Source organism: Pseudomonas sp. CC120222-01a, from assembly GCF_003097235.1.
GTDB lineage: Bacteria > Pseudomonadota > Gammaproteobacteria > Pseudomonadales > Pseudomonadaceae > Aquipseudomonas.
The window spans coordinates 56,640-114,310 of sequence record NZ_QEQQ01000003.1 but is presented as its reverse complement, the minus strand read 5'-3'; the positions used below and the strand labels follow the sequence as shown (position 1 = coordinate 114,310).

The following is a 57,671-nucleotide window of genomic DNA, read 5'->3' as shown; positions in this document are numbered from 1 at the left end:
CGGTAAGCCCAGCCAGCAGCTCATCCATCAACAGCTCATACTCTCGCAACCATCCCATTTCAACTTTTCGTTCATGTGTGTACGCAAAGGGGTCAAGCCAGGTATTCCTGACGAATTTCATCCGCGCCAGCAGGCGGAACCCTTTGAGCATCCAAGGGCCATAGCTCGATTTGCGGAGCGTGTCGCCGACGCCACGCTTTTTGAGCACAGGCGGGGCAAGGTGAAATCGAACCTTGTAATCGCCTTCAAAATTCTCGGCTAGCTGCGCCACGAATGACTGTTCGCTGAAAAGCCGCGCAACTTCGTATTCATCCTTGATCGCCAGTACTTTGAAGTAGTAACGCGCGACCGCCTCGGTCAGCGTACCTGCCTGGCCAAACAACCTAGTCTCTACTTGAGCAAAGTTGTTCAGCCGCATCTCGTACCGGCGAGCAAGTGCCCTGTTCTGGTACCGGGTCAATTGTTCTACACGGTGACGAATCACTTCGCTCAGCGTTGAACTGCGTGGTTTGCGCGTCGGATTGTTGCTCAGGCTGGCTTCCACTCGGCTGAGATCGACCGCAGCGCGTCGCCCCCAGAGGAAGGCCGCTTTGTTGAACGTAACGGCTGTACCATTCAGCTCGATGGCTTGCATCAGAGAGGCTTCGCTCACAGGCAACAAGCCTTTCTGACAGGCATAACCGAGCATGAACGTATTGGTTGCGATCGAATCCCCCATCAAGGCAGTAGCCAGCTTCGACCCTGCCAGGAACGACGCATTGTCCTGACCCGTTGCTTGCAAAATCTGGGAGGTCATTTCTCCAGTCCGGAACGACGGATCAGGGTTCTTGGTCAGGTCACCGCTCTCAGCTTGAGCTGCATACCGGCGCACAAAGGCGCTCGTGAGACTTTCTTCGGTGTTGATGATGACCTGAGTGACTCCATGACGCAGTTTGGACAAGGTTTCTGCGTTTGCGCTCACCACCAGATCACAACCTAAAAGCAGGCTCGTCTCACCCTCGGCAATGCGCGGAGCATGGAGATCTTCTTGCGTTGATGCGATTCGAACATGCGACCAGACCGCCCCCCCTTTTTGAGCCATACCCGCCATGTCCAAGCTGAGTGCACCTTTACCTTCGACAAAGGCCGCCATGCCGAGCAGTGCTCCAATGGTAACTACACCCGTACCCCCTACTCCGGTAATTAGTATGCTGTATGGCTGGTCGAGCGATGCAACGACCGGCTCAGGAAGCACCCATTGCTCATCTATGTCGCTACCTAAAGCCTTGGGCTTCTTGATTGATCCGCCTTCGATCGTCACGAAGCTTGGACAGAAGCCGTCGAGGCACGTGAAGTCTTTGTTGCACGACGACTGATCGATCTGGCGCTTGCTACCAAATTCGGTGTCGACACTTGTGACCGACATGCAGTTGGATTTACTGCTGCAGTCGCCGCAACCCTCGCAGACTGCCTCGTTGATGAACACACGACGGGCTGGGTCGGCGAATTTTCCACGCTTGCGCCGACGGCGCTTCTCTGCAGCACAGGTCTGGTCGTAGATGATCGCGGAGACGCCCTCGAACTCCCGTAGCTCACGCTGGACTTCATCCATTTTGTCCCGACGCAGGACAGGTACGCCCACTGCAAGATCATCAATATCGGCGTAACGCTGAGTGTCTTCGGTCACCACGACAATTTTTTTCACACCCTCAGCAGCAAGCTGGCGAGATATCTGCGGCACGGTGATGACACCATCAACCGGCTGGCCACCGGTCATCGCCACGGCATCGTTGTAGAGGATCTTGTAGGTAATCGGCACATTCGCCGCAACGGCGGCCCGGATGGCCAGAAGCCCGGAATGGAAGTAGGTGCCATCGCCGAGGTTAGCGAAAACATGCTTGGTGTCAGTGAATGGCGCCTGACCAATCCAGGCCACGCCCTCCCCACCCATTTGGCTAAAGGTTTTGGTTTCAGGGTAAATCCAGGCAGCCATGTAATGGCAGCCGATACCTGCCAGCGCCCGACTCCCTTTAGGCACTTTTGTGGAGCTGTTATGCGGGCATCCGGAGCAGTAATGCGGGACACGATCCATCAAAGTCGCAAAACTGTGTTGGGCTGAAAGCTGGGCCTCCAGCACTGCCAGCGCTACCTGCAATTCGCCCATGGGTTTGTGCTGAACGATGCGTTTGGCAATTGCACGAGCAATCTGAGCAGGCGTCAGGTCGCTGGTGGCTGGCAGGAGCCAGTCCGTATGCGGCCGTGCCCACTCGCCTTTGTCGTCAAACTTCCCAACGATGCGAGGTCTCACGTCTTCGCGCCAGTTATAGAGTTCCTCCTTGAGTTGGTACTCGAGCATTTGCCGCTTTTCCTCGATCACGATGATCTCATCGAGCCCCTCGGCGAACTGCCTTACGCCCTCGGCATCGAGCGGCCAAACCATGCCGACCTTGTACACCCGTAACCCAATCTGTGCGGCCAGGGCTTGATCAATGCCCAGGATTTTCAGGGCCTGGCATACGTCGAGGTAGGATTTTCCTGAAGTGATGATTCCGATCCGCGCGCCCTTCGCATCCATTACCACCTTGTCCAGGCCATTCGCCCGTGCATAGGCGGCGGCTGCATACAGCTTGTGTTCGAGCAAGCGCTTTTCTTGAGCCAGAGGCGGGTCTGGCCATCGGATATTCAGCCCGCCATCTGGCAGCGGGAAGTTTGGAATGACCGGGTTGACACGCGCCAGGCTGACATCGACAACGGCACCACTTTCAACGGTATCAGCCACCGCTTTCATGGCAACCCAGCAGCCTGAATACCTTGACATGGCAAACCCATGCAGACCGTAGTCCAGATATTCCTGGACACCCGACGGCGCCAGTACCGGCATCATCACTGCTTTGAAGATGTGCTCAGTCTGGTGAGGAAGTGATGAGGATCGAGCACCATGATCGTCACCGGCGATAGCAAGGACACCACCAAAGCGCGAAGTCCCGGCAGCATTGGCATGGCGGAACACATCCCCGCAACGATCTACCCCTGGGCCCTTACCGTACCAGATGCCAAAGACACCGTCGTAGGTTGCGCCCTCGAACATATTGACCTGTTGCGTACCCCACACCGACGTGGCGGCCAGGTCTTCGTTCAAACCAGGGTGGAACTTGATGTGCTGGGATTTGAGGTGATCCCGAGCCTTCCATAGCGCTTGGTCAAAACCACCCAGAGGTGAACCGCGGTAGCCAGTGACAAAGCCCGCAGTGTTCAACCCGGCAGCCAGGTCTTTCTGACGCTGCATCATGGGTAGTCGAACCAACGCCTGAATACCGGACATCAACACTTTGCCGGTATCCAGGGTGTATTTGTCGTCCAGCGACGGAACAGGTGCGCTCACGGTAAATCCTCCAGTTTTTGTCATCCGATGCAGTCGTGTCGAGGAGGCGCTGCCCGGTTTTGGCTGGAGTCTATGAAGCGCGCGCGGTATCGTAAATTTATAAAAACAGCGACCAGGTATCTGAAAAACTAATGTCACCAAGAATCGACATATCCATGCGGCAGTTGCGTTACTTTGTGGCGGCGGCGGAGCACGGCCAGTTTTCGCAAGCAGCCATGAAGGTTCACGTCTCCCAGTCGGCGATTACCACAGCTGTCAGTCAGCTTGAAACACTGCTGGGGGTTCAGCTATTTGAGCGCCAGCCTCATGGGGTGAAATTGACTGCTGAGGGGCACAAGTTTCATCAGCACGCACGCCATATACTCGACACACTGCAAGATGCAGTCAGTCAGCCGTCGTTTCTCAGTCACTCACTTCACGGTACCGTTCGTATAGGTGCGTCCTACACGGTACTGGGCTACTACTTGCCTGCCCTGCTCGCCCGCTTCAAGCGCAGCTACCCCCAAGTCGAGATTGACCTGGTGGACATGGATCGCCCTGCTATCGAGCAAGGAATAGTCGACGCATCTCTGGACTTAGGCCTCACCATCATCTCCAACGCTGGCAACGTCCAGCCATTCGAACGGCATGTGCTCATGCGCACCCGCCGACAGTTGTGGCTGGCCACTGAGCATCCCTTGATGAGCGCGCAAGCCATCTCGCTTTCCGACATCGCTGACCATGCCTACATCATGGCCACGGTTGACGAAGGTGAAACCTCAGCCCTGCGCTACTGGCGTTCGGTTGGACTGGAACCCAAGGTTGCGTTTCGCACGTCTTCGATGGAAGCGTTGCGTGGGCTTGTCGCTCACGGATTCGGTGTCACTATCCTGTCGGACATGCTGTATCGACCTTGGTCATTGGAGGGGCGAAAAATCGAGGCACGCCCGATCACGGATGTGATTCCGCCGATGGAGCTCGGCCTTATCTGGCGGGCGGGGGAACTGAGCGCAGTGGCGTCAGCCTTTCAGCAGTTTCTGATTTCGGCCAACGAGCTCTAAGCTTTGTAAGAAAATTGCCTGCGCTACTGAGCAGCACTCACACGAGTGTCTGCAAGAAGTCCAGGAAGCTTTGGGTGGTAGCGCTGCGCATTTCGCGTGGGTGGGCGACTACATGAAACTGACGGCTTGCCCACGCATCCTTCAAAGGGACTCTGACGAGCGCTGGCCCTTCTGGCGACTCGCAGACCGCTCGATCAGGAATGACAGCGATGCCTAGCCCGCCCTGAATCATCCTGCAGACCGCATCAAAGCTTTGAAGATGCACACCATAATTGATCGTCGCCTGCCGGGCCTTGGCCGCTTTATCCAGGGTCTGGTATAGAGGGCTGTCGCGATGCAGGGCAATATGCCGATAGGCCAGGGTTTCAGCGAACTCGATGCTGACCCGCTCGGCTAATGCATGATCTTCCCGCACCACCAACGCCAGACGATCGACGTGGTAGTCCTGGACAGTCAGCCCAACCTGGACAGCCGACTCCAGGCCAGCGCCGATTCCAAGATCACACTGGTTACCCAGAATGTTCTCAACGACCTGCTCGCTAGTGCGCTCTTCAAGCTCGACATCCACGTGCGGGTGAGCAGACAGGAAGCTGCTCAAGTCATCAGGCAAGAACTGGATGATGCTCGAGCGATTTGCGTGAATCCTCACATGTCCTCGTTCACCACTGGTAAAACGCGAAAGGTCGGCACTCAGCTTGAGCATCTCAGCCAGCAATCGCTGTGCATGCTCCAACAGGCATGTACCGGCTGGCGTAGGCTGAACCCCTTTACTGAATCGGTACAACAGCGGTGAGCCGACGGCTTCTTCGAGCTCGGCGATGCGCTTGCTGACTGCGGAGGCGCCCATGCATTCACGTTCAGCTGCCTTCGCAAAGCTTCCCTCTTCGCAGGTCGCGATGAAGAGCCTCAGGGTGGTCGGGTCGTAACGCCAAGTCGTGTGCATAGGTAACCGGAATTTTTATCGTGGCAGCCAAGAAGAATTATCGCGGCAGGCCTGAGGCATAGCTTCCTATCATGATCCTCGTTGAGGAGATGATCATGACAACAAAAATACGCTTTTCTGGCCGGTTCCTTTTTTTATCCTGCGACAGCGAGGTCGTGCAACGTCAAATTGCAGGTGAAGACCTAGACCTTAAGGCTGCACTGCCACTGCGCGATAACATTTCCACTGATGAAATTACGCCCGTCGTCGTCATGATGACGTATGACGAGCGCCTGGGCGCTTACCCCTACGTTGGCTTCAAGACGGAAGAAAAACTACCGATCGGCAACGATGCGGTGAGGAACGGCGGCTTCGAGATCACCGTGGCCGGCAAGCGGTATGGGAAAGGTTCTTCACGTGAGTCCAGCCCACTGGCCGAGAAATCCGCAGGCATTCGGTTGATCATCGCTGAGAGCTTTGAGCGGATTTATCGGCAAAACTGCGACAATATCGGCATCTACACGTCGACCGATTTCTCACTCATTGATCGCATTCGTGCAGGCGAAGAGATCGCCCTCGAAGAGTTCCTGGCCGGTCGCGATGCAGTTACTCAGGAAGTAATTCGCGCTGGCGGGCTGTTGCCTTACAGCAAGCAGCACTTGCCTCGCAATCCCGAGAGGGTGTTCAAACCGCTCGCTGCCAACCGACGCCCGATGACGCTGGTAGAGAAGATCATTGAACGACGACGCGTCGCTCCCCAAGGGGATCTGGCACGAGGGGACGGTGTTTTCCTGTCCGCCGATTGGCGTTTCAGCCATGACTATTTCACGGGCATGTGCGCACACCTGATGCACGGTGCATTTGGCCAAGCGCTCGAGCTAGCGAGACCCAGCGAGATCATTGCATTCCAGGATCACCTGATCCTGGCCAACCAGAGTTTCCCTCATGTACGCGACAACCTACTGGCAGCGGTGGGTGGACTCGCATCGGCCCACGACGAATTTGTTCGACGTTATCCAGTTCGTGCCCATGGTGCACTGGTTGGGCAGAGTGGATCGGAAGGTATCTGCCATGCCCTCTTGACCGAGCAATACGCGCTGCCCGGCCAGGTCGTGGTAGGTACCGACTCGCATACACCGCACTCCGGTGCACTGGGCTGCCTCGCATTTGGCGCTGGTGCTACCGATATCGCCAACAGTTGGGCTACAGGCTTCATCCGTTGCCGTATGCCTGAGGTTATCAAGGTTGAGCTGACGGGCAAGCTGCGCGCAGGTGTAACGGCCAAGGATATCGTCCTTGAGCTTCTGCGCAGCGAGCCAATCCGACAGGGCCAGGCCATTGGTGCAGTGTTCGAATATTCCGGCGAGGCTGTAGCCGCGCTGTCGATTGATGAACGCGCAACATTGACCAATATGGTCGCCGAGCTGGGTGGTTTTACCGGCATTGTCATCCCTGATCAGAAGGCGGTGGACTTTATCCGAGAGCGCCGCGGCGTAGAGATCGAGCTGGAAGATTGGCTCTTCAGCGATCCTGGGGCTGAATACAAAGAGCAGATCAGAATCGACTGCAATGTGCTCGCTCCGCTGGTAGCTGCGCCTGGTGATCCGGGAAATGGCCTGGCGATCAGCGATCTCGAGGGCGAGGTTTCGATCGACATCGCCTACGGTGGTTCCTGTACTGCAGGTAAGCGAGAAGACTTCGATTACTACCACGAGGTACTTGCCTGGGGTATCGATCGTGGCTTGAGGATTCCTGAGCACACCAAGCTGTACTTGCAGTTCGGTACCCTAGCAGTCCGGGATTACTGCCAGCAGAAGGGTTATCTTGAGACCTTCGAGAAAGCCGGAGTGGAGCTGATCATGCCGGGTTGCGGTGCTTGCGCGAATTGCGGCCCTGGGTCATCGACACGGGCCGATCAGGTCACCGTGAGTGCTATCAACCGCAACTTCCCCGGGCGCTCCGGCCCAGGCCAGGTTTGGCTTGCCAGCCCTTACACCGTCGTAGCGAGCGCCCTGCTTGGCAAGCTCGCCAGCTTTGAGACACTGCGAAAAGCCGTGGGCTCTGGAATGGCAACCGCATGATGGGTACTGCCGATCTGTGCGATCTGCATGCCGGGCTTGTCGCCTCTGGCGACGTGCAAATCCTGCATGGCGCCTGGCGCTGGTTCAGCAAGCTCCGATGTTTTGGCGGACAAATCATGACTTTGGAGGCCCGCGGTTGTAACGCCGAGCTTCGCGATCTGCTTGCACAGCCAGGTTACGGGAGAGTCCTTGTCATCGATGCCGGTAGCGATCCGCGAGCACTGCTGGGTGAAAACCTGGCCGCCCAGGCTTTGCGTAACGGCTGGGGCGGCGTATGGGTAAACGGCAATGTACGTGATTGCACCGCATTGGCTGGCATCGCGCTGCCGGTGCTGGCTGTTGGTGCCTGGCCCCAGCGATCGATGAACCAACAAGGGGGACATATTGAAGCCACTTTGTCGGTAGGTGGCGCATACCTCTGTTCCGGCGACTGGCTCTATGCGGACGAGGACGGTGTGGTGCTAAGCAAGCGTGAACTGAAGTTGCGGTAAAGCTCTCGGATCTGCCTTTTCTGACCGTGAGTTCGAATACCTGATTGGCGGCTGATGATGACCTCATCAGCCAACTACATCTCCGACAAATACAACTATGGAGAATGCGTATGGCCACCCTGACCCAGGGAGCAACCCACGTTGCTTCGGATGTGCAAGAGCTGCTGCTATATCGTCGTATTGCCTGGCGTATATTGCCGCTGACGGTAGTCTGCTTTCTGTTTTCCTACTTCGACCGAATCAACATCAGCTTCGCCAAGACTCAGATGCAGGCTGAGCTGGGCTTGAGCGACGCCGCCTATGGATTTGCTGCGAGCATTTTCTTTTTCGGCTACGTGATGTTCGAGGTTCCGAGTAGCTTCGGCCTGAAGAAATACGGAGCGCCCAGCTGGATCTGCAGGATCATGGTTTCCTGGGGGCTCGCTACCGCCTGCCTGGTGTTCGCCTACAACGAGTACACCCTCTACTTTTTGCGTTTTCTGATTGGCGTCATGGAGGCCGGCTTTGGCCCGGCGCTATTGTTCTATCTTGCCTGTTGGTTCCCGAAAAAGAACCTGGCCAGCATGAACGGCATCTGGTTCCTCTCCATACCCCTTTCCGGTGTCCTGGGCGCACCGGTTTCCGGTGTCATCCTGGAGTATATGAACGGCTTCCTGGGGCTGGCTGGATGGCATTGGCTGTTCGTGCTGTCGGGCCTGCCATGCGCGTTGCTGGGCGTCATTGTGTTGTTCAAGCTGGATCGCGATATCCAATCGGCCAAGTGGCTCACCCAACCGGAAAAAGACCTGCTCCAGCGCAATCTGGACGACGACAAGAAGGATTCGAAACCGATCCATGCCTCCTTGCTCAAGGTCATCCTGACACGCGAGGTAGCCATCCTCTCGGCGATCTACTTCATGGTCAAACTGACGGGCTACGGACTGAACTTCTGGATGCCACATCTGATCAGCTCTTCCGGGGTTGAGAACCAAGTGGCGGTAGGTTTTCTCACCGCTCTGCCCTACCTTGTGGCGGCCATTGGCATGATCTTCGTTACCCGTCGCTCGGACGCACGTGGCGAACGTAAGCGGTACCTGTGGCAATGCATGGTAGTGGGCGGTATCGGCTATTTCGCGGCGTGCTATTTCAATGGCAATCACTACCTGCTGACCGCTTTCCTGGTGCTCGCCACGGCAGGTGTTTTCATCGCCATTCCAATCTTCTGGACCATTCCTCAGACAGCCTTCGCCGGGCTAGCCATTGCCGGCGGCATTGCGGCCATCAACACCGTCGGGCAGTTGAGTGGCATGGTGGCACCGCTACTGGTCGGCTACATCAACGACCTTACCGGCAATACCTACATGGGTATGCTGGCATTGGCCCCCTTCTGCTTCATCTGTGTCGCCCTGATTCTTTGGGGCATTCCGAACGATCGCAAGATCGCCTGAGCCTTTGGTGCCCGACAGGGCACCCATCACTGTATCCGAACTGGTCAGCACGCAGGCCCGAGCGCCGCGTGCTGTGCTCTGCCGTGTCTGCAACTGGAGACAATAATGACAAGAACATACTCTGGCACGCTTTTCACATCACTTCTGGGGCTAACCATTCCTGCCGTTTCTCAAGCCGACTTCCTGAGCGACAGCAAGGCGACACTTGACGCCAGAAACTTCTATTTCAGCAGGGACTTCCGTAGCGACACCTCTGCCCAATCGAAGCGTGAAGAATGGGCTCAAGGCTTCATTCTTCGGGCTCAGAGCGGCTATACAGAAGGCGCTGTGGGGTTCGGTCTGGATGCTGTTGCCATGCTGGGTATCAGGCTCGACTCAAGTCCTGATCGCACGGGTACCGGCCTGCTGCCAAAACAGGGTGATGGACGCGCAGCCGATGATTTTTCGACCCTGGCCCCAACCGCCAAAGTGAAAATCTCGACTACCGAGTTCAAGGTTGGTGCCCTTATGCCCACCTTGCCGCTGCTGGCGGCTAATTATAGTCGACTCGTTCCCCAGGTCTTCAATGGTGCGCTGCTGTCATCAAGCGACATTGAAAACCTCACTGCATACGTTGGCCGCATCGAAAAAGTAAAAGCCCGCGACTCCTCGAACTTTGAAGACATGACCATTACGTCCATGTCGGGAGCGTTTTCTGGTTCTGCAAGCAGCGACGGCATGGACTACTTGGGACTCGATTACAAGCTCGGGTCAAGTCTCATCCTGAGCGCTCACCACTCCACTCTCGATGACATTTACCGCAAAGGTTACCTGGGGCTGCAGTACAGCCTGACGATCGGATCGGGGAAGGCATTTACAGAGATCCGCTATTTCGATGCTAGTGATGAAGGAAGATCAATCGCCGGAAATGTGGATAACAGAACACTAAGCACCAATCTGGGGTACAAGATCGGCTCTCACACGATCAGTGGCGGTTACCAGAAAAGCCATGGTGCTTCGGCATACCCATACCTTGCTGGAAGTGATACCTACTTGTTCAGCGAAATGCTGGTTAGCACGTTCGGCATGGAGAATGAGCGGGCCTGGCATGCCAGGTACGACCTCGATTTTGTCGCGTTTGGGATTCCTGGGCTCACGTTTACGGCCAGGTATGTCCGAGGGGACCAAGTCGATCCTGAACAAGTGTCCGGAAGGAAAGCGGCCAATTTGCGCAGGTCGAACGACGACGGCACTGAATGGGAGCGCTCGACGGACATCACCTACATTGTGCAGTCGGGGCCGCTCAAGGATTTCTCGATCCGCTGGCGCAATGCGACGTATCGTTCGACCTACACGGATAGCGCAGACGAGAATCGGCTGATTCTCAGCTACCTCTTCAAATTCTGAGGTAGGAGGACCTCGCATGAGCCTCTTCGGATGTAGATGTGTGAGCGAGGACGAGCGCGGAAATCGTCAAATTACTACGAAGATGGCCTCAGCAGCATTCCGGTTGGCCAAGAATCTTGAGGGCCTTCATAAGCCTCCCTGGCGCCCCGGATTCAACCCGCCACTTCGCCCCGCCTACTAACCCCGATAATCTTGACCGGTCTACGGCTGGCATCGCGGACAATTTTCGAGGACGACTTGACCCATCGTACCGATTTGTCAGGCTGGCGCACCGGATGCGCATACTCAAAAACCGAATTGGAATCTATGCCTGTGGCGTACATGCACTCGATGGTCGCAAGATCTGCTTCAGGGATGCTTTGCCGAAAATCGGCCATTGAGCTCAACTCTCTTCCGAAAATCATGGTCGTGCTCGAAGAGAAGATCAAATCATCAGCAACTAGATTCCATTCCCAAGCGACAATACCAGTGGCCTCCAATGCTGACCGCATTAACTCCTCGGAGCGCATTATTTCAGCAATATAGCTACGACGAAGATTAGTCACTGGGTGGTCAATGGGCTCAGCCGCTTGCGCACTCGAGAGGGCTTCATCACCGTAGCGTAACCATATCCAATTCACGTCCAGAAGCTTCGCGAGACTGCGCAGGTTTTCATAGCTTATTTCTCCACCCTTGGTCCACTTATGAACCGCAGTACGGGATAACCCTAGCGCGGCACTGACCGATTTGACGGTCAGCTTCCTATGCTCGAAAGTTTCCGTGAGGCGGAAACCAAAGCTGTCTTGTCGCAGAGCGACATCGATGTTTTCCAGTTTCACCGTTATCAGTCTCGAGGTGGATGCCGGGATTCGGTAAAGTGTACAGATCAGCTCCATGAAGGGCATGTTTTTTGAAGCAAAGGCCCGTTTGAGTCGCGGGCCTTCGCTTAAAGGTCTGCCTAATCATGCACCGCGCTGTCGCATCAACTGGCGACTGATAATATGACGTTGAATTTCCGAGGTGCCCTCCCAGATGCGCTCAACCCGGGCATCCCGATAAATTCGCTCTAGTGGTAAGTCAGCCATTAAGCCCATTCCCCCACACGTCTGAATTGCCTGATCTGCCACACGCCCCAACATTTCGGAGCACCACAGCTTGGCCATCGCACAATCTTCGGCTGATGTGGTTGGGTGCTGATCAACCCGCCACGCGGTATTCATCAGCAGGAGATCGCCAAGGCGAATGTCAACCGCCATATCGGCAAGTGGGAAGCTGACGCCCTGAAACTTGCCGATGGGCTGCCCAAATTGCTTACGTTGTGCCGCGTAGTCGACGGCGATCTCATAAGCGCGCTCAGCTCTGGCCTGGCACACCGCAGCCACCGTTAGCCTACCGGGCCCCAGCCATTCATTGACAACTTCGAAACCTTCCCCCTCCCCGCCCAGCATCTGCCAGTTTCCCACCCTGACGTTGTCGAAATGGAGGATGTCGTTGTAGTAACCACGATGCCCCATGTGTTCGTAGCCCGGCACCACCTGCAGCCCGGGCGTGTTCAGGTCGACTAAGAAACACGAGATCCGCTTGCGTACCCCCTGACTGGTTTGCTCCTCGCCGGTGGCGGCGAAAAGAATGACAAAGTCACTGATTCGGGCATTGGAAATAAAGTGCTTGGTGCCATTGATGAGCCAGTCTGAACCGTCACGCACGGCTCGGGTTTTCATGCCTTTGAGGTCGGACCCGGCATCAGGCTCGGTCATCGCAATGCATTCACGCTTCTCTCCCCGCATAACTGGCTCGAGAAAGTTGCTTCTCTGTTCGCCCTCGCAGGCCGCAAGAATGTTGTAAGGCCGTCGTACGCATTCTGCCAAAGCCAGGGAGGCCCGTGACAAGCCCCGTTCCACGAGGGTGAAGGATACACAATCGAGCCCTAGCCCTCCGACACTCTCAGGGAAATTGCAAGCATGCAGGCCCAGTGCCATTGCCTTATGACGGATCTCGAGTTCCAGTTCGCGTGGGAGTTCGTTGGTTCGTTCCAGTAGATGTTCGTGAGGAATCAGCTCTTTCTCGCAAAAATTTCTCACGGTATCGAAGAGCATTTGCTGCTCTTGGGTAAGCTTGAAATCCATCAGTCGGCCCCCTTGGATGTGTTTTCGCTTGAGGCCAATTTATCAATGGCCCCAAGATAGGGGCCTGACGCTAAAACACGTTTTAATGACTCCATCGGACGAAAATCATGAAGTCGATCACCTTGCTCGTTGGCGAGGGCTTTCCCTTGATGTCGTTGTCCCTGATCACTGAACCACTCCGAGTTGCCAATCGGGAAAGCCTCCGGCCCGTGTTTTGCTGGAGGATCGTGAGCAGCGATGGGCTGCCGCCCCGCAGCTCTTCCGGGCATTCGGTAGTGATCGATGGCGGACTGGATGAAGCGGTCACCGATGCCGTCATCGTGCTCGCCTCCTACGGGCCGGATCGTATGAGCACACCTACTGTGCTCAAGTGGCTCAGACGTCGTGCACGTACTGGTTGCATCATGGGGTGCGTCGATACAGGCGCACTGCTGCTTGCGGAGGCCGGATTGTTGGAGCGGCATCGGGCAGCGGTCCATCATGAAGCATTGGCAGGGTTTCAAGAACGGCGCCCTGAAAGCTTCTTTTCTGATCGTCTCTATGACTTCCAGGGCACTCGCTGCTCCAGTGCCGGCGGCGTGGTGACGATAGACATGGCGCTGGCCCTAATAGGACATTTCACAACTCAGAGACTATCCAAGCGAGTGGCGGAAGTTCTCAACTACAAACCTCTCCAATCTGCTCGGGCTGATGGCGCATTTGGCCGTGACTGGTCACTGCCCCGCATTGACCGCACGCTTGCACAGGCGGTTGAGATGATGCTCGCTAACATTGAAGCTCCTCTGGCAATCAGTGCTATCGCCGATCGCTTGGAACGGGACGACTGGCACCTACGGCGCCTGTTTCTGCGTCACCTGGGCACGTCGCCTCGGGCCTACTACCTAGAACTGAGGCTCGATCGAGCGCGCAGCCTTTTGAGAAATTCGCACGAGAGCGTTGGGAAAATTGCCCTGATGTGCGGATTCTCTGCCAGCGAAAGCCTCAGCCGTGCCTATAGAAAACATTTCGGTAGAGTGCCTACGCGCGATCGCTCGCTGTGAGCCATTGGAGCATCTGTAACTCCGGTAATCGCTGGCGGGGCCCAACCCGTTTAAGGTCAAGGCAGCTCCGGCGCCGTGTGACGTCCAAATACCAAACGCTCAATGTCCGTTTTGTTTTAGTTTTGGTCTGCTGAATCTTAGTGGGCCGTTCCCCTCCCCCATAGCATGAAGTCCAACCTGTCGGCGTACAGACGCTACATCTCGCTGAGCGGAATGTTCTGTAAGCGTACCGACACGAGCAGGTCAGCCAATTCTATGGACGCAAATTTGGGGATGCCGATGAGCGAGTCGAAACATAAATCTCTGTCCAGACTGTTACGGCCACAGACGATCGCCGTGATCGGCGGCACCGAAGCCGCCCGGGTCATCGAACAATGTCAGAAGGTTGGATTCAAAGGCGAGTTGTGGGCTGTTCATCCCAGTAAGACCGAGGTTAACGGTGTCTCATGTTTTCGCTCGGTAGCTGAACTCCCCGGCATACCTGACGCGGTATTCGTCGGGGTAAACCGCTTGCTCACTGCTCCGATCGTGGAAGAGCTCGCTCGAATTGGCGCCGGGGGGGCAGTCTGCTACGCCTCGGGATTTGCCGAAGCCGATGCGGAGGTGGGTGACGGCGCGTTGTTGCAGACGCATCTGCTGACGGCCGCGGGCGACATGCCGATCCTCGGCCCCAACTGTTATGGCTTTATCAACATCTTGGACGGCGCGCTGTTGTGGCCTGACCAGCATGGGCTGGCCAAGTGTGAGAAGGGGGTCGCGATTATCGCGCAATCCTCGAACATTACGATCAGCTTGACCATGCAACAGCGAGGTCTTCCGATCGCCTATGCACTTACCGTTGGCAACCAGGCGCAAATTGGCCTTTCGGACATTGCAAAGGCCGTTTTGCTGGACCCCCGCGTGACTGCGCTGGGGCTCCATATCGAAGGGTTTGACGACGTTGTCGACCTGGCAGAACTCGCCGCCCTTGCTCGGGAAATGAAAAAGCCGATCGTCGCGCTAAAAATGGGCAAGTCTGATGCAGCCCAACAAGCCACGCTGTCTCACACAGCCTCCCTTGCAGGGGACCATCAGGTGTCTGCCGCCCTCCTTCAACGTCTGGGTATTGCTCACGTAGATTCAATTCCAGAATTGCTGGAAAGCTTGAAGCTGCTTCATGTCTACGGTGCGCTTGAAACCAACTGGATTTCCTCGATGAGTTGCTCGGGAGGCGAGGCATCTCTGATTGCGGATTTGGCAGAATCACGCAACGTCGACTTTATTGCTCTGACGCTCGAACAACGGAATTCCCTGCGAGAAGTGCTGGGGGGGCTGGTCAAACTGAGTAACCCGTTGGATTACCATACCTTCGTGTGGAACAACTTCTCCAAGATGGCCGATACCTTCGAAGTCGTACTGTCCGGGAAATGTGCCCTGAACATCCTGATTTTGGACTTTCCACGCGCTGACGTCTGTAGTCCGGCTGACTGGCGTATCACTCTGGATGCAGTTATCGAGGCCAAGAAGAGAACGGGCGCACCCTTGGCCGTTGCCGCAACGATGGCGGAAAACATGCCAGAGGCAATAGCCCAGGAGTTGATATCTCTAGGGATCGTGCCATTTAGCGGGCTAGACGAGACGCTGGCCGCCATCGAGGCTGCACACATGATCGGAGTGGCCTGGCAGCACTCCAGCTTCAAAATTATCGGTAATCACCCAGATGCCTCACAGCCGTTTGCCCTCACGGAAGCCCAAGGCAAAAAAGTCTTGGAGCGCCTGCAAATTCGCATCCCTGCAGGTTGCCTCGTGTCGACAGAAGAACAAGCGCTGAACGTCGCGCAAGACATTGGCTATCCAGTCGTTCTGAAAGCCCAAGGCGTTGCTCACAAAACTGAAGCCGGAGCGGTGGCGATCAACATCAACTCCGCTGATGCACTCAAGATCGCTATTCGAAAAATGCGGATTGGCGATGGCAACTATCTGGTGGAGCAAATGATTACCGAGAGAAACCTCGAGATGATCATCGGCATCCACCGAGACCCAGTCGTCGGGCTGGTCCTGACCCTAGGTGCTGGCGGGGTTTTGGTCGAACTGCTTAGCGAATTCAAGCAACTGATCCTTCCGCTGGAGCGGGATGAGATCCGCAGGACCCTTCAATCAATGGCGGTCTATCGGCTGCTCAAAGGCTTCCGCGGGCAGTCGGCCTATGACGTTGAGAGCTTGATTGAAACCGTAAAACGCGTTGCCGACTACGCGGTGAAGCACTCGGCCCAGTTGGAGGAGTTCGAGATCAATCCGCTGCTGGTACTCGAGTCCGGAAAGGGTGTCGTCGCCGTCGACGCACTTATCAACACCAGGAGATCTTAACCATGTCCGACACTCCGATTCGTGTCCGCCGAGAGGGCGGGATTGTAGAAGTGATGATCAATCGTCCGAAGGCGAATGCCATAGACCTCGCTACCTCGAGGATCATGAGCAACATCTTCCGGGAGTTCAGAGACGATCCAACTGCGCGGGTAGCGATCATTACGGGTTCAGGCGAGAAATTCTTCTGCCCTGGCTGGGATCTGAAGGCGGCAGCAGATGGTGATGCAGTGGATGGGGATTACGGCGTTGGTGGCTTCGGCGGAATGCAAGAATTGCCAAGACTCAACAAGCCGATTATCTGCGCAGTGAACGGGATCTGCTGTGGTGGAGGGCTGGAAATCGCGATCTCTGCGGACATCATTCTGGCCGCAGAGCACGCGACATTCGCTTTACCCGAGATTCGCTCGGGGACCGTCGCCGATGCAGCCTCCATCAAGCTACCCAAGCGTATTCCCTACCATATTGCGATGGAAATGCTCTTGACTGGACGCTGGTTGACCGCTGCTGAAGCGAACCGCTGGGGGCTGGTCAATGAAGTAGTTCCCGCCGAGCGTCTCGCCGCTCGTGCATGGGAGGTAGCCAAACTTCTGGATAGTGGTCCAAGTTTGGTGTATGCGGCAATTAAAGAAGTGGTGCGCGAAGCCGAGGGGGCCAAGTTCCAGGATACCCTCAACAAAATTACCAAGCGCCAGCTAGAGACGGTAGATGTTCTCTACGGTAGCGAAGATCACCTTGAAGGCTCACGGGCCTTTGCTGAGAAACGCGATCCAGTATGGAAGGGTAAGTAAGCTCTTGAGGTAGGACTACGGACGGTCCTGCTTTTTGCATTTCTTCTCGAGTGCCGAGGGGCCGTCAATCTTTCATACAAGCGATAATCGGCCATCCAACAATGATGAATAGAGGATATGCGATGTCATTTACACCAGTTCGAGTCCTGGCAGCATGCTCCATCGTTATTGGTCTCTCTGCAAATAGCCATGCCGAAGAACATCAAAGCTGTAAATCATTGAGAGTGGGCGCCGTCACTTGGACAGACGTCATCGCAACCACTTCGCTGACTAAGGCGCTGCTCGAGCGGCTCGGGTACAAGGCGGACGTGACCAATGCCTCACAACAAATCATCTACGCGGGAATCCGAGACCAACGACTCGATTTTTTTCTTGGGTACTGGAACCCTCTTATGACCGCCAACATTACTCCGTTCATACAGGCGAATCATATCAAAGTCCTTGAGCAACCTAGTCTCAGTGATGCGCGAGCGACCTTGGCGGTACCCGATTACCTCTACGATAAGGGGCTGAAAACATTCGCCGATATTGCTCGCTTCAAAAGCGAGCTGAAGGGAAAAATCTACGGCATTGAACCTGGTGCTGGTGCTAACGCAATGATCAAGGCCATGATCACTAAAAATCAGTTCGGTTTAGGTGGTTTTCAATTGGTTGAGTCCAGCGAGAGCGGCATGCTTTCTGCCGTCACCCGAGCAGTTCGCCGGAATGAACCTATTGTGTTTTTCGGATGGGCTCCTCACCCAATGAACTTCAACTACAAGATGAAGTATTTAAGCGGAAGTGAGGGCGCAATGGGCAAGGACGAGGGTAAAGCGACCGTGTGGACAGTGGTCGACCCCGCATTTTCCGAGAAATGCCCGAATGTTACTCGGCTTTTGGACAATCTGCGCTTCACCGCCGATGATGAAAGTCGCATGATGGAGCCGCTACTCGCTCATGAGGACCCTGCCAAAGCAGCGAATCGTTGGCTGGATTCCCACCCAGAGGACGTTGAACGCTGGCTCGAAGGAGTCAATCGAGCAGACGGCTCCCCAGTAAACTGAAGCCTACGTGAAAGCCTTTTCATCGCCCTACGTGGCGCCCTCTCCACGTAGGGTATATTTACTTCAACCGTGTTTCTATCCTAGCTGGGCGGCAGCTTGTGAGAATAGGTTGCTCAAATGGCAAAGCATATCGTTCTGTTGCTGATCCCAGGATTTTCACTCATCGATTTCGCGTCCATCATCGAGCCTTTGCGCTCAGCGAATCGCCAGGGAGGCGACCTTTACAGCTGGACGCTGATTAGTCTGGACGGAAGGCCAGTCAAAGCCTGCAACGATATTGAACTAGCTGTCGATCGCGGTCTTTATCAACTCGCACGCAATGACCTTTTATTTCTCGTGGCGGCTTACGAACCGTTGATGAACTATGACCTGAAGCTAAAGCAGTGGCTGGTCAAGCAAGATCAGGCTGGGGTTGTATTCGGTATGATCGACACGGCGGCATTTATTGTTGCTGAAGCAGGAATGATGAAAGGGCACCAGGTGGCACTGCACTGGGAGGCGGCTGAAACCTACCGGGAACGCTACCCCTCCCTCAGCGTCAGTGACAAAATTTACGCCATGGACGAAAAGCGTATCTCTGCTTCTGGCAGCACTGCGGCAATGGATCTGATGCTTGAAGTGATTCACGCTAATCAGGGTCCTGGACTGGTCAGATGGGTGGCCGAGCAGTTCATGATCAGCCGGATCAGATCCAACGATGTCGTCCAGAAAGCGCACACGAATCCCGCTTACTCAATAGGTAATCCTAAGCTGAGACGCGCCATAGAAAAAATGACGTCGAACCTCGAATCGCCATTATCGTTAGCGTGCATAGCCGCCCAGGTAGGACTCACTACCCGCCATTTGGCCAGACTTTTTGCTGAATGTCTGGACGACAATCCAACCAGTTTCTACATGAAATTACGCCTGGACAAAGCTCGCCAACTGTTGCAACAGAGCGGTAAAAGCGTGACCGAAGTCGGCGTGCTGTGCGGCTTCGAATCTGCCTCTTACTTTGCCAAGTGCTATAAGACGCGCTATGGATGCATGCCTAGAACGGATCGCAAGGCGAGCACCGGAGTGGGCCAGCGTTAAGCTTGAGCTACCCAAGTCATAGTGGTTCCCCCATGAGACTGAACCCGTCCATTGCTTCCCGGTAGTAGTTTATTGCAAGTACTGCAACGACGGGCTCCCAGGTCTGTTAATGCATGAAGCTCAGCTCCTATGTCGTTGACGGGTGGGCTATCGACGTACATCTGATCACCCTGTAGGCTACTGCTAATTGAATGCTAATAGGTTAACCCGGGCTGTGGATCAATTTCATCTCATGCAGGTCTTCGTCGCAGTCGGTGAACAAGGCAGCTTTGCAGCAGCGGCAAGATCGCTAGACATCTCCCCGGCTGCTGTAACGCGAGCAGTGGCAGCCCTCGAAAGTGATTTAGGCGTACAACTGGTGGAGCGAACTACGCGTCAGTTACGCCTCACTGCTGCGGGATACTTCCACCTCGATAATTGCCGACCAATCTTAGAATGTCTTCGACAAGCGAACGAAGCAATTGTAGGTTTTAACTCTGAGCTCACGGGGGATCTATCGATCACCGCACCCACGATACTCGGGAAAAGTCTTCTAATGCCTTTTATCCTGAATTTCATGGAGAAAAATCCTAAAATCAATGTGTCAGCATTCTTCAAGGATCAGTTGGTCAATCTAATGGATGAGGGCATAGATGTAGCAGTACGTATCGGACGACTGCCCGATTCTGGATTGAAAGCATTGCGCGTTGGGTCTGTTAGAAAGGTGCTTTGTGCATCGCCATCATACCTTTCTGTACATGGAACCCCAGAGTATCCAGGTGACCTTCATAGGCATGCAGTAATTGCCTCAAGCAATGCATCACCCCGGGCCCTCTGGAGATTCGAGTCTGCTGACTTGCGCTTGAAACCTCGCTTCACAGCTACCAGCAATGACGTGGCAGCGATTGCGGCCGAGGCAGGATTCGGCATAGCTCAATTTCATTATTATCAAGTCCTTGATCAAGTCACTAGCGGACGCCTGCAGGTGCTGCTTGCTAACTTTGAAGAAGAGCCTAAACCCATTCACATTGTACATCGCGAGACACATCTGGGGTCGACCAAGGTGAGATCTTTCATTGATACGCTGGCGGATTACATGAGGAATCACCCAGGCATCAGTTAATGCTGTATCGGCACCCTTCGTTTTGCGAAATACTGAATTCCCTCGGTGTCTATTGTCTCATTTGCGCACCTTACGAGACGCTGTCTACACCTGTTGAGTAATCAACTCAACTAGCGATAGAAAAGGTGCGGACAGCATGACGAGATTTCAGAGCAAAGTTGCGTTGGTCACCGGTGGGCGCAGCGGAATTGGTCGAGCGATTGCCAAAAGACTTCGCGAGGAAGGTGCTCGAGTGATCACCGCCCAGCGAGGCCAGGACACCGAGTTCGAGTGCATTGGCGTGGACTTCAATGAGCCTGAGGCAGCAGATGATGCAATCGCCACAGTAATGCAACTGGCGGGACGTCTTGATGTTCTGGTCAACAACGCAGGAATGATGCAGGAGCAGTTGGCGGAGGAAATGTCCTTGGTGGATTGGACACGCAACCTGACCGTCAACCTGACAACCCCGTTTGCGCTGATCAAAGCATCATTGCCGCACCTACGCCAAACTCAGGGCCGGATCGTCAATATCGGTTCGACTGAAGGACTTGGGTCAAACCCGAAGCATGCGGCGTACTGCGCTTCGAAAGCGGGGCTGCATGGCCTGACTCGGGCCATTGCGATCGACCATAGCCACGAGGGCATCCGCTGCAATGCGGTTGCGCCCGGTTGGATTGACACCGATCTAAACATCGACTTCATCGAAAGCATGCCTGACCCCAAAGCGTTCAAGCAGGGCCTTGGAAAAATCCATCCTGTGGGCCGGACAGGTACTCCCGAAGAGGTTGCCAATCTCGTGGCTTGGCTCGCCTCTGAGGAGTCCGGCTTCGTCACGGGTCAGGTGTGGACAGTGGATGGCGGCAGGATGGCAAAACTCAGCCTACCGGGCTGAGGCCTTTGAGTTTCCGCAAATCCTGGTAGCTGCAGCCACCCGGCAACAAAGATAAAAAGGGATCGACCCATGATAATTTCCAGTGCCCCCCAAAAGCTAATTGGTTCCGCTTTCACTGCGGTCCTAGCTCTGGTTTCGATGGCTACTACAGCATCTGGCTCTACCGATAAGCCTGGCGATGGAGTGAAGATTACGCCCATTTTCTCATCGATTGCCGAGGAGCGGTTTCGGGGTGAAATCGCCATGGAAGGACTTCGGCAGCTTGGGTACAAAGTCCAGGAACCCAAGGAAACTGAATACTCAGTCATGATGGTGGCACTGGCGAACGGCGATGCTGATTTTTCAGTCCACCTGTGGGAGAGACTGCATGACAGCTTTTATCGGCAAGCTGGTGGCGACAGGGATATGCTCAAGGGCGGCGTGGTGATGCCTGACGTCAAGCAAGGCTACCAAATCGATAAAAAGACCGCTGATGCTTACCACATCCAATCCATCACAGATCTGCAACGACCTGAAATAGCCAAACTCTTCGACAGTGATGGCGACGGAAAGGCCGACCTGACCGGCTGCAACCCTGGCTGGGGCTGCGAGTTGATCATTGATCACCACATGAAGTCATATGCCTTGAGCAGTACGGTGCACGTAAATCAGGGCTCGTACTTTGCATTAATGGCAGACACCCTGGCACGCTACAACGACGGCAAACCAGTATTATTCTTCACGTGGGTTCCTCAGTGGCTATCCAGCGTCCTGGTGGCAGACAAGGATGTGGTCTGGCTCGATCTGCCCCCTGCTGAAAATCAGGCCGCAGATGACAAGTCGAATCACCCAGAGGATAAGATTGAATCGGTACTGAACCGAGAATTTGCTCAGAGAAACCCCGCTGCCTTGAAGTTTTTATCCGAGATGCAAATCAGTGCTGCAGATGAAAGTGCTCAGAATTTCAAAATGCATGAGGGGGAACGCAAGGAAAAGGACATCACTCGACATGCCATGGAATGGATTAGCGCTCATCAGGACGAATTCAACAAGTGGCTGAACGACTCCAGAGCCGCAGCCAGCGTGAGCAGCCTTTGAGTTTTTTACCCAGGGTCAGGGCATCTCGGCCAGACCTTGGGTAATCTGAAACCTAATGATCGTGCCTGGCCAACCAGTACCCGCAGAGCACGGGTAGCAACGCAGCATCGTCCACACCGAAGTCGCGAGCAAGTGCCCACGGATGATAGGGTTTCGCTAGCAGCGAGAGCCCCATCATCACAACATACCAGTGCTTTTGCTCCAACCCCGCTCCGCGACTACAGCAGAGTCCAGCCCCGGAAGAAGCAGCTACAGGCAAGCGTCTTTCGAGTCGAAATGCGCTGGCGGTTGGCAATAAAAGCAATGGCGCCCATGGAGTGGTCGCCTCGGGTGTGCAGAAGCCAATGGCCCGGTCACCTCGAGGTCTAGGCCTGTCGGTTGAGCAAATGAATACGGCGCCCGAAGGCGCCGTTGCGGAGAGGTAGATTAGCCTACCGATTTCAACTGGGGACGCCCCTCCAGACGCTCCAGCATGGTCGCGCAGTACCAGTCGTCAAACTGGCAAACACCGTTTTCAGCGTTTTCGGAGAAAGGCCCTGGCTCGTAGGCAGGTGAAGATACACCCGCAAAGGTACCTTCAACCAAGCGACGATCCTGGTCGTTGGTCGCCAACCAAACCTTGGTGAGGCGATCCAGATCGTAGTCGACACCCTCGACGGCAGACTCCGGCACCAGCCATTTGGTGGTCACCAGGGTTTCGCCCGGGCCGATCGGCAGAACGCGGAAGCTCAACGCGTGGTCGCCGAGGAAGTGGTTCCAGGTCGACGGGTAGTTGAAGTACAGCAGTGCGCCGATGTCCGGCTCACCACTCTTGTCCAGTCGACCCGCCACTGCAGGCTTGCCGTCCATCGTGTAGCTGACCGCGCCGGCGGAAAGCGGGATGCGCGTCATACGGAAGCGCCCCATCGGATCCATGTTCAGTCGGCTTGGCATGCCAGCAGCCTCGCAGCGATCCCAGTGAGCCACGAGCTCCGGATCGTCATCACCGCCGACGCCTGCGACCGACAGGTTCTCAACAAAGGAGTTGAGCAGCTCAGGGTGGGTGCCGTCGCAGTGGTAGCACTCTCGGTTATTTTCGAACACCAGCTTCCAGTTGCCCTTCTCGATGAGATTCGACTCGAAGGCGACCTTGCAGTTTTCCAGGAAGTGCGGCGCGATGAACGGAGTGACGGCGGCGCGGAAGCTGGAGAAGTCAGGCGCCCTCTCGGCGACGCAAACATAGATGTAGGTATGTACCACCTCGACATGAACGGTCTTCAGCCCATAGTTCGAGCGATCGAAGTCGGCCCCCATGTTTCCTGCATAGATCAGGTTGCCGTCCAGCTCGAACGTCCACTTGTGGTACGGGCAGACCAGCTTGGCCACTTTGCCGCTCGCATGCTCGCAGACCTTGGCGCCACGATGGCGGCAGGCGTTATGGAAGGCTCGAACCTCTCCATCCTTGCCGCGCACTACAGCTACTGGATAGTCGCCAATTTGCAAGGTGAAATACTGACCCGTCTTTGGAATTTCGAAGGTGTGCCCAGCGAAAACCCAGTCTTTATGCCAGATATGTTCAAGATCCTGGCGATAAACCTCAGGATCGAAATAAAGCTCACGTGGCAACACATGGCGAGGCTTGCGTTGCTTGATCAGGCTAATGACGGATTCGTTGCTGTTCATTATTATCCTCCATGCACCTTATGCCATAGCCCTTGGTGCAAATGACTGAAACATTGTTCTTGTTTATAGCCAGATAGGAGCTCAGCCACTAAGTATAGCGCTCCACGATACAGGCATCAGTTGGTCGTCGATTTCCCAAAGGGTAAGTCAACGCCTAATCGCCGCTCAAGCGACATTTTTACAGCTGAATCCATAATGACAGGTTATGCGTTTCGGCCCTGTACCTTCCACCAGGAAAATTTCGACATCACCCAATCTCTCACGCGAGCGCACGCATCCTCGTTCTCATTATTTTCCTTGCAGGCCAAGTAATGAAGACTATTTCTTAGTGTTACTTGCTCGCGAACAGGTTTAACCAACTGCCCCGTGTCTACCATATGCCCGACGAGCTGATTCCACCCCAGGGCAACACCTTGACTTGAAAGTACCATATTGATGATCAGGTTGTAGTCATTGGCCTGAAAGATCGGCGGACTGTCCAATGATCGCTCATCTATATCGATGTTTTGAAACGCGAGCCATACACTCCAATCAACATGTTCCGCCACGCCGGAGCGACCATAAGGGCTCAAATCGAGAAGCGCAGCATTGCGTAACTCCACCAGAGACTCGACAACTGGGTTTCGTCTCAGGTACTCAGGCGAGCACACAGGGTATATAACATCATGGCAAAGCGGATAAACCTTGTACCCCTCCCCCACACTCGCAAATTTTGAAATCACGATATCAGGTTCGACGCCGGGCTCTTTGGCTTGGAAATTCTGGGTGGTGATCAAGTTCAGCTTAATATCAGGATTCTTGAGGCGGAACTCTTGAATGTGGTTAGACAGCCACAAAGCAGAGAACGCAGGTGAGCAGGAGACGGTAAGCACTTGCTTATCAGTGGGGGCGTTTCGAATCCGCTCAGCCGCTTGAGCGATATTTACAAATGAGATCTGCGAGGCGTCGAAGAAGACCAAGCCAGCAGTGGTGAGCTCAACAGCACGACCCGCACGGAGAAACAAAGGAGCGTTCAGGTACTCTTCCAGTTCACGGATCTGACGACTGATTGCTGCCTGAGAAACGCACAAAGCCTCTGCGGCACGGGTGAAGCTCTGGTATTTGGCGGCGGCGACGAATGCCTTGACTGCCCTCAGAGACGGCATTTTTAGCAACAAGGTGTCTGGATCAACGTGCCTCTGCGACATACTTTGTACTGCTCCCCTACCACTTCATACACGACTTCCCCCCGATATTACGCTGCACAATAACGCTGTCATCGGCACAAAAATTACCTTACGCATAACTTTAAGTTATGCGAAAAACCTCATAAATCTCGCTGGACAACGCCACGCATTCGACCGTATGTTAAAAATAGGTTTCACAGGGCTCGTGTATACCTCGTAATAATTTCGACCCATTACCTGAGCTGACTTTACCGCCATGAATAACTCCCTTGAAAATCTCACTCGACACCCTCCTCCATCATTAAATATTGCAGTGGTGGTGCTTGATGGATTTGATTTCGCCTCTTTAAGCTCGATACTTGAAGCCATCTCTTCAGCCAAGCGAAATATTGGCAGCGAGAAAATTTCTGTTTCCACTATTGGCATTCACTCGCCCCTGGCAAGCAGCCTGGGAATTAAGATAGTACCGAATTTAGCGCTTACGGACGTGCAACTGAGTGAGTTTCACGTGACCATTCTGATCGGCGGCTCAGCAGCCAAATTGACAACTCATTCCGAACTCTCGCTACAACTCATTGATGCTGATAAGTCAGGCAGGCTCATGGGTGGAGTTTGGAACGGGGCATATCACCTGGCGGCAGCAGGCCTTACAGCTGGTTATGAATGTCTAATTACTGGAGATGGTCGGTTTGCTATCGAACCAACACTTGAGAAACGCAAGCGTCATTGTGCCTGGCACTTCGATGAGCGAAGGATGACGAGTGGCGATTCCCACAGTACTACATGCATGATGAACGCGATGATTGTGCACTATTTCCAGGCGTGTAACGATGCCCTGCAGAGCATTCAAGACGCTGGGCCACAGGACATGAATGAGGGGTTATCCTTCCCTGAGGCGTGCTAAAGCTGGCACAACCTAACGGCATGATCCGGCCAAGTACCCGCGAATCGACGTTGACGGCTACCGATAACCCGACGTTATCCAAAAAAGCTCAGAAATGTCGTTGGACCGGGGTCATAAGCCGGTCATATTCTAGCGCTCAACCTGATGATTCAAACGCTTTCATCAATAAAGCGCAGTTATTCAATTAGTTAGTCAAGCATTGGGCTTGGGCTGCTGGGTGCCCCAATGAATACAATTACAAGAGAATTTAGCCGCACGTTCGCTGACCGCAATTTGGGTTTCATCACCCAAGAGCGCACCGAGCGCAAAACGTCCAGAGTCGGCTTCCTACTGCTGGAAAACTTCTCGTTACCGTGCTTTACCCAAGCACTGGATGTACTTGTCACTGCGAACCTGATCTCGCCAGGCGCCGTTAGGGTTCACACCTTCAGCTATAACCACGCCGAGGTGATGAGCGATCTGGGCATCCCCATCAGGCCTGACACTCCGCTGACCGACATCCGCCTGTCCGACCTCGATCTCATGGTGATCTGCGGCGGGTTGCGAGCGGCCAGGACGGTACCGAATTGGTTATCGGGACTTCTCAAGAAAATTGCCAAACTCCCAATAGCTTTAGGCGGACTGTGGAACGGCGCCTGGTACCTGGGTGCTGCCGGTCTGCTCGACGGTTATCGCTGCGCCATCCACGCTGAGCAACGCACTGCATTAGCCGAACGTGCTCCCTATGCCAACGTTTCCCACGATCCATTGGTATTCGATAGGAATCGGATGACATCGGCTACGCCGAACGGCGCCTTTGACATGATGATTCGCTGGCTGAGCCATGGCGCAAGCCCACAGCTTGCAGATGCAGTGTTGGACACCTTGGATTCTGACCAGAGCAAGCATCGCAGTTTCCAAAAGCCGCAGCAGCCCAAGGTGAGCAAGGCGCTGCGGGAAGTTATTGCGCTGATGGAGGCCAACCTTGAAGAGCCGCTTTGCCCGGAGCAACTGGCCCAGGTCGTAGGTCTTTCAATTCGGCAGATTCAAAGGCTGTTCAAGGATCAGTTGAACACTACGCCTCAGAAATACTATTTCCAGCTCAGAATCACCGAAGCACGCCGGCTGATACAAAACTCGAACGCCTCGATCTTCGACGTCTCCATTGCTTGTGGCTTCGTCTCTTGCACGCATTTCAGCAGGTCATACAGCGCGTTCTTCGGGCACCCGCCCTCGAAAGAGGTTCGCTATGAAATCTGAAGCTCGCGAGGTTGCACACGATGATCGCAAGGCCTATTTCATCGACGAACTGTGCCGTCGCGTGCTGAGCATGAATCTGGCACCTGGCGCAGCGCTCGATGAACTCAAACTGGTGAAAGAGTACGGCCTGTCACGTCCGCCTATTCGCGAAGCTCTGCGTAAGATCGCAGCAGAGGGATACATCGTACTGGAGGCCAACCGGGCTCCTCGAGTCACCCATCTGTGCCACGACGCCGCCCGCAGTTTCTTCCATGCGGCGCCGATGGTGTACGACGCCACCATGCAACTCGCCGCTAAAAACGCTACACGTGAAGCTGTAAACGTCTTGCGTGAAATACAGAGCCGCTACCGCGAAAACCTGCAAGGCGATCCGGATGAGCTTCTGTATCTGGTCAATTCGCTTTACATCGAAATGGGCAAAATAGCGAATAACAGCTTTCTGCTTCCAAGCCTGCGACGATTACTGATTGATCACGCTCGCCTGGAAAAAACCTGGCATCTGCGTTCGACGCCGGATGATTCCCAGCGAATGAGGCGAATCACCTGCATGTTGCATGATCAGATAGTGGACGCTATCGAAGAACACAACCCAAAGCGAGTTAGCCATTTAGTTCAGAGATGGATGAAAGTGGCACGCCGAACGGGCTACAACGCGACCATCAGGATAAGAAGAACTTCAGCTGTAAGCCTTGGTTGATTTCAGACTGCTGACATTTCGCTGTATATCCGTTTACGCACACCATCTCAGGACACCACAACAAATGACAAAAATCACTTCCTTGCCGGCTGATGACGCTACCTGCGGATGGTATCACTTGAGCAAAGGACGAAAAGTCCAGCCGCCCCACTTGGGAAACACTAGCGCCCGGTGGGCTATCGTCGGTGCCGGTTTTACGGGCGTCGCAGTTGCTCGGCAACTGGCCTTGAACTTCCCTAACGATCACATCGCCCTTATTGAAGCCCAAGAAGTTGGCTTGGGCTCCTCAGGGCGAAATGCCGGATTCGCCATCGATCTGCCGCACGATATTGGTGCAGACGATTATATCGGCGATATAGGTATCGCCAAAACCACCATGAAACTCAACCTGTTCGGCCAAAACTCGCTCAAGGAGTTGGTCGACCAATTCAACATCGACTGCCAGATGAAGCATTGCGGCAAGTACCAGGCAGCCGTCGAACCCCGGGGCATTGCCGTTCTGGATGCGTATCGAAATGGTCTGGACAAGCTCGGGCAACCTTACGCTGTCATTGACGCAGACGAACTCCCCGAACACATCGGCACTCGTTTCTACCGCAAGGCGCTGTTTACACCAGGCACCTCTTTGATCCAGCCGTCTGCCTTGGTCAAGGGCCTGGCAGACTCACTTCCTGCCAACGTCACCCTATACGAAAACACGCCTATTACGGATGTCGAATACGGAGACAAGGTTGTCCTTAGCCACCGGAATGGCTCGATCACCGCGAACAGCCTAGTGCTCAGCAACAACGCCTTTGGCATGCATTTCGGCTTCTTGAAGGGTCGGATGTTGCCCGTTTTCACCTATGGTAGCCTCACCCGCCCAATGAGCGAAGATGAGCAAAACGCCTTAGGCGGCAAGCCATTTTGGGGCACGATTCCTGCCGATCCGTTCGGTACCACCGTTAGACGTACACCGGACAACCGTCTGTTGATTCGCAATAGCTTCAGTTTCAATCCTGATGGAAAAAGCAACAACAAATATGCCGCACGGTTCGTAAAACAGCACCGTGAATCGTTCGAGCGTCGATTCCCAATGCTTCCCAATATGAATTTTGAATACACCTGGGGCGGTGCGCTTGCGCTATCCCGCAATCATGAAGGCTACTTCGGAAAGTTGGCATCAAACGTGTATGGTGTATTGTGCTGCAATGGTCTCGGTGTAACACGCGGAACCGCCACTGGAAAACTGATGGCCGATTGGCTGGCAGGCCAGGAAAACGAACTCATCGACTTTTTGTTGAAATCACCAGGCCCTTGTGCAAACCCACCTCAACCACTGCTCTCCATGGGCGTTAATCTCAACCTCAAGTGGGGGCAATATAAAGCTGGCATTGAAGCTTAAGCTATGACCTAAGGACAGGATAAGTTACAGAACAAAAATAATTAGACCATCGCTCACTGAATTTTTGAGATGGTTCCCGACCCCATTTGCTACCACGCGGTGTCGCGCTGCCAAAATTCAAAAATCCTATATGAGGAGACAAAAATGACAAGTCCTAATATTTCAGTAGAAGATGTACCCCTTAGTAAGTTCCATAGACTTCTCACCCTCCGCTCAGGTGGGGGCTCTTTCGTGGACGGTTATGTCCTTAGCATTATTGGTGTGGCTCTGGCGCACATTACGTCATCGCTGTCTCTGGACAGCTTCTGGGAAGGCATGATCGCCGCATCAGCCTTGATTGGCATCTTTTTCGGTGGGTTCCTTGGCGGCTGGCTGACTGATCGGCTTGGCCGCAAGCGCTTGTTCTTTGTGGGCCCCACCCTTTTTATTCTCGCCTCTGTCGCTCAGTTCTGGGCTGATACAGCTGAAGCGATTTTTGTTCTACGACTGATCATCGGCATCGCAGTAGGCATTGAGTACCCGGTAGCCACCTCGCTGCTTGTGGAGTTCATGCCCAAGAAATATCGCGGCCCACGCTTGGCGATGCTGACAATCCTCTGGTTCGCAGGTGCTGCGGCAGCCTACATCGTTGGTGAACTGGTGCTGCGCACTGGTGGTGATGACGCCTGGCGCTGGGTGTTAGCTAGCTCGGCCACCATTGGTCTTGCATTGTTCATCGTGCGTATCGGCACCCCTGAGTCCCCTCGATGGCTGATGAGCAAAGGCCGTGATGCCGAAGCCGAGCAGGTCATCAAGCGGGTGTACGGGAATGACTTCTCTCTGGACAACCTTCCAGAAGAGAGCCCCAACTACAAGATCAACGTGTGGAGCCTGATCTATTCCGGCTACGCCAAGCGCATGCTGTTCATCATCGTCTTCTGGACCTGCTGCATCATCCCGCTGTTCGCCGTGTACGCCTTTGCGCCGAAGGTACTGGCCGCCCTTAACGTGAGCGGTGACAGTGCCTCAATCGGCTCGGTGGCGATCACCCTGTTCTTTGTCGCAGGTTGCATGATCGCGACCCGGCTGATCAACGTGATCGGTCGTCGCAACCTGCTGCTCTACAGCTTCACGGTATCCGGCCTGGCGCTGCTGTGCCTTGGGGCATCAAACAACAGCGCGGGCGTCTGGGTCTTGCTGTTCTTCGCCATCTACGCCCTGTTCATCGGTGGCGCCCAAGTGCTCACCCTGGTCTATCCGAACGAAATCTTCCCGACGGAAATCCGTGCCTTTGCGGTCGGCATTGGCACCTCGATCTCGCGCATCGGCGCAGCCGTCGGCACCTACCTCGTACCCATCTCGCTAAACACCCTCGGCATCACGCAGACAATGTACGTGGCCGCCGGCATCACCTTCTTTGGCCTGCTTCTCTCGTGGATGCTGGCCCCGGAAACACGCTCGCTGAATCTTCAGCAGGCGGCATCGCTTGGCTAATGGAATCGATGCCTGGCGGTGAAGCCAGGCGTTGAGTGTTTTGTGGTGATAACAATCGGAGCGGCATCATGAAGTTCGAAGGCATCTACACCCCGGCAATTACCCCTCTGGCCGAGAACGGCTCGATCGACAAGGCGGCGTTCGCCGAAGTGCTCGAATACCTCGTCGAGTCGAAGATCCACGGCGTCATCATCGGCGGCTCCACCGGCGAATACTACGCCCACACCACCCAGGAGCGCATCGAACTGGCCGCCCAGGCCAAGGACGTGCTCAATGGCCGCCTGCCACTGATCGTCGGCACCGGTGGCATTCGCACCGAAGACGCCGTGGCCTTCGCCCAGCACGCCAAGGAAATCAAGGCTGACGCGCTGCTGGTCGGCACCCCGCCTTACGCGCTGCCGACCCAGCAGGAAATCGCCCTGCACGTCAAAGCCGTGGACGCTGCTGCCGGCCTGCCGATCATGCTCTACAACTACCCAGGCCGCATGAGCGTGAGCATGGGCGAAGAGTTCTTCGACGCCGTGGCCGACGTGAAGAACATCGTCGCCATCAAGGAAAGCTCCGGTGACATGGCCCAGTTGCACCGCCTGGCCATCAAGCGCCCGAACATCCAGCTGTCGTGCGGCTGGGACGACCAGGCCCTGGAATTCTTCGCCTGGGGCGCCAAGAGCTGGGTCTGCGCCGGCTCCAACTTCATCCCGCGCGAGCACGTGGCCCTGTACGAGGCCTGCGTGATCGAGAAGGACTTTGACAAGGGCCGCAAGATCATGGCCGCGATGATGCCGCTGATGGACTTCCTCGAAGGTGGCAAGTTCGTCCAGGCCATCAAGAATGGCGTCGCCCTCAATGGCCTGAGCACCGGTGGCGTGCGCAAGCCGCTGTACGACCTGGACGCTGCCGAGAAGCAAGAGCTGCAGCGTGTGGTTACCGAATTGAAGGCCACCATCGCCCAGATCAAATAAGGAGGCTGGAAAAATGGCTGAATTGCTGAGCAAGGAACAATACGCGGCCATCGCCGCCGACCTGCAACTGCGCACGAAGGCGTTCATCGACGGTGAATTCCGCGATGCCATTTCGGGCCGCACCTTCGTCACCACCAACCCGGCCACCGGCAAGCAGTTGGCTGAGGTCGCCGCCTGCGACGTCAACGACGTCAACGTTGCGGTGGCTGCGGCCAAGCGTGTGTTCGAAGAGGGCACCTGGTCGAAGATGCAGCCGAACGACCGCAAGCACGTGCTGCAGAAGTTCGCCCAGTTGCTCGAAGACAACGCCCACGAGCTGGCGGTGCTGGAAGCGCTGGACAGCGGCAAGCCGGTCAGCGAGTGCCAGACCGTCGACGTGCCGGAAACCATCCACACCATCCGCTGGCACGCCGAGCTGATCGACAAGATCTACGACGCCACCGCTCCGACCGGCAACGCGGCCGTGACCATGGTGGTGCGTGAAGCCATTGGCGTGGTCGGCCTGGTGCTGCCATGGAACTTCCCGCTGCTGATGCTGGCCTGGAAGATCGCCCCGTCGCTGGCCGCCGGTTGCTCGATCGTGGTCAAGCCGGCCAAGGAAACCACCCTCAGCGCCCTGCGTGTGGCCGAGCTGGCCCATGAGGCTGGCATCCCGGCCGGTGTGTTCAACCTGGTGCCTGGCGGTGGCCGTGAAGTGGGTGAGGCCATCGGCCGCCACATGGACATCCCGATGGTCAGCTTCACCGGCTCCACCGACACCGGCCGCCTGTTCCTGAAATACGCTGCCGAGTCCAACCTCAAGCGCATCGTCCTGGAGCTGGGTGGCAAGAACCCGGCCGTGGTCATGAACGACTGTGAAGACCTGGACGAAGTGGCCCAGTTCGTCACCGCCGGTGCGTTCTGGAACATGGGCGAGAACTGCTCGGCGTCCTCGCGCCTGATCGTGCACAAGGACGTCAAGGACGAGTTGCTGGGCCTGATCGCCAAGCACCTGAAGGACTGGAAACTGGGCGACCCGCTGGACCCGGACAACCGCCTGGGCGCGATGGTCAGCAAGTCGCACTTTGAAAAGGTCAAGTCGTACCTGGTATACGCTGCCGAGCAGAAACTCAGCATCGTTCAGGGCGGCGAAACCGAAGAAGGCGTGTTCGTGCAGCCGACCATCGTCGACAACGTTGGCCGCGACAACAAACTGTTCGTCGAGGAAATCTTTGGCCCGGTGCTGAGCGTGACCAGCTTCGAGACCATCGATGAGGCGATTGAGCTGGCCAACGACACCGTCTACGGCCTGGCTGCCTCGGCCTACACCGGCAGCCTGCGCAATGCGCTGCGCCTGTCGCGTGAAATCCGCGCGGGCGTGGTGACGGTCAACTGCTTCGGTGAGGGTGATGTGACCACGCCGTTCGGTGGCTACAAGGAGTCTGGCTTTGGTGGGCGCGACAAGTCCATCTGGGCCCATGACCAGTACACGGAGCTGAAGACCATCTGGATCAACGCTTCGTGACCTGAGCAAGACCGGTGCTGTTCTGACGGAGCTCAGCACCATTCAGCCACCGCCCGAAACGGCGGTGGCATTCTCAATAATTAGAAGTGCTGCAGCTACTCGTCGACTCACAATAAGTAAACGGAGCGCTGAAACGCCCCCCAAATGACAACCCCTTTCGATTAGCTCAATTGCTTTTGCTCAAAGAGTTTCGCCGAAGCAGTTCAACCAGCCGCCTGGCCCTGTTGGCGCCCACGTCCACGTGAATATCAACGCCTGCAGGAGAATCGAACCTCACCAGATTTTTATATTGCGCCTCGATGACGACTCTGTCCTCCTCGAACGTCAATTCCGTTTGCTCAATGACTTTGGCGAGGACTTGCTCTTCATTACTGGCAGGATTTGTAGCCATTGTCCAAAAATAGTGGCTGGTAGTCTCGCTTTCAGGAGTAATTCCATGAAATCCGCGCATATGGAATCCATCTCTATCAGGATCGCTGAGCGAGGCAGTTCCTGCAGCGACGGCACCTGTCCAGATCAACAGATGAGAAACATGAAACTCAATTTCCTGCCAGCGATCAACCTTGCCTGTAAATGGATACGCTGCTACGTAAGTTGGCGGCGGATCAGAGTCGGGCAGATGGCGAACGACCCGCACTACCTCTCCATCACTATGCACTTGCATCTTCGCATTCATATGGATATGCGCATTTCCACCAATCGTTTGAAGATGCACATATCCTAGATGACTGAGATCAAGCAGGTTGTCGTGAATAAGTTGATACGGGGCATCATAGTGAACGACATCCCCCCTGAACAGATATCGATCATCATCATGAATAGCATATTCGGGTGGTTCGTGCGTGGGCTCAGCGCACTTCTCCTCCCCGAACCACATCCAAATGATTTGATTTACCTCGCGGACATGAAATGTACTGACTCGCGCCTTTTCAGGGATCTTGTTCTGACCCGGGATTTCGACACACACGCCACTGCCATCAAAAAGGAGACCATGATAGCCACAGCGTAATCCATGCGCTTCCAATGTGCCATGCGACAACGGCAGCGACCGATGGCAACACCGGTCTTCCAATGCAGAAACGTGACCGTTGTCCAAGCGAAAGAGTACAACGCTGTGTCCCAGCAATACGCGCGCCAACGGTTTATTCTTTAATTCCCAAGAAAACCCGGCAACATACCAACGATTCAAGGGAAACGTGGGAATCTGTTGTACAGCAATATCGTTTATGGCGACCATCAGAATCTCCAGCACCTGGCACGCTTTTCGTGCTCAATCTACTTAGGCGGGGATTAGCGAATTAACGAAGGTCGCCCCCAGCCTTTTTCGACTGAAGGCGACTCTAGCTGTCTCTATCGTTTAACGGATCCCTTCGCCAGCCATAGCGTCAGCTGTGAAGACCGAATCTTTATATGGGGGCATGATCCGATACTGTTCGTTTTTGCCTGCATATATATCGCTGGCAAACCATGCACCTGAGAGCATGTCGTAGAAGCCGCTGCTGAGCGTAACAACCGCCGGGATGTCGGGCATTACAACAGGAATACCCCAGAGCACTTTGGCCAGTTGCCCACGTGCATCGTAACGTTCAGCGAGCACGCCCGCCCATGTATCTTCATCCAGATAATACGTGCTTTTCGGCATGACGTGACGCTGTCCACTCTTAAGCGTCGCCTCCACAACCCAAACGCGGTGTAGCTCCCAGCGCACGGCATCTGACTTCAGATGGTGCGCATCAAACAGGGCATCTGCATTAGAAGCCGTAAGCAGTCGATTAGAGTTGTACGGTATATACATCTCTTTCTTGCCAACCAGCTTCCAGTCGAAACGGTCAATACGCCCAGTGAACACCGTAATTTCGTCAAAACTCATGATGCCGGCGGTGGCAGGGGTTGGGGTATCACAGCATGCATTCGGGAGGCGGCGAACCCGGCGCTGACCAGGGAGGTAAGTCCATGCTGCACCCTTGGTGGCGTCAAGGTTTTCAAGCCCCGTAATACCTTCACCGGCACGCAGTGGCGGGCCGTCATTGATCATGCGAATGGCCCAAAAGACCCCTTTGCTTCCCCCATCTCCAGGCAGGTACCAAGGCATCTGAAAATCGGCTCGAGCATCACTGGTAAGGACGCGTTTACCGTCAGCCGTTGTTTGGTACTGAGAAATTGCTGACCGCCACGACGCCCCACGCCAGCGGAGCAAGTGGTTCCACATCGCTTCTGCGCCATCCTTTGGGACAGGGAACGGGATGCCACCAGCGGCGCCCTGGGGCATCAGACCTGCTGCACCATCCACGAGCTTGCCAGTAGTAGCATTCGCGAAAGTGGCGTCATATACCGACTGAGGTGCCGCAGCCGTGCGATGGGTCGGGAACACATCAAGGCGATAGCTATCGGGATATTTCTTTAGCATGGCCTGCACGCCAGGCGTGAGCTTGTCGGCGTATTGACTCATGTTTTGCGCAGTGATCGTGAACAGCGGCTTTTCGGACGCAAACGGGTCACCGCGTTTCCCACCCTCTTTGTAGTTGGGATCAGCCTTGGTGTAGCCACCGCTCCAAGCTGGAATACTCCCATCTGCGTTCCCTGCACGTTCAGCACCCATCGGCGTCAAAGTGCTTTTAAGCTTTGCTGCTTCGTCAGCAGTGACAGCAGCGTAAGTGCCATGGGCGAAAATCAGCGAGGCACTCAAGGCAGTGAGCAGCGAAACTATTTTGTTATTGTGTTTCATCAGATGATCCTCGGTCAGAAGGTACGGCTTACGGAGAACGCGATGAAGTCGCGATCTTTCAGCGTCTGTTCGAAGGTGTAGTTGTTGTTCGCATCTACGAAGGTATTTTCCGGCCCGTAGTAATGGGTGTAAGTCAGCCCCAGGTTCCAGGTGTTCAAGTAGTTACCTTTGATACCAATATTGATATCCCCGCCATGATTCGTACCAAACCCTGTGCCCAGCGCTTCAGATGCACCGTTGGTGTAGCTCCCTCCGACAGGTACCGACAGGTCGAGCCCCGGCAAAAACTGGCGGTACATGGGCTCGAAGACCACTCGTAGGCTTGCAGCGTCGCGATCCGCGTTGCTATCGATCGCATCGCGATTCTTGCTCACGCTCATGACCCGGTTCCACGCAATCTCACCGAGCAAGGTGGATTCTGCGGCGATAAAATTCGGTTCGAGGGTGGCAAGCCACGAGAAGTTGGCATGCAGAGTGCGACCCGTTGCGTAAAGCGGATCGTTACTGTTGTTTAGCGCATCACCAGGCGCCAGTGCGTGTTGATTAGTCGACGCTAGCGGCTGGTTCCAGCGTGTTGAAAGTTCACCGGCAATGTTGAAATTGCCAAGTGTCGTGGAGAAGCTTGCGCCCAGCGCCGAAATTCCCTCTGGGTAAACCCAGTAGTATTCGCCGGCCTTGCCACTGACAGGATCCAGATTGGCAAAGTCCGGCCGCACGTTGAGCTGTGGGGTCTTGTCGTGGAAACGAATGGCATACAGGCCCCAATCGACGGTCTCGGTCCTCCAGCGAATCTGTACGCCCCCCTGCCCTGATGATTTCGCCTCTTTGTCATTGCCATGATAGAAGGCAAGTGGTTGCGCCCCTGGGAACAACGGGGCGCCTACGAACAGCCGCTCATTACCCTCACCAAAGGAGTCAGATGGGGAGAAGTAACTTCCAGCGCCGGCCAAGCGGCTAGCCTCCCATTCGAACTGGTAGTAAGCGCCAATCGTTACATCAGGGGTTAGCTGCAACTGACCGGAGATCTGCTGTACTGGCCGAATGAGCTCTTTGAACTGCGTGTTGGGAACCGATAGGGCCTTCACCACATCGATGGGAGCCATGCCCCCAGCGATACCGTTGATGCCGTAAAACAGACTTTCGCCCCATTGCATGGCGTATTGTCCCAGACGTCCCGAAGCAGGCATATCGCCAACCTCTGTCTTCCCGAACACAAACGCATCAAGCAGCTCGCCTTTTCGCCCATGCAATTTACGAGTGTCATGGGTAAATTCGTCGTAGTCCACGGAGTAGCTGTTGGCGCGAGTTGGATCATTGTTGTCCGTCCCGCGATTGTAGATATCATCATACCAAGCAGCGCCGCTAACTCGAGCGCCGACATTTTTGTATGTAACGTCGAACTCAGAAAGCAGGTCAATCCGGTTTGAGATCATACCTTTATCGAAGTTACGATCGCCGTCATCCTGGTTGAGCGCAGTAGAACCTTCCGTAAGCTTGCTACTTTGCCCTTCTGTCCGCCAAGCCGCACTGTACTTGAGCGTGTTGTCCCAACGCGCCCGAATGTCCGGGTTGCCAGTATCGAATTCGAAAGCACGCGCCTCTGGAAGTCCAGCGGCAACGCTGAGCATGGTGATAGCGAAAGCCAACGGTTTGAGTGGCGGCAGTGGCCGCACATGAGCACGCTTGCAGGTCAACATCGAAGTTACCTCTTTCTTGTTTTTGTATGCTTGTGTTGGCGTTCGTCCCAACGGGCGCTGTTACACGTCGGGACGAAGAATCAGATCGGACGGGCCGTCACTTCGAGCATCTGCTTGACCAATCCAATGCGGTCGAAGGCTGGATCACGCTGGATCTCCTTTTCTCCAGCCATCAGAGAGTTCTCGCTGATGAATTTGCAGCGCTCGAAACGGCGCTCAATGAAGCGCTTCAGTTGCTCCTGAATGGTCCCGCCTGCGGTTATCTCTTCTGCTAACACCACGGCGTCTTCGATGGCCATACCCGCCCCCTGCCCCAGGTGCGGGGTAGTTGCATGGGCTGCATCACCAATCAGCAGCACACGACCGGAGTACCACGGCTCATCGACGAAGACCGCTTCGAGAGGCTTGTAGACCACCTCGGCACCGTTAGTGATTTGCTCCCGGAGCTGTCCGATGAGCCCGCCAAACCCCTCGAGCCGTTTGCGCATTTCCTCAGCAAGCACGGACTCATCCATCCGCGGGTTGGTGGGTTCGTGAGATGTGGTGAAGAGATACATCAGGTCATCTGCAAGCGGCACCAAACCAGCATTGCCAGACGGACCTTGATAGTTGGCCAGGTGATCGATGCCCGCGGCTCGCGGGAAGTTGTAACGCCAGACAGACTGACCAGTGAAGCGTGGTTGGTATTTGTCTCCGAACAGCAGGCCGCGTACCTTGGAGAACAGCCCGTCGGCACCCACCACCAGTTGGTAGCGCCCTTGTGATCCATCGGTAAATGCGACCGTCACACCCTCGTCATCTTGGTCAAAACCTTCGAGAGTGGTACCGAGTCGCACTTGGGTACCTAACTCAATGGCTGTTTCGCTGAGAACCTTATGCAGGGCACGACGAGAAATACCAACGTTGGCTGGGTACTGCGGCCCGGCGAGGCGGTGCCCAGGGATTCGCACCAGAGGCTCACCTTCCACGCTGTAGATGCCGACATCTTCGAAAGCGTAAGCAGCGTCCAGGTAGGCCTCGAGTAAGCCAAGGCGGTGCATCTCCCGAACAACATTACTTTGCTGAATAATGCCTACACCGTAGACCGTCCATTCTGATTTAAGCTCGACCAGATCAACCGCAATGCCTTTTCGGCAGAGCGCGATGGCGGCGCACAAGCCTCCAATACCACCGCCGACGATTAGTACGTTGCTTACTGAGTTCATGGCATCTCTCATTCTTTGTTTTTGTTGTTCGCTTCGGCAGTCCCGAATCGAGAATTCTGCTGTGCCTGGACACAGCTTCGGGGCAATGCCTGCTATTGACCAATCGAGACGGAGGATGCGACCTATCGTGTGGCGCGATACCTCTGCTTGATTGCTCAGTGCCCTATCCGAAGAGCACAAATGCACTGTCAGCAGGTTGTCATTGCGCGCAACTCACCCCGCAGCGACCGCTGTGAGGTAAGCCGTATGATGGTTACCGGTGATCAGTACCGGATTGCTCAGTGCTTCTCAGGTGGGCCACCTGGAGACCACTTTTCACGGGAAGTGAACAGGAACAGCTGCGAGTTATCGGCCGACAACGGGGCCTGACGCGCCGCCCAGGCTTCGTCATGTTTGTCCATGTCGGCGTCGTATTCGATATGGCAGCCTAATGGGCTGTTGAAGTACCAGAACCAGTTGGAGCCGAACAGGTGACGGCCCGGTCCCCAGAAACTGGTCCAGCCCTTTTGCTGGAATCGAGTCCCGGCAAGCAAAACTTCTGTCCCGCTGCCCATGTGGAAGGTGAAATGCTCGCAGCCTTGCATATGTGGCGGGGTCTGAATGAGAAACAGACAGTGATGGTCGTCCATACCAGCGGGGCGCATGAAGGGGCCTACACCAACGAAACTGTCAGTGGTGACGAACCCCAAGCGGTCGCGGTAAAAGGCCTCACCCTTAGCGGCGTCAGGCACAAAATAGACGACGTGCGACAGTGTCCTAGGAACTGCGATCATGTCAGGGCTGATGCCCAACTGATTTACTGGTCGCTGCGGTGCGCTACCTGGTGCGTTGGTCAGATCTGCCGGCGCCGTAAACGGGCGGCGGCATGTCACCTGAAAAGCGATAGCGAAGCCCAGATCATCCACGCAGTGCAGCGAGCCATCAGCGTCCCGACGCACTTCACGGTCACGCCCCAACTCATCCGCAATGGCTTCGAGATCTGCAACAGATGCTACGCCATAGATGGTTTCACGCAGTGAGGGCGTAGGGCCCAGAGCTGGGGGTAATGAGGCATCATCGCCGCGGCGAATCACGATGGCAGTGCCGTCCATCGCCTCAAAACGACCGCCGTCGGCGGAGATATTGCTGGAGGTCAAACCGTAATCTACCAGGCAATCAGTGCAGGCTTGTACATCGTCGACACCAAATACCAGCGCGTCTAGGCCAATAATGTTCATGGCTACCACTCCATTAGAATTGTGATACGGCGCAGGGTGCGCCTATGGCGGAGTTCAACTGGCCTTGCGGCCTGAGGCGATATTCGGCTTAACGACCAAGCATTACCAATCGCATGTAGGGATGTGAGGTATCTTCGAGCGTGATACCTCATTGCAATGAAGGAGGCGCTGGAAAAATGCCAGTAAATACCCGCCTCGAAGATTCCTCGAGAGGCATTCAAACATTATTTAGACCCTTTAAGGTAGCAGAGGGCAATTCACCAAATTCGCGCTTGTACATTTCGGAAAATCGACCGAGGTGGTAAAATCCGTAATCCATCGCCACTTCGGTGACACTCCTCGGCGGATGATTACTGTCGCGTAAGCGCGCATGGATTTGCTGTAATCTCCTCCTTCTAATGTATTGATGGGGCGGCAGTTTCACTTCATGTTCAAACAGCAAGTAAAGCGACCTTAGGCTCACCTGGGCTTCACGCGCCAGCCAGTCAGCGTCAAGGTCTTGAGACAGATGCTCCCCAATAAATTGATCAAGCCGGGTGAAAAGTGCAGACCGTGGCGGCGCACCACGCTCAGAAGAAGCATCGAGCAATGGCAACAGTTTTAGTGCCAGAATCTTTTGATAATGGATTTCCACCATCATTTGGCGATTGGCTGTTTCTGCTTCTTTGCACATGAGCGCGAGGAGATCGGCCACTCCTTCAATCTCAGCAAGCCGATAATGGGCTCTTACAAATTTCGGCGACTGGGTGCCCTGCCCCATGACTCCCACATCCCGACAGGCAGATTCCAGGACCATCGCGGGTATCCTGACAATAAATTTTTCACAATCACTTGAGTAGGTGAGATCAACGCGATCCTGAGGATTTATCATCAGCAACGAGCCTGGTTCCAAACAGCGTTGCTCGCCGTCTTGCTGCTGAAGGCACTTTCCTCTCAGGAGTAATTGCAAATGGTAGATTCCATCCAGGCTGGGAGACTGAACACGTGCGCTTGCCCCATAGCTGATGCGACAGAAGTCCAAATTTCCAAATCGAGTGTGATTCAGCTTTGCTGATGAAGGACTTCGGCACGGCAAGGACAGACTGTGATTGCCGACATATTGATTGACGTAGCCAGATACTTCAGCGGGGGCGGCGCGGTCGAAAATCAGGCTGCGATCGGTCAGCAGGTTTGATTGAGGCATTGCCATCATAGAGTGCCCCGCGAAAAAAAAGGAGGGAGTGGGAGTACTCCCTCCATAAATCCGCAGCCACACACTGCGGGAGAGCAAGGGTTAATATTTATGCGCGGCGGAAGAGATTATGGGGATCGATGACGAATTTTTTGGGTACTCCAGAATCAAAAGCTCCATAGCCGCTAGGGGCCTCATCCAAAGTGATCACTTCGACACCAACGATGTCAGCGATTTTGATTCGGTCCCACATGATCGCTTGCATTAACTGCCGGTTGTACTTCATCACCGGCGTCTGACCAGTGTGAAAACTGTGCGACTTCGCCCAGCCCAGGCCAAAGCGTATGCTCAATGCACCTACTTTGGCTGCAGCATCCACAGCCCCAGGATCTTCGGTTACATAGAGACCTGGAATACCAATTTTACCCGCCACTCGGGTCACACCCATCAGCGAATTCAGTACTGTAGCTGGTGCTTCCTGCTGGGATCCGGAGTGACCATGTCCACGCGCTTCAAAGCCCACTGCGTCGATCGCGCAATCAACCTCTGGCTCACCCAGCAGTTCTGCGATCTGCTCATGCAATGGCGTGTCCTTGGAAAGATCCGCGATCTCAAAACCTTGTGCCTTAGCGTGAACCAGGCGAATCGGATTGACGTCGCCCACAATAACCACAGCTGCGCCCAATAAACGGGCGGATGCTGCGGCAGCCAAACCAACAGGCCCGGCACCGGCAACATACACAGTGCTCCCAGGGCCGACGCCCGCAGTAACGGCGCCGTGGTAACCCGTCGGCAAGATATCCGAAAGGCACGTCAAATCGCGGATCTTTTCCATCGCTGCATCGCGATCTGGAAGTCTAAGAAGGTTGAAGTCAGCGTATGGTACCAGTACGTATTCGGCTTGGCCGCCGATCCAACCACCCATGTCAACATATCCGTATGCGCCGCCGGCTCGTGCAGGGTTAACGGTCAGACACACGCCGGTATGCTGCTCCTTGCAACTGCGGCAATGCCCGCAAGCCACATTGAAGGGAACCGAAACCAGGTCGCCCACCTTCATGGTCTCAACACCACGCCCGATCTCAACCACTTCGCCCGTGATCTCATGACCGAGCACCAAGCCTTCCGGCGCGGTTGTGCGACCACGCACCATGTGCTGATCAGAGCCGCAGATGTTGGTGGAAACGACCCTCAGAATCACGCCGTGATCAATTTGCTTGCCCTGGGGATCCTGCATTTTAGGGTACGGGATGGATTGGACTTCCACCTTCCCAGGACCGATGTACACAACGCCACGATTGCTAGACATTTGCTATTTCCTTCTATCGTTAACCTGCCTCAAAAGATGATCTGACCGAGCAGGATGTGCTTAGAGGTCGAGCACCAACCGCGGAGTGCAGGCTCTAGAGCAGCAAGGAGTAAATTGATCGTTTCGGGCATGCTCAGCGTCAGTCAGGAACATGTCCCGGTGATCGGGTACGCCTTCTATGACGCGAGTCACGCATGTGCCGCAAATCCCCTGCTCACAGGAAACAGGGACAGCTATACCGGCGTCACTCAGCACATCGACGATGCTTCGATCTGCAGGCACATTCAGGACCATTCCGGTACTGGAAACTTGTACCTCAAAGCTGCCATCGTCTTCTTTCGCCGTTGGCGCAGCAGCAAAATATTCCCGATGGAGTGAAGTCTCGTCCCACCCGTGTTCTTTCGCGGACGCCAAGATGAAGTCCATAAAACCACCGGGCCCACACACGTACAGATGGTCGCCCGAGGAGTAACCACTCAGGACCTTCTCAGCTCGAAACCTCTCGGTCTCTGGCCCTGCATCGAAGTAGAAGTGGGCGTTTTGGCTGAAGGAGGAGCTGCGAATGCGTTGTACGAAGGCGGTCTTTTCAATCGAGCGCGAGCAATAATGCAGCTCAAAAGGCGCGCCGATCTGAGCCAAACGCTCTGCCATGCAGAGTACCGGTGTAATGCCAATTCCGCCGGCGAGCAGTACTGTCCGTTTGGCCTCATGGGCCAGCGGAAACAAATTACGCGGCTCTCCAATCTCCAATTCGCTCCCCTCGCTCACGGCGTCATGCATGGCAAGGGAACCACCGCGCGACTGTGGGTCACGCAGCACCGCAATGAGATAACGATGGGTTTCGTCTGGAGAATTGCACAGCGAATACTGACGCGTAATACCACCAGGCAGCCGCACATCGACGTGCGAGCCGGCGCTGAAAGGTGGCAGATGAGCACCGTCCACCGCAGCAAGCTCAAAGCTGGCGATTGCCTCAGCTTCCATCTGCTTGCGGGTCACTATCACTTTCATGGGGAGGCCCTGTTGTAATTTTAATAAGCTCGAAAACACCGAGATCTAGCTCAACGTGGTCGGCTTTTAGGCGGCGATGCGCCCGTAATGCAGCCCACGCCTCAGGCCCCCGCGGCTTGTTCTTCCTCAATCAACCGCTTCAGAACTCGGCGGCAGCGAATTGCGCCAGCGTCGACGGTCAGCAGGACGGGGTTCATGTTCAAAAGCTCTCCCTCCCCCATCTGCACTTGCTGAGCTTCAACCATGGGTTTGTCTTCATTGGCGAAGACATTCAGCAGCATTGGTTGAATAAATGCATTGAGCTCCGCATTGTCTTGTTCGAAAAGACGCGTATTGGCGAAGAAGTAATGGGTAAACTGCCCGTCTTGAGGGGTCATGATGTGCAAGTTTCGCGTGAAGGGCCCTTCTTCACGGGGACGACCAGCAGGTGCTGCGCCGCTGTTCAAAAACATCAGTCCTGGCGGATTCCACACCACCTCGGCCCACACGTCCGAATTTTCTGGTTGCTCAAGGTAGTGCGCGAAGGCGGGAGGAGCAACATCGTTGGGCGCGTTCCAGCTGATACGCACTTTGTTACCGGGAATTTCTTCTACTTCCGCTTTAGTCCTGGACAGTGCGCCCCCACCCAAAGTAGTGGGGTGCAGGTAGTCCACATGACTGAGGTCCATGATGTTGTCGGACAGCAGTTCATAATTAGCGGCAGTGGGAAGATAACCTTTCCCTTTCGCATGCTGGGGCGCGGCGACGAAGAAACCGAGATCCGGAATCTCGCTCTCCTTAGCTAGGGCCTGATCACCCAGCCAGACCCAGAGTACCGAGTGGCGCTCCTCCGCAATGTATGAGCGTACGCATGCCGCTTTAGGAATCGTCTCAGAGTGTGGATTATGGGTGCACTTGCCATCACCATTGAACTGCAGCCCGTGGTAAGGGCATTGCACGCTGTCACCGACCAGCCGCCCTGTACTCAGCGGCGCAAACCGATGGGGACAACGATCATCGAGTGCTTGCAGTTTTCCAGTGCCATCTCGGAACAGAACAAGTTTTTTGCCAGCGATAGTGCGACCGAGCAACGCCCCATCATCCAGCTCATCAGCCCAGGCCGCCATGTACCAGGTGTTCAGCAGAAACTTCATTATGACTCTCCTAATTATTATTTTGCCTTCGGAGTATTGATTATTAACAACAGGCCACCGCACCCAGGTGCACATGCAATGACGGGCGAGGAAAACAGCCGAAGATCGTTTGATGAACTATTCAACCATGGCGATTACGTTATGCTGGTCCAAGCTCTTTGACTAATCGCAAAGGAGGATGCGATGTATCGCGGATAACGATACATTCGCCGCCTTGCTGCTCCGCACTCTATGCTCGCCGGCCTATACGACCTGATTCACTCTTCAAAGATGGCTACCGCACGGACAAACCCTGCGGACGCGTGTTTGATCTTGTAAGGGAAGCAACTGACTTGAAAACCGTGACTGGGGAGCTGATCCAGGTTGGTTAACTTCTCCATCTGCCCATACCCGATATCCCGTCCAGCTTTGTGCCCCTCCCAGATAATGGATGCATCACCGGAATCCGCAAACCGCTCACGGGTGTACTTGAACGGGGCATCCCAGCTCCATGCATCAGTGCCGACAACCCGCACACCGCGCTCCAACAGATACAACGTCGCCTCTCGCCCCATCCCGACTCCTGCCTCAAGGTAGTCAGGTTGTCCAAACACACCGCCGGCTCGAGTATTGACTAAGACGATGTCCAACGGCTGCAACGTATGCCCAATCCGCGCAAGCTCTGCCTCTACTTCCAGAGCAGTTACCACATGGCCGTCAGGCAAGGTGCGGAAATCGAGTTTAACCCCCGGCTGCAGACACCAGTCCAAAGGCAACTCGTCGATGCCGTACGCCGGCTTCCCGCCGTCAGTGGTCGACGCATAATGCCAGGGCGCATCCATGTGAGTACCACTGTGCGTTGTGATCTGCAGGAACTCAGCAGCCCATGACTCGTTACCAGGCAAATCTTCCTTGCGTAACCCGGGGAACATCTCAGCCATTTGTGGCCATCCCTGCTGGTGGTCCATGTACTCAATTTTCGGCAACAGCGGCGGAGGATCAGTGTAGGGGTTGTTGTCCAGCGTCACTGAAAGGTCCACCAAACGGCGCTGTGTTCTCTTCATACGGTGGCTCCGTTTCGCATGGGTCGACGGCGTGCTGGGGCCGGCAGTGCGTTACGTAACAGCGCGCTTGCTGTGCCGTCATGTTTGAAACCTAACGCCCGGGCGTTGGGCGTGCGCAGCGCCGGAAATCTACCGAACAACGCCTCCAACTGTGGATCAGGAGCAAACGCGATGTTGGAGCGATTATCTTCACCGTAGATAGCAGCCAAAGCGTCCACAACCTGAGCGATCGACAGCTGGAGAACCGGCAGTTGCCAGATACGTGCTGGCCCAGGGTTGATCAGTTCCGCTGCGTGCAGCAGGTTGGCTACACAGCAGCGTGCCGACATCCACCACGCCGTGGCAGCCGGGGAGACTGGACAGCAATATGATTCGCCTGAAGCGTAAGCATGCAAAAGGTCACTCATGAATGCCGAGCGCAATCCATTGGGTTCACGTGGACGGGCGACGATTCCAGGCAAGCGGATTGCACGGCCATCCACTTCCCCTCTGCGCGCAAGATCCTCAAGCGCAGTCTCCACCATAAGCTTATGTGCGGCATACGATAACTGGGGGGCCGTGGGCTGGGTTTCGTTCATTCGGGCCGGTAACTCGCCACCGTAAACAGCGACGCTGCTGGCGTACACCAGAACAGGTGGTCGTTCATCATTGCGCAGTTGCTGCAACAGTTCGAGGCTCGCTTGGAGGTTCACCTGATAACCCAACTCATATTGAGCCTCCGCCGCCCCTCCAGGGATGCTGACAAGGTGGAAGACGACGTCGATACCATCGGCTAACGCCCTGCGCAGCAGTGCCGGATCAGTGATACTGCCGAAGTGGCGCCGCAGTCTGCGATCCTCCCGCAGGCCGTCAAGTTTCTGATCCAGCACCAAAAGCGCTGTGATCGTTTCACCCCGCAGTTGACCTTTGTCGAGCAGGCGGTGCACAAGTTCACGCCCCACAAACCCGTTGGCACCGGTGACCATTACGCGCATGGCATGGCTCCTTGTACGACCCGTTGATTGATCTCACCGAACAGTACTTCGCCCTCAGGGCCTCGAGCCTCCATCCGAACATGATCGCCAAAGCGCATGAAGGTTGTACTCGGTTTACCGTCAGCGATGGTCTCAATGGCCCGTCGTTCAGCGATGCAGGCAGAGCCGACCGAGCGATCATGATTGGAAACCGTACCGGAGCCGATAACGGTGCCTGCGCTCAGTTTGCGGGTCAGGGCCGCATGAGCAATGAGTTCGTGGAAGCCGAAGTGCATGGCACCACCGTGGGGATGCCCAAACCAGCGCCCATTCCACTCCACATTCAATGGCAAATGGACGCGCCCGTTACGCCAAGCCTCTCCCAGCTCATCGGGTGTCACCGCTACGGGTGCAAAACTGCTTGAGGGTTTGGCCTGGAGGAAGCCAAACCCCGTTTTCATCTCGCGAGGGCCTAGTGCTCGCAAGCTTACGTCATTGACCTGCATGATCAGACGCACATGCTTCAAGGCATCTTCTGCCGCACACCCCATCGGGACTTCTCCGACGACAACCGCGAACTCGCCTTCGAAGTCGATGCCATGAGCTTCGCTGGGCAATGCAAGATCATCGTGCGGGCCCAGGAAGTCGTCGCCAGCGCCTTGATACATAAGTGGAATACTTTCGGCACCTTCGATTGGATCAAGGTTGAAGGCGCGCTGCATCAACTCTGCATGGCTGAGGAAGCATGAGCCGTCCAACCATTGCCAAGCGCGTGGCAACGGTGCCGACAACTCCTCAGGGCTAAGGTCGAATGCATTGGCAGGATTTCCGTCGTTCAGTTGGCAGTACAACTGCTGCAGCTCAACCTCAATTAATGTCCAGTTCTCGATGGCTCTCTGCAGGGTCGGAGCGATCCCGCTGGCATCCATGGCGCGGCGCAGATCGCGCGAAACGACGATTAAGCGACCGTCTGGACTTCCATCCTTGAGCGTGGCCAGCTTCATGGCAGCAATTCCTTCAGCTCTTCGGCATATCGCCCATCCAGCAGGATGAACACCATCCGCGCCATCTGCTCAGTGCGGTTGCTCCAGGCATGATTGGTACCTCGTTGAACGACGATATCGCCGCGTTTCAGGTGCACCTCACCGTCATCTAGAACTAGCCAGACTTCTCCTTCAGTGACGATGCCGTAGTCAACCGTCTCGGTACGGTGCATCAGCTTGTGTTTCGAGTCGGCCTTACCGGTGCCGGCATGCGCCTCACCGATCTCAGCGAAGAGATCGGACGCCTCTTGCGCGCTAACTTGGTTCTGCACACTGTCCGGGGAGATATCCACGACCCGAATGACGCTGCCAAGAGGCCCTGGGCTCAGTTGAAGCGGCTGATTGGTCGGGTCGTCGGCATTATCGATGGGGGCAGGACTAGAAGCAGTGTTCCACACCTCATAGAAAATCGTTCCAGGTACCGCCTTCAGGGGAAAATTGTGCGGAGTCGCTCCAGCGCTCATCACTACTGCCTGACCTTTGCCGTCGTGACCTGTGACAACACGCTTGAATTCGGGAAGTTGCTGCATGGGATCTCCTTTCAATTGCCGTCGCCGATGGTGGTGCCACCATCGACAATGATGTTTTGTCCGCTGATAAACGCACCGCCCGGGGCTGCTAGCAGCAAAGCAATCGCAGCCACCTCCTCCGGACAACCAACGCGACGCAGCGGGGTAAGCGCCAGGCGTCGCTTCATGATTTCGAGGTTGTCGGTGAGGCTGCGGGCGAAGTCGGTTTGAATTACGCCGGGGCTGATGGCATTGACGCGAATATTGGACGGCCCCCACTCAACCGCTAGATTACGGGCCAATTGAGCGAGGCCGGCCTTCGATAAACCATATAGGCCCAGACCTTTGTTACCCCTTACGCCCGCGATGCTGGCCATGAAAATCACGCTGCCTCCACCGATCTCTGCCATGCCGGGAAGCAAGGCACTGGTCAGCCAAAGGGCACTGCGCAGATTGACCGAGAGCGTCAACTCCCAGTCCTTATCACTGGCCGTTGCGATCGGCCCCATGTGCGGTGCGACTCCGGCATTGCAGACCAGGACATCCACTTGCCCATAATGCTTAAGCACAGCGCAGGACAGGCTGTGCACCGCGTGGTGATCGCTTAGGTCGGCTGGAAACCCTGCAACCTCAAAGCCTTCCAGGGCCAAGGCCGACACTGCCGCTTGACACTCTTCAGCAGTCTCACCGCTAATCGCTAGGCGTGCTCCAGCACGCCCGTACTCAAGAGCGATGGCGTAGCCAATTCCGCGTGTAGCCCCGGTGATCAGCGCTACGCGGCCGTGTAGTGAAAAGAGCTCGCTCATTGGGCCTCCGCCACTTGAATACGCTGAGGAGCGCGAATCATCAGCAGCGTGATCGGCGCCAATGCAACTTGGGTGATTCCCACCAGGATCAAGGCCTGCGGGAGAGCGGTGCTGACTCCAGCAGTCAACGCCAGTACAAATAAAGGGCTGGCAAACTCACCGGCGAATACCGCTGCAGCAAACAAGCCGGACGCCCTTCCCCGCTGAGAGAACTCGACTTGGTGCATGACTTGGGTGACAAGGGCGGGCAACAGCAGCCCTATACCTAAGCCGTTGATGAGTACCGCCCCGACGACCAGGCTGTGGCTGTTAGACCATCCCATCAGTGCGCCACCCACCCCGGCGCCAAGGAAACCGAGCGCGAGAAGCACACGCCCTGGCAGTTTCGCGATCAGACGGAAGCTCAAAGCCCCTACCAAAACACCTATCTGGTTGGCGCCCATCGTCAAACCGATCTGCTGCGGACTATCAATATGTAGAAACTGCAGCAGATAACCCGCTTGGACAGGGACGATAAAGAGACTCACCCCCGCAAACAGTGACAGCCCATATAGCGGCGTCAAGGCGCGCCAAGGGAACACGCCTGGCTCAGAATGGACGACCTCTTGCGTCGGTGAGGAAGGCTCCCAAAGCATCCGTGCCATGAATGGCAAGCACAGGATACCGACGACATAAACGGTGAAAGGCGTTCGCCAACTCCCTTCCCCCAGAGCGCCACCTACTCCCATGAAAATCGCAGCGGACAAGGACGTGGCCACCATTTGCAGCGCAAACAACCGAATTCGGCGATCGCTCTCAAAGTAGTCCCCGATCAGCGCTGTGCAGCAGGTCAAAATGGCAGCTTCGGCCAATCCAATCCCGGCGCGGCTGGCCACGATCCACGACAGAGAGTCCAGCCATAAAGGCATCAGGCCAAAGCAACTGTACAGCGCCATGCACACCAAGAGCAGTTTGCGCCGGCCGATGCGATCTGCCAGCCAGCCGGCAAGAGGAGCAGTCAAGGCAATCATTAACGCAGGCACTGTAAGGGCAATTGGCACAAGGACGGACGCCCCTGGAGTCGCTGCGAAATGAGCTTGCATACTTGGCAATACCGGTGCCACCAGAACTCCACCGAGCACCGGAAGGCAACTGCCGAGTAGGAGCAGTAACGCTTGGCCGGCGCCTGCGGTTTGCTTAACGTTCATGCACATCTCCCATAATCATGCGCTTGCCGCGAGAGCACCAACTCCAGCCGGAAGACTCGCCGGGAGTTGGTGTTCGCTCTGCAGGAGTCGCGCACCTTTGTTGTTTTTAATGCGGGATCATGCAGCTCAGCCGACGCTGCAATGCGCCTCTCGCTTGAGATGACAAGCCGTGACTGGGACGAGCGATTCCAGTTCGTCTCGGGTCGAGCCAGGGTTCGAAGAGTCGATCGGTAACTGAACGGTTGGTTTTGGCAGCAGGAAATAAGCAAGCGCTGGCAGCAGAATCAGCGCGCCGACCATGTTCCAGATAAACATGAAGGCCAGCAGCACTCCCATGTCAGCTTGGAACTTGATGGGTGAAAGAATCCAGGTTGCAACGCCGATTGCCAGCGTCACACCTGTCAACATCACAACCTTGCCGGTGAACAACAGAGCGCGGTAATACGCTTCCGAAAGACTGGCGCCTTGCCGCATCTGGGCCAGGACAATGCTCATCACGTAAAGCGCATAATCGACCCCGATGCCCACACCCAGGGCAATGACTGGCAGCGTTGCGACCTTGACACCCATGCCCAGCGCTACCATGAGCGCTTCGCACAGTATCGAGGTGAGCACCAGCGGCAGCACGGCACAGAGCACTGCTCTCCACGAGCGGAAGGTCACGAGGCAGAGGAGGATCACTGCTCCGTAGACCCACCACAACATGTCATGGTTAGCCTTCTTGACCACGATGTTGGTTGCTGCCTCGATCCCCGCACTGCCAGCCGCAAGCAAGAACTTGGCTTGCTCGCTGTCATTTTCGGTGGCGAAGCTTTGAACACTGTCTACAACTCGAGTGAGCGTGTCGGCCTTGTGATCTTTGAGGTAGGCATACAGTGTCAACAAACTGCAATCGTCGTTGTACAGGCCGCGCGGAGCACCAGCGGTGACCATATTCAATGAGGCTTGGTTATTGACCAGCTCATACCATTTCGGGTTGCCTTCCGACAGTCCGACCAGCACTCGGCGATTCAATACCGCCAATGAGTTCGTGGAATCAACCCCTTCAAGTTCACGCAATTGCCAGTCAAGGTCATCGACACGTTTGAGTGTGTCATACGCAGAGCAGCCTCCCGCCGGAGTTTGCACCATGACAGCGAAGACATCACTGCTGGCGCCGTAATGCTGGGTGATGAAGGCATTGTCCCGATTGTAACGAGAGTCGGGACGTAGTTCTGGGGCGCCGGCGTCCAGATCACCGATTTTGAGATTCAAACTTACCGCATAGCCCCCCACTGCCATCAGGCCGGCCACGACAACACAGCCGGCAGCCCAGCGACGACGCGTGAACAAGTCAAGGAATCGCCAGACCGCGTGTTTTTCCTCACCCGAAGCCTCTGCCTCTTCAGCCCGGAGACTACGGCGTGCGGCAGTCGCGCTGACCCCCACGTATGACAACAACACGGGCAGAAGGATGAGATTGGTGAAGATCAGTACTGCTACACCCAGACTCGCGATAACTGCCAAGTCCTGGATCACCTGGATCTGAATGATCATCAGAACCGCAAAGCCAACGGCGTCGCACAGCAGGGCTGTAAGACCTGCGAGGAAGAGTCTTCTGAATGTGAACCGAGCGGCCACCAGCCGGTGCATGCCCCGCCCAATGTCCTGCATGATGCCATTCATCTTCTGGGCACCATGGCTCATTCCGATGGCAAAGACCAAGAACGGCACCAGTACCGAGTAAGGATCCAGCTCGTAGCCCAGCATAGGCAGAAGGCCCAACTGCCAGATAACGGCTACCAATGAACACACCACGACCAACCCGGTACTCCGTATGCAGCGCGTATACCAGTAAAGGATCAGTGCGGTGATGGCTATTGCTGCAGCAAAGAACACAAGGATTTGCTGGAGGCCATCGATCAGGTCACCGACGACTTTGGCAAATCCGGTGATGTAGATCGTCACCCCCTCCTGTTGGTATTTGGCACGCAGTGATTCCAATTCATGCGCAAAAACGGTGTAGTCGAGCGCCAGGCCGTCAGGAGTTTTATCCAACAATGGAACATAGATGATGCTTGATTGTTGATCGAAGGCTACCAACTGGCCGATCTCGTTCGACCGTTCCACGTTGCGCTTCAATGCAGTGAGACTGGCTTCTTCGCCGTCATAGCCGTCAGGGATGACCGGCCCGCCCTCCAAACCTTCTTCCGTTACGCCCGTCCAGCGCGTGGAGGGCGTCCACAGCGATTTCATGGCCGTGCGATCAACACCGGGCAGCAGATAGATTTCATCACTAAGACGTTGAAGGCTGTGCAGATAATCCTTGTCATAGATGCTGCCATGCGGATTGGCGACTGCTATCCGCACGGCATTTCCAAGGCCTGCTAGCTCCTGGCGGTGCTCCAGGTAGTTATGAATGAACGGGTGATCCCGCGGAATCATTTTTTCAAAGCTCGCATTGAGCGTCAGGCGAGTTGCTTGCCAGCCCAATAGCAGGGTCGCCGCCAAGCAGAGCAACAGCACCAGCTTACGGTGGTTAAACAATGCGCGCTCCAGTAACGAGCCGGAAGCGCTGTCAAAGTCATCAATACGGCCACTGGCGGGCGCGGAGGTAGTCGAGGAATGCATGGCTCAATCCGCAGAAGAAAGGTTAGAGGTAGCTGCTACGCGACGGGCACCAGCCATACCCACCGCCACGAGGGCCCCATCAGCGGTTTGGGTGACAGCGGTCAAAGGCAAGCCATCAGTGACCATTTGCGGTCTGGGGGAAAAGCTGGCCAAGCCGCCCCGCAAGACCATGCCAGCTTGGTTGGCCAGGACCAGTTGATCACCGACTACCCGCATGCCGTTGACTGAAGCGGGGACAGGATTGGCAAGGGTCTGGAAGCTCATACCGTCATCGGATGAGCTGAACAAGTTGCCGCGTAATCCACCTACTGCCATCCGACCATCGGGAAAAGTCGCAGCAGTGAACAAACTGCCTTCGTAAGGGGCTTGCACAGCATTGAATTGCTCCCCTTCGTCAGAGGAACGCAGCAGTAAGCCTTGTTCACCAGCAACGATCATGGCGTCCTTGCTACGAGTGACCGCGTATATGTGAAGGCCGCGGGGATTAGGTAACCGATCCATGATGGACTCCCAGCTTTGACCGCCGTCTTGGGTCATGAATGCAAGTCCATAGGCACCAAAAACCATGCCCCGTTGAGCATCGGTGAAATCGAGCGCTAGCAAGGGCTTGTCGGCGCCGTCCTCCACCAGATGTTCGGCCGCATCTATTCTGGCCTGATTGCCTGATTCTTTGGCGCTTCCCAATTCAAGCGCTGCAGCACGCAGGCCATCAAGCTGAAGAGTCCAATGCTCACCACCATCTTCACTCTTCAGGACAACGCCGGCATGCCCAACTGCCCAACCATGATGCTCATCAACAAACTGCACTGCGCTCAGACTTGCGCTCACCGGCACTGCAGAGGCCTGGCGCCAGGAGGTGCCATTGTCATCAGAAAGCAGAACGACGCCACGCTCACCAACCGCTACCAGCCGATCTCCCGCTCGCGCAACATCTTGCAAAACCGCATGCATGGCTTGCCGTCCGACTATCGCAGACTGTTCAAGCACGGGGTTGCCGGCCCAGGCGGGCGAAAGCCCAGAGGCAATTACAATCAACCAACCAGAAAATAACTTTTTCATCGTAGGGACCCTCAACCAGCGAACAAATCAGTGTCCGCAGGATTTGAATTCAACATGTCAAACGGCATGACTGCAGGGTGGGCCTGCATCGAGAACGAACCGAATGTCGGCTCAACCGTTATCTTGAGATTTCAGGAGGGTTTTCAGGATTGAACGTGATGGGATGCAGGAGACGTGTCGAGCAGGCGACGGCACTTAGGGCGGCGTACATAGTGATGAACCTCATTATTGTTGTTGTCGATGGCTTAACCATCTTGTGGCTCACTGCGTGCAACATCAGACATCACATACGCAGCGGCCTTTGAGTTCTGGCTGTACACAGCTTCCCGGCAATCACCGCATTTGACCAATCGAGTAGACGGATGCAACCTATCGCGCAGCGCGATACCTAGGTATCACCACACTCCCCTGCGATCCAGATCCATCCTTCATGTTCAACATGCTCTAGGACCCGCAGCCTTTCGCCCAAACATGGGCCATATACACAAACCCCGTCCTCCGGCCGAAATTGAGCGCCGTGCGCGTAACAGATAATTCGCGCACCATCAGCGCTGAGGAAGCGGTTTTTGCGGTACTCCAAAGGGACAAGCAGATGAGGGCACTTGTTTTCGTAGACGCGAAGAATGCCGCCGTGCCGTACGACGAAAACCGTATCTGAACCGTTGCGCTCCGGATCGAAGCCGCGGGACTGAAGCTCTCCGATATCGGCCAGTGGGCAAAGGGGCTGTAACTTCATCAAATTCCCTGTCTCAGCAGTACTCGCCCCGCTGTCGACTACAGGTGCTTCGTTCTTGGATAAAGCGTGAGCAGCAGAGGAAACCAGGCATACCGGAAATTAGCGGCCTGTAAACGCCCGTACTCACAGCTGACGACATTCGTAGCGCAGGGTGGTGGCGAGGGCTGTACCCGACCAATCGCGTATGGCGATACGTGGTATCTCAATTTGCGATGCTTGATAGAGGCCTCAGTGGCCGTGGAGCGGTAGCCGCTTCAAAAAAACCAGGCTTGACGTTTTTTTGAAATGGATGGAGGGTATCTCGAAAATAAATACAAAAACCGTGAGCTATCACCATGCGCTTTCAGCACCTAGACCTGAATCTACTGGTAGCCCTGGACGTTCTGCTCGACGAACAGAACATTACCCGTGCTGCCGAACGCCTCCACATGACTCAATCAGCGACCAGCGGTGTACTGGCTCGCTTACGCAAATATTTCGAAGACGACTTGCTGGTGCAGGTGGGGCGAACCATGCAGCCCACGCCCTATGCCCAGGAACTGGTAGGGCCGGTGCGTGAGGTACTGCTCACGATCCGCTCGTCCATAACCACAAAACCTGTCTGTGATCCGACCTCGAGTAAGCGTCACTTCCGGATCGCAGCATCAGATTATTTGATCAGTGTGGTCTTCGCCCGCTTCATTCAGAGAATTCATGACATCGCTCCAGGAATTACTTTTGAGCTGCATCCTCCTGGTGAGCAAGCCATTGAAATGGCTACTCGAGGAGAGATAGATCTCATCATTTTCCCTGAGCGCTACGTGATTGAAGGTCATCCGACAGCGCTGCTGTTCGAGGAGGAACACGTCTGTGTGGTTTGGCGGGACAACCCCGAAGTCGGGACCTCGTTGACGCTCGAGCAGTACATGCAGATGGGGCACATCAGCGTAGGGTTTGGCCGCTCACGACAGCTGAGTATTGAGGACTGGTTTATGAGCCAGTACGGGTTCAAACGCAAGCTTGAGGTCATCACCACAGATTTCAATACGCTGCCACAGTTGCTGGTAGGGACTCGTCGTGTAGCCACCATGCCTGAACGCTTGGCCAAGCTATACGCCCAATACATCCCACTGAAGGTACTTCCTCCCCCAGTGAAAATACCTGTGATGCACGAAAACATGCAGTGGCATAAAAGTATGGAAGGCGACCCTTTGCATAGGTGGCTCCGGAAACAGATTGTCGAGTTCGTTCACGAAAGCGAGCGCGATCATCGTTCAACCCTCAGCTTGGCTAAAGCAAGCGGATGAGTGAGGGCTAATACACGGGGATGCCTTCATCGAATTTGGCGATACCACGCATCCCCACTCACGATTGGCCAAGCCACTTCCAACTGCATACTGTTCTGTCAGCTTACATTTTTCGTTTCCGCTTGCGGCGGATACCACCCTGAAAGCTGACAAGGACAATAAGAATGTTCCGTTACTTCCCCACAAATTACGTCTGGAATCTCTCGGTTGATCTGGCAATCGAGATGGGCGCCCGAATGGGCGAAATCGAAGAGATGTGCGCTCCGCTGCAAGATGCGGCCAAACAACCCGATGCCGCGGGCACTCAAGCATTCAGGGAGACCTGGAGCAAGATGGCTGACAAACTGGTGGGGTTGGCCAAGGAAGACGAAGCAGCCGGGCGCATGCTTTCGGCGGGTGAAAAGTACAATCGGGCCGCCACATACTATTTGACTTGCGAACGCCTGCAAGCACACGGTGCTCCTGGCCGTGGTGCGCTATTCCAGCAGTTCCTCGACTGCTTCTCCCAAGGCATCACGCTCTCCAAAGAAAACTGCGAACGCGTTGAGATCCCTTACGAGGGCAAGGTACTTTCGGCGCTGTACGTGCGAGCTGAAGGCGTGGAAGGGCCTGCTCCCCTTCTCGTCCAAGTCAACGGGCTCGACTCGACGAAAGAAATGAAATACCGGGTTGGTCTACCGAGCTGGTTAGCCAAGCGCGGTGTTTCGTCGTTGGTGGTTGACCAGCCTGGCACGGGTGAAGCACTCCGCCTGCATGGATTGACTGCGCGATTTGACAGTGAACACTGGGCAAGTCGTGTAGTTGATTGGCTGGAGACCCGGGATGATGTGGATCCTAAGCGTATTGGTATGGAAGGCGTATCGCTGGGCGGCTACTACTGCCCCCGCGCAGTAGCGTTTGAGCCACGCTTTGCTTGCGGTGTGGTCTGGGGAGCCAACCATGACTGGCGGGATGTGCAGAAACGTCGGCTAGAAAAAGAGGGCGATTTCCCTGTTCCGCATTATTGGGCACACGTCCAGTGGGTCTGGGGAGCCAAGGACATGGACGAATTCATGAGCATTGCTGAAAACGTCCATCTCGATGGCATATTAGATCGGATTAAGGTGCCATTCCTGGTGACCCACGGGGAAAAAGACTCCCAAATCCCATTGAAATGGGCACATAGGACCTACGAGCAACTCATCAACAGCCCGAACCGTCAGCTGAAAGTATTTTCCGAGCGAGAAGGTGGAGTCCAGCACTCCAGCTTTGACAACCCTGTCAACGCAGGTCACATCATTGCTGATTGGGTTGCCGAGGTCTTGGGCGGAAGGACTGCCTAAGGCCGCATAATCAGCAACTTTCCTTAACAAAAGACTAATCCAGCTCGATCGATGGCCGTCCATTCGGGCAGATGAAGGCACAAAAAGGCGTCAGCATTGAGATGCTTACTCGTGAAATAGCGCCTCTCATCTGAAAATACCATTAGGCCTATGATCGGAGTGAAAGGCTTACGCCCTAGCCTAGCGACACAGCCACCACGCATGGTCTGTTAGCTAGGCTAGGTCGTATGAGCTAACTATGGAATTGACAAGCTTATCACTGGCCGCTACATCCATAAACAACGAATATCGACATTAGACGATCCTGCGCAACGAGTCATAGTAACCCCACGAACGACTCGCCTGCGGCCATCAAAGACAAAGCCCAGCGCATTCTGAACAAATCAACAAAGGGCGTAGCGTGAATTAGAGATCATCTCTTTCTGCATGTTGACTTCTATTGCATGTTCCGCAGCCGCTTGAGCCATGTAGTCAAATCCTGGCCAAAAATTATGATAGCAT

47 protein-coding genes (2 of these 47 cut by a window edge) are annotated in these 57,671 nt (G+C 55.4%); 22 read left to right on the top strand and 25 right to left on the bottom strand.

All coding sequences use genetic code 11. The annotated features are described in order from the left end of the window. Nucleotides 1-3,361, bottom strand: partial view of an indolepyruvate ferredoxin oxidoreductase family protein gene (locus tag N430_RS05975; protein WP_371922762.1) — the 5' portion only. 194 nt of this gene lie to the left of the window's left edge; the window shows 3,361 of its 3,555 coding nt (coding positions 1-3,361); the start codon lies at nt 3,359-3,361; its stop codon lies beyond the left edge, outside the window. A 131-nt stretch (nt 3,362-3,492) separates the two neighbouring features. On the opposite strand from N430_RS05975, the gene N430_RS05970 reads away from it, so the two are divergent. Next, entirely contained in the window at nt 3,493-4,401 is a 909-nt protein-coding gene (locus N430_RS05970) for a LysR family transcriptional regulator (protein ID WP_110634337.1), read from the top strand. 37 nt (nt 4,402-4,438) lie between these two features. On the opposite strand, the gene N430_RS05965 is transcribed toward N430_RS05970, so the two are convergent. Further along, entirely contained in the window at nt 4,439-5,344 is a 906-nt protein-coding gene (locus N430_RS05965) for a LysR substrate-binding domain-containing protein (protein WP_110634340.1), read from the bottom strand. Nucleotides 5,345-5,415: 71 nt separating this feature from the next. Here N430_RS05965 and N430_RS05960 point away from each other — a divergent pair, with 71 nt between their 5' ends. From N430_RS05960 to N430_RS05945, 4 genes are all read left to right on the top strand, one after another. Beyond that, nucleotides 5,416-7,404, top strand: a complete 1,989-nt coding sequence (locus N430_RS05960) for an aconitase family protein (RefSeq protein WP_218278046.1) — start codon at nt 5,416-5,418, stop codon at nt 7,402-7,404. Beyond that, the gene (locus N430_RS05955; RefSeq protein WP_110634342.1) at nt 7,401-7,895 is read left to right on the top strand and encodes a hypothetical protein; all 495 of its coding nucleotides are present in this window, start codon (nt 7,401-7,403) and stop codon (nt 7,893-7,895) included. The genes N430_RS05960 and N430_RS05955 overlap by 4 nt, the downstream gene beginning before the upstream one ends. 110 nt (nt 7,896-8,005) lie before the next feature. After that, complete coding sequence (locus N430_RS05950) at nt 8,006-9,322, top strand: MFS transporter (RefSeq protein ID WP_110634345.1); 1,317 nt, start codon at nt 8,006-8,008, stop codon at nt 9,320-9,322. Between the two features lie 105 nt (nt 9,323-9,427). Further along, nucleotides 9,428-10,708 (top strand): OprD family porin, encoded by a 1,281-nt coding sequence (locus tag N430_RS05945; RefSeq protein WP_110634348.1) that lies wholly within the window; start codon nt 9,428-9,430, stop codon nt 10,706-10,708. Between the two features lie 152 nt (nt 10,709-10,860). On the opposite strand, the gene N430_RS05940 is transcribed toward N430_RS05945, so the two are convergent. Together N430_RS05940 and N430_RS05935 are read right to left on the bottom strand one after the other, a co-directional pair. Then, a complete protein-coding gene (locus N430_RS05940; RefSeq protein ID WP_158288783.1) occupies nt 10,861-11,526 on the bottom strand; it encodes a helix-turn-helix domain-containing protein in 666 nt (221 codons plus the stop codon). Nucleotides 11,527-11,649: 123 nt separating this feature from the next. Further along, complete coding sequence (locus N430_RS05935) at nt 11,650-12,813, bottom strand: acyl-CoA dehydrogenase family protein (protein WP_110634355.1); 1,164 nt, start codon at nt 12,811-12,813, stop codon at nt 11,650-11,652. A 107-nt stretch (nt 12,814-12,920) separates the two neighbouring features. On the opposite strand from N430_RS05935, the gene N430_RS05930 reads away from it, so the two are divergent. The 8 genes from N430_RS05930 to proX all read left to right on the top strand — a co-directional run bounded on the left by N430_RS05930 (nt 12,921) and on the right by proX (nt 22,157). Next, entirely contained in the window at nt 12,921-13,853 is a 933-nt protein-coding gene (locus tag N430_RS05930; protein ID WP_110634358.1) for a GlxA family transcriptional regulator, read from the top strand. 279 nt (nt 13,854-14,132) lie between these two features. Next, nucleotides 14,133-16,199, top strand: coding sequence for an acetate--CoA ligase family protein (locus N430_RS05925; protein WP_110634660.1), 2,067 nt, complete (start codon nt 14,133-14,135; stop codon nt 16,197-16,199). A gap of 2 nt (nt 16,200-16,201) precedes the next feature. Continuing rightward, the gene (locus N430_RS05920; RefSeq protein ID WP_110634361.1) at nt 16,202-16,987 is read left to right on the top strand and encodes a carnitinyl-CoA dehydratase; all 786 of its coding nucleotides are present in this window, start codon (nt 16,202-16,204) and stop codon (nt 16,985-16,987) included. A 122-nt stretch (nt 16,988-17,109) separates the two neighbouring features. Further along, complete coding sequence (choX, locus tag N430_RS05915; RefSeq protein ID WP_110634364.1) at nt 17,110-18,030, top strand: choline ABC transporter substrate-binding protein; 921 nt, start codon at nt 17,110-17,112, stop codon at nt 18,028-18,030. A 117-nt stretch (nt 18,031-18,147) separates the two neighbouring features. Beyond that, on the top strand, nt 18,148-19,104 hold the full coding sequence (locus tag N430_RS05910; protein ID WP_110634367.1) for a GlxA family transcriptional regulator: 957 nt from the start codon (nt 18,148-18,150) through the stop codon (nt 19,102-19,104). Between the two features lie 214 nt (nt 19,105-19,318). Continuing rightward, on the top strand, nt 19,319-20,206 hold the full coding sequence (locus N430_RS05905; RefSeq protein ID WP_110634370.1) for a LysR family transcriptional regulator: 888 nt from the start codon (nt 19,319-19,321) through the stop codon (nt 20,204-20,206). Nucleotides 20,207-20,342: 136 nt separating this feature from the next. Further along, nucleotides 20,343-21,080 carry an SDR family NAD(P)-dependent oxidoreductase gene (locus tag N430_RS05900; protein ID WP_110634373.1) on the top strand — a complete coding sequence of 246 codons (738 nt, stop codon included), beginning with the start codon at nt 20,343-20,345 and terminating at the stop codon, nt 21,078-21,080. Nucleotides 21,081-21,149: 69 nt separating this feature from the next. Continuing rightward, nucleotides 21,150-22,157, top strand: a complete 1,008-nt coding sequence (proX, locus tag N430_RS05895; RefSeq protein ID WP_110634375.1) for a glycine betaine/L-proline ABC transporter substrate-binding protein ProX — start codon at nt 21,150-21,152, stop codon at nt 22,155-22,157. 426 nt (nt 22,158-22,583) lie between these two features. Here proX and N430_RS05890 read toward each other — a convergent pair whose 3' ends face one another. Together N430_RS05890 and N430_RS05885 are read right to left on the bottom strand one after the other, a co-directional pair. Continuing rightward, nucleotides 22,584-23,819: an aromatic ring-hydroxylating dioxygenase subunit alpha gene (locus N430_RS05890; protein ID WP_110634378.1), complete on the bottom strand. Its 1,236-nt coding sequence runs from the start codon at nt 23,817-23,819 to the stop codon at nt 22,584-22,586. 203 nt (nt 23,820-24,022) lie between these two features. Beyond that, nucleotides 24,023-25,006, bottom strand: a complete 984-nt coding sequence (locus N430_RS05885; protein WP_110634381.1) for a LysR family transcriptional regulator — start codon at nt 25,004-25,006, stop codon at nt 24,023-24,025. Between the two features lie 235 nt (nt 25,007-25,241). Between N430_RS05885 and N430_RS05880 the strand changes: the two genes are divergently transcribed. The 7 genes from N430_RS05880 (at nt 25,242) to N430_RS05850 (ending at nt 33,148) form a co-directional block, all read left to right on the top strand. Continuing rightward, entirely contained in the window at nt 25,242-25,889 is a 648-nt protein-coding gene (locus tag N430_RS05880) for a DJ-1/PfpI family protein (RefSeq protein WP_110634384.1), read from the top strand. 225 nt (nt 25,890-26,114) lie between these two features. Next, nucleotides 26,115-27,128 carry a GlxA family transcriptional regulator gene (locus N430_RS05875; RefSeq protein WP_110634387.1) on the top strand — a complete coding sequence of 338 codons (1,014 nt, stop codon included), beginning with the start codon at nt 26,115-26,117 and terminating at the stop codon, nt 27,126-27,128. Next, a complete protein-coding gene (locus N430_RS05870) occupies nt 27,118-27,825 on the top strand; it encodes a GntR family transcriptional regulator (protein ID WP_110634390.1) in 708 nt (235 codons plus the stop codon). Before N430_RS05875 ends, N430_RS05870 begins: the two co-directional genes overlap by 11 nt. Before the next feature lie 64 nt (nt 27,826-27,889). Next, nucleotides 27,890-29,209 (top strand): FAD-binding oxidoreductase, encoded by a 1,320-nt coding sequence (locus N430_RS05865; protein ID WP_110634393.1) that lies wholly within the window; start codon nt 27,890-27,892, stop codon nt 29,207-29,209. 144 nt (nt 29,210-29,353) lie between these two features. After that, a complete protein-coding gene (locus N430_RS05860) occupies nt 29,354-30,682 on the top strand; it encodes an MFS transporter (RefSeq protein ID WP_110634396.1) in 1,329 nt (442 codons plus the stop codon). Between the two features lie 68 nt (nt 30,683-30,750). Continuing rightward, nucleotides 30,751-31,644, top strand: coding sequence for a dihydrodipicolinate synthase family protein (locus N430_RS05855; RefSeq protein WP_110634398.1), 894 nt, complete (start codon nt 30,751-30,753; stop codon nt 31,642-31,644). Nucleotides 31,645-31,657: 13 nt separating this feature from the next. After that, the gene (locus N430_RS05850; RefSeq protein ID WP_110634402.1) at nt 31,658-33,148 is read left to right on the top strand and encodes an aldehyde dehydrogenase; all 1,491 of its coding nucleotides are present in this window, start codon (nt 31,658-31,660) and stop codon (nt 33,146-33,148) included. 166 nt (nt 33,149-33,314) lie between these two features. On the opposite strand, the gene N430_RS05845 is transcribed toward N430_RS05850, so the two are convergent. The 18 genes from N430_RS05845 to N430_RS05760 form a co-directional block, all read right to left on the bottom strand. Continuing rightward, nucleotides 33,315-34,385, bottom strand: a complete 1,071-nt coding sequence (locus N430_RS05845) for an aromatic ring-hydroxylating dioxygenase subunit alpha (protein WP_110634405.1) — start codon at nt 34,383-34,385, stop codon at nt 33,315-33,317. 120 nt (nt 34,386-34,505) lie between these two features. Continuing rightward, nucleotides 34,506-35,873: a DUF1329 domain-containing protein gene (locus N430_RS05840; protein WP_110634408.1), complete on the bottom strand. Its 1,368-nt coding sequence runs from the start codon at nt 35,871-35,873 to the stop codon at nt 34,506-34,508. Nucleotides 35,874-35,887: 14 nt separating this feature from the next. Beyond that, nucleotides 35,888-37,570 (bottom strand): DUF1302 domain-containing protein, encoded by a 1,683-nt coding sequence (locus N430_RS05835; RefSeq protein WP_110634411.1) that lies wholly within the window; start codon nt 37,568-37,570, stop codon nt 35,888-35,890. Nucleotides 37,571-37,650: 80 nt separating this feature from the next. Continuing rightward, nucleotides 37,651-38,775: an FAD-dependent oxidoreductase gene (locus N430_RS05830; protein WP_110634414.1), complete on the bottom strand. Its 1,125-nt coding sequence runs from the start codon at nt 38,773-38,775 to the stop codon at nt 37,651-37,653. A 278-nt stretch (nt 38,776-39,053) separates the two neighbouring features. Beyond that, a complete protein-coding gene (locus N430_RS05825; RefSeq protein WP_110634417.1) occupies nt 39,054-39,992 on the bottom strand; it encodes a VOC family protein in 939 nt (312 codons plus the stop codon). 217 nt (nt 39,993-40,209) lie between these two features. Further along, entirely contained in the window at nt 40,210-41,175 is a 966-nt protein-coding gene (locus N430_RS05820) for a helix-turn-helix domain-containing protein (protein WP_110634420.1), read from the bottom strand. 97 nt (nt 41,176-41,272) lie between these two features. Then, a complete protein-coding gene (gene fdhA, locus N430_RS05815; RefSeq protein WP_110634425.1) occupies nt 41,273-42,472 on the bottom strand; it encodes a formaldehyde dehydrogenase, glutathione-independent in 1,200 nt (399 codons plus the stop codon). A gap of 60 nt (nt 42,473-42,532) precedes the next feature. Further along, on the bottom strand, nt 42,533-43,483 hold the full coding sequence (locus tag N430_RS05810) for a PDR/VanB family oxidoreductase (RefSeq protein WP_110634428.1): 951 nt from the start codon (nt 43,481-43,483) through the stop codon (nt 42,533-42,535). 101 nt (nt 43,484-43,584) lie between these two features. Further along, the gene (locus N430_RS05805; RefSeq protein WP_110634431.1) at nt 43,585-44,616 is read right to left on the bottom strand and encodes an aromatic ring-hydroxylating dioxygenase subunit alpha; all 1,032 of its coding nucleotides are present in this window, start codon (nt 44,614-44,616) and stop codon (nt 43,585-43,587) included. A gap of 257 nt (nt 44,617-44,873) precedes the next feature. Next, on the bottom strand, nt 44,874-45,659 hold the full coding sequence (locus N430_RS05800) for a cyclase family protein (protein WP_110634433.1): 786 nt from the start codon (nt 45,657-45,659) through the stop codon (nt 44,874-44,876). Next, the gene (locus N430_RS05795) at nt 45,656-46,633 is read right to left on the bottom strand and encodes an NAD-dependent epimerase/dehydratase family protein (protein ID WP_110634436.1); all 978 of its coding nucleotides are present in this window, start codon (nt 46,631-46,633) and stop codon (nt 45,656-45,658) included. The genes N430_RS05800 and N430_RS05795 overlap by 4 nt, the downstream gene beginning before the upstream one ends. Beyond that, on the bottom strand, nt 46,624-47,616 hold the full coding sequence (locus N430_RS05790; RefSeq protein ID WP_110634439.1) for a fumarylacetoacetate hydrolase family protein: 993 nt from the start codon (nt 47,614-47,616) through the stop codon (nt 46,624-46,626). The genes N430_RS05795 and N430_RS05790 overlap by 10 nt, the downstream gene beginning before the upstream one ends. Next, nucleotides 47,613-48,185: a cupin domain-containing protein gene (locus tag N430_RS05785; protein WP_110634442.1), complete on the bottom strand. Its 573-nt coding sequence runs from the start codon at nt 48,183-48,185 to the stop codon at nt 47,613-47,615. Before N430_RS05785 ends, N430_RS05790 begins: the two co-directional genes overlap by 4 nt. Nucleotides 48,186-48,196: 11 nt before the next feature. Beyond that, complete coding sequence (locus N430_RS05780; protein WP_110634445.1) at nt 48,197-48,970, bottom strand: SDR family NAD(P)-dependent oxidoreductase; 774 nt, start codon at nt 48,968-48,970, stop codon at nt 48,197-48,199. Continuing rightward, nucleotides 48,967-50,157, bottom strand: a complete 1,191-nt coding sequence (locus N430_RS05775; protein ID WP_110634662.1) for an MFS transporter — start codon at nt 50,155-50,157, stop codon at nt 48,967-48,969. Before N430_RS05775 ends, N430_RS05780 begins: the two co-directional genes overlap by 4 nt. A 126-nt stretch (nt 50,158-50,283) precedes the next feature. Continuing rightward, a complete protein-coding gene (locus N430_RS05770) occupies nt 50,284-52,767 on the bottom strand; it encodes an RND family transporter (RefSeq protein WP_256592087.1) in 2,484 nt (827 codons plus the stop codon). Nucleotides 52,768-52,770: 3 nt separating this feature from the next. Then, complete coding sequence (locus N430_RS05765) at nt 52,771-53,826, bottom strand: YCF48-related protein (RefSeq protein ID WP_110634449.1); 1,056 nt, start codon at nt 53,824-53,826, stop codon at nt 52,771-52,773. Nucleotides 53,827-54,214: 388 nt separating this feature from the next. Continuing rightward, nucleotides 54,215-54,562 carry a Rieske 2Fe-2S domain-containing protein gene (locus tag N430_RS05760; RefSeq protein ID WP_110634452.1) on the bottom strand — a complete coding sequence of 116 codons (348 nt, stop codon included), beginning with the start codon at nt 54,560-54,562 and terminating at the stop codon, nt 54,215-54,217. 335 nt (nt 54,563-54,897) lie between these two features. On the opposite strand from N430_RS05760, the gene N430_RS05755 reads away from it, so the two are divergent. Further along, nucleotides 54,898-55,848 carry a LysR family transcriptional regulator gene (locus tag N430_RS05755; protein WP_110634455.1) on the top strand — a complete coding sequence of 317 codons (951 nt, stop codon included), beginning with the start codon at nt 54,898-54,900 and terminating at the stop codon, nt 55,846-55,848. Nucleotides 55,849-56,012: 164 nt separating this feature from the next. Next, on the top strand, nt 56,013-57,170 hold the full coding sequence (locus N430_RS05750; RefSeq protein WP_110634458.1) for a S9 family peptidase: 1,158 nt from the start codon (nt 56,013-56,015) through the stop codon (nt 57,168-57,170). 383 nt (nt 57,171-57,553) lie between these two features. On the opposite strand, the gene N430_RS29220 is transcribed toward N430_RS05750, so the two are convergent. Beyond that, nucleotides 57,554-57,671, bottom strand: the end of a protein-coding gene (locus tag N430_RS29220; protein ID WP_133248821.1) for a hypothetical protein. The gene runs 338 nt beyond the window's last position; only the last 118 of its 456 coding nucleotides appear in the window; the start codon falls outside the window, past its right edge; its stop codon occupies nt 57,554-57,556.

What these genes read in the sequence shown, in the direction of transcription:
- N430_RS05970 (WP_110634337.1), top strand. Translation starts at nt 3,493, where the DNA reads ATGTCACCAAGAATCGACATATCCATGCGGCAGTTGCGTTACTTTGTG.
- N430_RS05965 (WP_110634340.1), bottom strand. Translation starts at nt 5,344, where the DNA reads ATGCACACGACTTGGCGTTACGACCCGACCACCCTGAGGCTCTTCATC.
- N430_RS05960 (WP_218278046.1), top strand. Translation starts at nt 5,416, where the DNA reads ATGATCCTCGTTGAGGAGATGATCATGACAACAAAAATACGCTTTTCT.
- N430_RS05955 (WP_110634342.1), top strand. Translation starts at nt 7,401, where the DNA reads ATGATGGGTACTGCCGATCTGTGCGATCTGCATGCCGGGCTTGTCGCC.
- N430_RS05950 (WP_110634345.1), top strand. Translation starts at nt 8,006, where the DNA reads ATGGCCACCCTGACCCAGGGAGCAACCCACGTTGCTTCGGATGTGCAA.
- N430_RS05945 (WP_110634348.1), top strand. Translation starts at nt 9,428, where the DNA reads ATGACAAGAACATACTCTGGCACGCTTTTCACATCACTTCTGGGGCTA.
- N430_RS05935 (WP_110634355.1), bottom strand. Translation starts at nt 12,813, where the DNA reads ATGGATTTCAAGCTTACCCAAGAGCAGCAAATGCTCTTCGATACCGTG.
- N430_RS05930 (WP_110634358.1), top strand. Translation starts at nt 12,921, where the DNA reads ATGAAGTCGATCACCTTGCTCGTTGGCGAGGGCTTTCCCTTGATGTCG.
- N430_RS05925 (WP_110634660.1), top strand. Translation starts at nt 14,133, where the DNA reads ATGAGCGAGTCGAAACATAAATCTCTGTCCAGACTGTTACGGCCACAG.
- N430_RS05920 (WP_110634361.1), top strand. Translation starts at nt 16,202, where the DNA reads ATGTCCGACACTCCGATTCGTGTCCGCCGAGAGGGCGGGATTGTAGAA.
- choX (WP_110634364.1), top strand. Translation starts at nt 17,110, where the DNA reads ATGTCATTTACACCAGTTCGAGTCCTGGCAGCATGCTCCATCGTTATT.
- N430_RS05910 (WP_110634367.1), top strand. Translation starts at nt 18,148, where the DNA reads ATGGCAAAGCATATCGTTCTGTTGCTGATCCCAGGATTTTCACTCATC.
- N430_RS05900 (WP_110634373.1), top strand. Translation starts at nt 20,343, where the DNA reads ATGACGAGATTTCAGAGCAAAGTTGCGTTGGTCACCGGTGGGCGCAGC.
- proX (WP_110634375.1), top strand. Translation starts at nt 21,150, where the DNA reads ATGATAATTTCCAGTGCCCCCCAAAAGCTAATTGGTTCCGCTTTCACT.
- N430_RS05890 (WP_110634378.1), bottom strand. Translation starts at nt 23,819, where the DNA reads ATGAACAGCAACGAATCCGTCATTAGCCTGATCAAGCAACGCAAGCCT.
- N430_RS05885 (WP_110634381.1), bottom strand. Translation starts at nt 25,006, where the DNA reads ATGTCGCAGAGGCACGTTGATCCAGACACCTTGTTGCTAAAAATGCCG.
- N430_RS05880 (WP_110634384.1), top strand. Translation starts at nt 25,242, where the DNA reads ATGAATAACTCCCTTGAAAATCTCACTCGACACCCTCCTCCATCATTA.
- N430_RS05875 (WP_110634387.1), top strand. Translation starts at nt 26,115, where the DNA reads ATGAATACAATTACAAGAGAATTTAGCCGCACGTTCGCTGACCGCAAT.
- N430_RS05870 (WP_110634390.1), top strand. Translation starts at nt 27,118, where the DNA reads ATGAAATCTGAAGCTCGCGAGGTTGCACACGATGATCGCAAGGCCTAT.
- N430_RS05865 (WP_110634393.1), top strand. Translation starts at nt 27,890, where the DNA reads ATGACAAAAATCACTTCCTTGCCGGCTGATGACGCTACCTGCGGATGG.
- N430_RS05860 (WP_110634396.1), top strand. Translation starts at nt 29,354, where the DNA reads ATGACAAGTCCTAATATTTCAGTAGAAGATGTACCCCTTAGTAAGTTC.
- N430_RS05855 (WP_110634398.1), top strand. Translation starts at nt 30,751, where the DNA reads ATGAAGTTCGAAGGCATCTACACCCCGGCAATTACCCCTCTGGCCGAG.
- N430_RS05850 (WP_110634402.1), top strand. Translation starts at nt 31,658, where the DNA reads ATGGCTGAATTGCTGAGCAAGGAACAATACGCGGCCATCGCCGCCGAC.
- N430_RS05845 (WP_110634405.1), bottom strand. Translation starts at nt 34,385, where the DNA reads ATGGTCGCCATAAACGATATTGCTGTACAACAGATTCCCACGTTTCCC.
- N430_RS05840 (WP_110634408.1), bottom strand. Translation starts at nt 35,873, where the DNA reads ATGAAACACAATAACAAAATAGTTTCGCTGCTCACTGCCTTGAGTGCC.
- N430_RS05835 (WP_110634411.1), bottom strand. Translation starts at nt 37,570, where the DNA reads ATGTTGACCTGCAAGCGTGCTCATGTGCGGCCACTGCCGCCACTCAAA.
- N430_RS05830 (WP_110634414.1), bottom strand. Translation starts at nt 38,775, where the DNA reads ATGAACTCAGTAAGCAACGTACTAATCGTCGGCGGTGGTATTGGAGGC.
- N430_RS05825 (WP_110634417.1), bottom strand. Translation starts at nt 39,992, where the DNA reads ATGAACATTATTGGCCTAGACGCGCTGGTATTTGGTGTCGACGATGTA.
- N430_RS05820 (WP_110634420.1), bottom strand. Translation starts at nt 41,175, where the DNA reads ATGCCTCAATCAAACCTGCTGACCGATCGCAGCCTGATTTTCGACCGC.
- fdhA (WP_110634425.1), bottom strand. Translation starts at nt 42,472, where the DNA reads ATGTCTAGCAATCGTGGCGTTGTGTACATCGGTCCTGGGAAGGTGGAA.
- N430_RS05810 (WP_110634428.1), bottom strand. Translation starts at nt 43,483, where the DNA reads ATGAAAGTGATAGTGACCCGCAAGCAGATGGAAGCTGAGGCAATCGCC.
- N430_RS05805 (WP_110634431.1), bottom strand. Translation starts at nt 44,616, where the DNA reads ATGAAGTTTCTGCTGAACACCTGGTACATGGCGGCCTGGGCTGATGAG.
- N430_RS05800 (WP_110634433.1), bottom strand. Translation starts at nt 45,659, where the DNA reads ATGAAGAGAACACAGCGCCGTTTGGTGGACCTTTCAGTGACGCTGGAC.
- N430_RS05795 (WP_110634436.1), bottom strand. Translation starts at nt 46,633, where the DNA reads ATGCGCGTAATGGTCACCGGTGCCAACGGGTTTGTGGGGCGTGAACTT.
- N430_RS05790 (WP_110634439.1), bottom strand. Translation starts at nt 47,616, where the DNA reads ATGAAGCTGGCCACGCTCAAGGATGGAAGTCCAGACGGTCGCTTAATC.
- N430_RS05785 (WP_110634442.1), bottom strand. Translation starts at nt 48,185, where the DNA reads ATGCAGCAACTTCCCGAATTCAAGCGTGTTGTCACAGGTCACGACGGC.
- N430_RS05780 (WP_110634445.1), bottom strand. Translation starts at nt 48,970, where the DNA reads ATGAGCGAGCTCTTTTCACTACACGGCCGCGTAGCGCTGATCACCGGG.
- N430_RS05775 (WP_110634662.1), bottom strand. Translation starts at nt 50,157, where the DNA reads ATGAACGTTAAGCAAACCGCAGGCGCCGGCCAAGCGTTACTGCTCCTA.
- N430_RS05770 (WP_256592087.1), bottom strand. Translation starts at nt 52,767, where the DNA reads ATGCATTCCTCGACTACCTCCGCGCCCGCCAGTGGCCGTATTGATGAC.
- N430_RS05765 (WP_110634449.1), bottom strand. Translation starts at nt 53,826, where the DNA reads ATGAAAAAGTTATTTTCTGGTTGGTTGATTGTAATTGCCTCTGGGCTT.
- N430_RS05760 (WP_110634452.1), bottom strand. Translation starts at nt 54,562, where the DNA reads ATGAAGTTACAGCCCCTTTGCCCACTGGCCGATATCGGAGAGCTTCAG.
- N430_RS05755 (WP_110634455.1), top strand. Translation starts at nt 54,898, where the DNA reads ATGCGCTTTCAGCACCTAGACCTGAATCTACTGGTAGCCCTGGACGTT.
- N430_RS05750 (WP_110634458.1), top strand. Translation starts at nt 56,013, where the DNA reads ATGTTCCGTTACTTCCCCACAAATTACGTCTGGAATCTCTCGGTTGAT.